This is a genomic window from Desulfuromonas sp. (genome assembly GCF_002868845.1).
In the GTDB taxonomy this organism is placed as follows: Bacteria; Desulfobacterota; Desulfuromonadia; order Desulfuromonadales; family BM501; genus BM501.
Map to the genome: position 1 here is coordinate 1 of NZ_PKUB01000029.1, position 54984 is coordinate 54984.

General features: G+C 63.3%; 56 protein-coding genes, 1 tRNA gene, 6 pseudogenes and 1 riboswitch (1 of these 64 only partly in view). Of the genes and pseudogenes, 29 read left to right on the forward strand and 34 right to left on the reverse strand.

All coding sequences use genetic code 11. From position 1 onward, the window contains the following. The 6 genes from galE to C0617_RS08900 all read right to left on the reverse strand — a co-directional run. Positions 1-748, reverse strand: a 748-nt coding sequence (gene galE, locus C0617_RS08875) for a UDP-glucose 4-epimerase GalE (protein WP_291316667.1), incomplete at its 3' end; no start/stop codon positions are given. A gap of 489 nt (positions 749-1237) precedes the next feature. Beyond that, a tRNA-Arg gene (locus C0617_RS08880) sits at positions 1238-1314 on the reverse strand. Between the two features lie 66 nt (positions 1315-1380). After that, positions 1381-2202: a cytochrome C gene (locus tag C0617_RS08885; protein ID WP_291316668.1), complete on the reverse strand. Its 822-nt coding sequence runs from the start codon at positions 2200-2202 to the stop codon at positions 1381-1383. Beyond that, the gene (locus tag C0617_RS08890) at positions 2199-3299 is read right to left on the reverse strand and encodes a cytochrome bc complex cytochrome b subunit (protein ID WP_291316669.1); all 1101 of its coding nucleotides are present in this window, start codon (positions 3297-3299) and stop codon (positions 2199-2201) included. Before C0617_RS08890 ends, C0617_RS08885 begins: the two co-directional genes overlap by 4 nt. Positions 3300-3310: 11 nt before the next feature. After that, positions 3311-3745 (reverse strand): ubiquinol-cytochrome c reductase iron-sulfur subunit, encoded by a 435-nt coding sequence (locus C0617_RS08895; RefSeq protein ID WP_291316670.1) that lies wholly within the window; start codon positions 3743-3745, stop codon positions 3311-3313. A 401-nt stretch (positions 3746-4146) separates the two neighbouring features. Continuing rightward, positions 4147-4851 (reverse strand): DUF1573 domain-containing protein, encoded by a 705-nt coding sequence (locus C0617_RS08900; protein ID WP_291316671.1) that lies wholly within the window; start codon positions 4849-4851, stop codon positions 4147-4149. A 175-nt stretch (positions 4852-5026) separates the two neighbouring features. On the opposite strand from C0617_RS08900, the gene hpt reads away from it, so the two are divergent. Together hpt and C0617_RS08910 are read left to right on the forward strand one after the other, a co-directional pair. Continuing rightward, a complete protein-coding gene (gene hpt / locus C0617_RS08905) occupies positions 5027-5554 on the forward strand; it encodes a hypoxanthine phosphoribosyltransferase (RefSeq protein WP_291316672.1) in 528 nt (175 codons plus the stop codon). A 22-nt stretch (positions 5555-5576) separates the two neighbouring features. After that, the gene (locus C0617_RS08910; protein WP_291316673.1) at positions 5577-6947 is read left to right on the forward strand and encodes a DUF3426 domain-containing protein; all 1371 of its coding nucleotides are present in this window, start codon (positions 5577-5579) and stop codon (positions 6945-6947) included. Between the two features lie 93 nt (positions 6948-7040). Here C0617_RS08910 and C0617_RS08915 read toward each other — a convergent pair whose 3' ends face one another. Both C0617_RS08915 and C0617_RS08920 read right to left on the reverse strand, forming a co-directional pair. Then, on the reverse strand, positions 7041-7232 hold the full coding sequence (locus C0617_RS08915; protein ID WP_291316674.1) for a twin-arginine translocase TatA/TatE family subunit: 192 nt from the start codon (positions 7230-7232) through the stop codon (positions 7041-7043). 102 nt (positions 7233-7334) lie between these two features. Continuing rightward, a complete protein-coding gene (locus C0617_RS08920; RefSeq protein ID WP_291316675.1) occupies positions 7335-7505 on the reverse strand; it encodes a 4Fe-4S binding protein in 171 nt (56 codons plus the stop codon). Positions 7506-7816: 311 nt separating this feature from the next. Here C0617_RS08920 and C0617_RS08925 point away from each other — a divergent pair, with 311 nt between their 5' ends. Beyond that, positions 7817-9082, forward strand: a complete 1266-nt coding sequence (locus C0617_RS08925; protein ID WP_291316676.1) for an acetate kinase — start codon at positions 7817-7819, stop codon at positions 9080-9082. A 104-nt stretch (positions 9083-9186) separates the two neighbouring features. On the opposite strand, the gene pta is transcribed toward C0617_RS08925, so the two are convergent. Next, positions 9187-10188, reverse strand: coding sequence for a phosphate acetyltransferase (pta, locus tag C0617_RS08930; RefSeq protein WP_291316677.1), 1002 nt, complete (start codon positions 10186-10188; stop codon positions 9187-9189). Positions 10189-10525: 337 nt separating this feature from the next. Here pta and C0617_RS08935 point away from each other — a divergent pair, with 337 nt between their 5' ends. Next, entirely contained in the window at positions 10526-11284 is a 759-nt protein-coding gene (locus C0617_RS08935; protein WP_291316678.1) for a TonB family protein, read from the forward strand. Here the strand turns inward: C0617_RS08935 and C0617_RS08945 are convergent. The 15 genes and pseudogenes from C0617_RS08945 to C0617_RS17100 form a co-directional block, all read right to left on the reverse strand. Further along, positions 11278-12078: pseudogene (locus C0617_RS08945) on the reverse strand (aminomethyl-transferring glycine dehydrogenase subunit GcvPB); the annotation flags it as partial. The gene C0617_RS08935 and the pseudogene C0617_RS08945 overlap by 7 nt on opposite strands. Position 12079: 1 nt before the next feature. After that, positions 12080-12757: pseudogene (locus tag C0617_RS17085) on the reverse strand (aminomethyl-transferring glycine dehydrogenase subunit GcvPB); the annotation flags it as partial. Then, the gene (gene gcvPA / locus C0617_RS08950; protein ID WP_291316680.1) at positions 12754-14103 is read right to left on the reverse strand and encodes an aminomethyl-transferring glycine dehydrogenase subunit GcvPA; all 1350 of its coding nucleotides are present in this window, start codon (positions 14101-14103) and stop codon (positions 12754-12756) included. The gene gcvPA and the pseudogene C0617_RS17085, both read right to left, overlap by 4 nt. Positions 14104-14238: 135 nt before the next feature. Beyond that, positions 14239-14622 carry a glycine cleavage system protein GcvH gene (gene gcvH / locus C0617_RS08955; RefSeq protein ID WP_291316681.1) on the reverse strand — a complete coding sequence of 128 codons (384 nt, stop codon included), beginning with the start codon at positions 14620-14622 and terminating at the stop codon, positions 14239-14241. A 79-nt stretch (positions 14623-14701) separates the two neighbouring features. Continuing rightward, a complete protein-coding gene (gene gcvT, locus C0617_RS08960) occupies positions 14702-15808 on the reverse strand; it encodes a glycine cleavage system aminomethyltransferase GcvT (protein ID WP_291316682.1) in 1107 nt (368 codons plus the stop codon). 71 nt (positions 15809-15879) lie between these two features. Beyond that, positions 15880-16734, reverse strand: coding sequence for a methylenetetrahydrofolate reductase (locus C0617_RS08965; protein WP_291316683.1), 855 nt, complete (start codon positions 16732-16734; stop codon positions 15880-15882). A gap of 121 nt (positions 16735-16855) precedes the next feature. Beyond that, on the reverse strand, positions 16856-17506 hold the full coding sequence (locus C0617_RS08970) for a methylenetetrahydrofolate reductase C-terminal domain-containing protein (RefSeq protein ID WP_291316684.1): 651 nt from the start codon (positions 17504-17506) through the stop codon (positions 16856-16858). Between the two features lie 111 nt (positions 17507-17617). Continuing rightward, a complete protein-coding gene (folD, locus tag C0617_RS08975) occupies positions 17618-18472 on the reverse strand; it encodes a bifunctional methylenetetrahydrofolate dehydrogenase/methenyltetrahydrofolate cyclohydrolase FolD (RefSeq protein WP_291316685.1) in 855 nt (284 codons plus the stop codon). 110 nt (positions 18473-18582) lie between these two features. Beyond that, positions 18583-18840, reverse strand: coding sequence for a zinc ribbon domain-containing protein (locus C0617_RS08980; protein ID WP_291316686.1), 258 nt, complete (start codon positions 18838-18840; stop codon positions 18583-18585). 85 nt (positions 18841-18925) lie between these two features. Then, a complete protein-coding gene (locus tag C0617_RS08985) occupies positions 18926-20614 on the reverse strand; it encodes a PAS domain S-box protein (protein WP_365889129.1) in 1689 nt (562 codons plus the stop codon). A gap of 192 nt (positions 20615-20806) precedes the next feature. Then, positions 20807-20896 (reverse strand): annotated as a pseudogene (locus tag C0617_RS17090) (PAS domain-containing protein); the annotation flags it as partial. A gap of 212 nt (positions 20897-21108) precedes the next feature. Beyond that, positions 21109-22410, reverse strand: a pseudogene (locus C0617_RS08990) (PocR ligand-binding domain-containing protein); the annotation flags it as partial. 84 nt (positions 22411-22494) lie between these two features. Then, on the reverse strand, positions 22495-22737 hold the full coding sequence (locus tag C0617_RS08995) for an ATP-binding protein (RefSeq protein ID WP_291316688.1): 243 nt from the start codon (positions 22735-22737) through the stop codon (positions 22495-22497). 9 nt (positions 22738-22746) lie between these two features. Next, a complete protein-coding gene (locus tag C0617_RS17095; RefSeq protein WP_365889143.1) occupies positions 22747-23565 on the reverse strand; it encodes a histidine kinase dimerization/phospho-acceptor domain-containing protein in 819 nt (272 codons plus the stop codon). A gap of 27 nt (positions 23566-23592) precedes the next feature. Then, positions 23593-26097, reverse strand: a pseudogene (locus tag C0617_RS17100) (PAS domain S-box protein); the annotation flags it as partial. Here C0617_RS17100 and C0617_RS09000 point away from each other — a divergent pair. The 4 genes from C0617_RS09000 (at position 26096) to C0617_RS17105 (ending at position 29204) form a co-directional block, all read left to right on the forward strand. Then, on the forward strand, positions 26096-26719 hold the full coding sequence (locus C0617_RS09000) for a YigZ family protein (protein WP_291316689.1): 624 nt from the start codon (positions 26096-26098) through the stop codon (positions 26717-26719). The pseudogene C0617_RS17100 and the gene C0617_RS09000 sit on opposite strands and share 2 nt — an antisense overlap. A 144-nt stretch (positions 26720-26863) precedes the next feature. Then, positions 26864-27169, forward strand: a complete 306-nt coding sequence (locus C0617_RS09005; RefSeq protein ID WP_291316690.1) for a hypothetical protein — start codon at positions 26864-26866, stop codon at positions 27167-27169. 63 nt (positions 27170-27232) lie between these two features. Then, positions 27233-27523: a Dabb family protein gene (locus tag C0617_RS09010; protein ID WP_291316691.1), complete on the forward strand. Its 291-nt coding sequence runs from the start codon at positions 27233-27235 to the stop codon at positions 27521-27523. A gap of 199 nt (positions 27524-27722) precedes the next feature. Beyond that, a complete protein-coding gene (locus tag C0617_RS17105; RefSeq protein ID WP_365889145.1) occupies positions 27723-29204 on the forward strand; it encodes a L,D-transpeptidase family protein in 1482 nt (493 codons plus the stop codon). Between the two features lie 51 nt (positions 29205-29255). Here C0617_RS17105 and C0617_RS09015 read toward each other — a convergent pair whose 3' ends face one another. The 3 genes from C0617_RS09015 to C0617_RS09025 are packed head-to-tail and all read right to left on the reverse strand — an operon-like array spanning position 29256 to position 30431. After that, complete coding sequence (locus C0617_RS09015; protein WP_291316692.1) at positions 29256-29561, reverse strand: DUF167 domain-containing protein; 306 nt, start codon at positions 29559-29561, stop codon at positions 29256-29258. After that, on the reverse strand, positions 29561-30118 hold the full coding sequence (locus tag C0617_RS09020) for a DivIVA domain-containing protein (protein ID WP_291316693.1): 558 nt from the start codon (positions 30116-30118) through the stop codon (positions 29561-29563). Before C0617_RS09020 ends, C0617_RS09015 begins: the two co-directional genes overlap by 1 nt. Before the next feature lie 13 nt (positions 30119-30131). Beyond that, a complete protein-coding gene (locus C0617_RS09025) occupies positions 30132-30431 on the reverse strand; it encodes a YggT family protein (protein ID WP_291316694.1) in 300 nt (99 codons plus the stop codon). A gap of 267 nt (positions 30432-30698) precedes the next feature. On the opposite strand from C0617_RS09025, the gene C0617_RS09030 reads away from it, so the two are divergent. From C0617_RS09030 to hgcB, 3 genes and pseudogenes are all read left to right on the forward strand, one after another. Then, the gene (locus C0617_RS09030) at positions 30699-31775 is read left to right on the forward strand and encodes a 3-deoxy-7-phosphoheptulonate synthase (protein ID WP_291316695.1); all 1077 of its coding nucleotides are present in this window, start codon (positions 30699-30701) and stop codon (positions 31773-31775) included. Positions 31776-32143: 368 nt separating this feature from the next. Further along, positions 32144-33190: pseudogene (gene hgcA, locus C0617_RS09035) on the forward strand (mercury methylation corrinoid protein HgcA); the annotation flags it as partial. Between the two features lie 24 nt (positions 33191-33214). Continuing rightward, positions 33215-33496 carry a mercury methylation ferredoxin HgcB gene (gene hgcB, locus C0617_RS09040; protein WP_291316763.1) on the forward strand — a complete coding sequence of 94 codons (282 nt, stop codon included), beginning with the start codon at positions 33215-33217 and terminating at the stop codon, positions 33494-33496. Between the two features lie 177 nt (positions 33497-33673). Here hgcB and C0617_RS09045 read toward each other — a convergent pair whose 3' ends face one another. Further along, positions 33674-33859: a MerR family transcriptional regulator gene (locus C0617_RS09045; protein ID WP_291316696.1), complete on the reverse strand. Its 186-nt coding sequence runs from the start codon at positions 33857-33859 to the stop codon at positions 33674-33676. A gap of 136 nt (positions 33860-33995) precedes the next feature. Between C0617_RS09045 and C0617_RS09050 the strand changes: the two genes are divergently transcribed. Both C0617_RS09050 and C0617_RS17110 read left to right on the forward strand, forming a co-directional pair. After that, positions 33996-34919, forward strand: coding sequence for a diguanylate cyclase (locus C0617_RS09050; RefSeq protein WP_291316697.1), 924 nt, complete (start codon positions 33996-33998; stop codon positions 34917-34919). A 119-nt stretch (positions 34920-35038) separates the two neighbouring features. Further along, on the forward strand, positions 35039-35959 hold the full coding sequence (locus tag C0617_RS17110) for a diguanylate cyclase (protein WP_363324393.1): 921 nt from the start codon (positions 35039-35041) through the stop codon (positions 35957-35959). A gap of 8 nt (positions 35960-35967) precedes the next feature. Here C0617_RS17110 and C0617_RS09065 read toward each other — a convergent pair whose 3' ends face one another. After that, the gene (locus tag C0617_RS09065) at positions 35968-36276 is read right to left on the reverse strand and encodes a DUF3467 domain-containing protein (protein WP_291316698.1); all 309 of its coding nucleotides are present in this window, start codon (positions 36274-36276) and stop codon (positions 35968-35970) included. Positions 36277-36559: 283 nt separating this feature from the next. Then, positions 36560-36880, reverse strand: a complete 321-nt coding sequence (locus C0617_RS09070) for a hypothetical protein (protein WP_291316699.1) — start codon at positions 36878-36880, stop codon at positions 36560-36562. Positions 36881-37049: 169 nt separating this feature from the next. Further along, a riboswitch (TPP riboswitch) is annotated at positions 37050-37153 on the forward strand. Between the two features lie 23 nt (positions 37154-37176). On the opposite strand from C0617_RS09070, the gene thiF reads away from it, so the two are divergent. The 5 genes from thiF to thiE all read left to right on the forward strand — a co-directional run bounded on the left by thiF (position 37177) and on the right by thiE (position 41459). Continuing rightward, positions 37177-38004, forward strand: coding sequence for a sulfur carrier protein ThiS adenylyltransferase ThiF (gene thiF, locus C0617_RS09075; protein ID WP_291316700.1), 828 nt, complete (start codon positions 37177-37179; stop codon positions 38002-38004). Between the two features lie 14 nt (positions 38005-38018). Beyond that, complete coding sequence (gene thiS / locus C0617_RS09080; RefSeq protein ID WP_291316701.1) at positions 38019-38219, forward strand: sulfur carrier protein ThiS; 201 nt, start codon at positions 38019-38021, stop codon at positions 38217-38219. A gap of 108 nt (positions 38220-38327) precedes the next feature. Beyond that, positions 38328-39049: thiazole synthase (locus tag C0617_RS09085; protein WP_291316702.1), on the forward strand; the 722-nt coding region annotated here is incomplete at its 3' end. 226 nt (positions 39050-39275) lie between these two features. Further along, positions 39276-40400 (forward strand): 2-iminoacetate synthase ThiH, encoded by a 1125-nt coding sequence (gene thiH / locus C0617_RS09090; protein WP_291316703.1) that lies wholly within the window; start codon positions 39276-39278, stop codon positions 40398-40400. 426 nt (positions 40401-40826) lie between these two features. Beyond that, entirely contained in the window at positions 40827-41459 is a 633-nt protein-coding gene (thiE, locus tag C0617_RS09095) for a thiamine phosphate synthase (RefSeq protein WP_291316704.1), read from the forward strand. A gap of 83 nt (positions 41460-41542) precedes the next feature. On the opposite strand, the gene C0617_RS09100 is transcribed toward thiE, so the two are convergent. Continuing rightward, on the reverse strand, positions 41543-42916 hold the full coding sequence (locus tag C0617_RS09100; RefSeq protein WP_291316705.1) for a DEAD/DEAH box helicase: 1374 nt from the start codon (positions 42914-42916) through the stop codon (positions 41543-41545). Positions 42917-43100: 184 nt separating this feature from the next. Between C0617_RS09100 and C0617_RS09105 the strand changes: the two genes are divergently transcribed. The 4 genes from C0617_RS09105 to C0617_RS09120 all read left to right on the forward strand — a co-directional run bounded on the left by C0617_RS09105 (position 43101) and on the right by C0617_RS09120 (position 45576). Then, positions 43101-43307 carry a hypothetical protein gene (locus tag C0617_RS09105; protein ID WP_291316706.1) on the forward strand — a complete coding sequence of 69 codons (207 nt, stop codon included), beginning with the start codon at positions 43101-43103 and terminating at the stop codon, positions 43305-43307. Between the two features lie 411 nt (positions 43308-43718). After that, positions 43719-43940 (forward strand): hypothetical protein, encoded by a 222-nt coding sequence (locus C0617_RS09110; RefSeq protein ID WP_291316707.1) that lies wholly within the window; start codon positions 43719-43721, stop codon positions 43938-43940. A gap of 32 nt (positions 43941-43972) precedes the next feature. Beyond that, the gene (locus tag C0617_RS09115; RefSeq protein WP_291316708.1) at positions 43973-44233 is read left to right on the forward strand and encodes a hypothetical protein; all 261 of its coding nucleotides are present in this window, start codon (positions 43973-43975) and stop codon (positions 44231-44233) included. A gap of 242 nt (positions 44234-44475) precedes the next feature. Continuing rightward, complete coding sequence (locus tag C0617_RS09120) at positions 44476-45576, forward strand: glycoside hydrolase family 3 N-terminal domain-containing protein (protein WP_291316709.1); 1101 nt, start codon at positions 44476-44478, stop codon at positions 45574-45576. 51 nt (positions 45577-45627) lie between these two features. Here the strand turns inward: C0617_RS09120 and C0617_RS09125 are convergent, their stop codons facing one another. Further along, positions 45628-45813, reverse strand: coding sequence for a hypothetical protein (locus C0617_RS09125; RefSeq protein WP_291316710.1), 186 nt, complete (start codon positions 45811-45813; stop codon positions 45628-45630). A 279-nt stretch (positions 45814-46092) separates the two neighbouring features. Between C0617_RS09125 and C0617_RS09130 the strand changes: the two genes are divergently transcribed. The 3 genes from C0617_RS09130 to C0617_RS09140 all read left to right on the forward strand — a co-directional run bounded on the left by C0617_RS09130 (position 46093) and on the right by C0617_RS09140 (position 49454). Beyond that, a complete protein-coding gene (locus tag C0617_RS09130; protein ID WP_291316711.1) occupies positions 46093-46785 on the forward strand; it encodes a ferritin family protein in 693 nt (230 codons plus the stop codon). A gap of 268 nt (positions 46786-47053) precedes the next feature. After that, on the forward strand, positions 47054-48691 hold the full coding sequence (locus tag C0617_RS09135; RefSeq protein WP_291316712.1) for an ATP-binding cassette domain-containing protein: 1638 nt from the start codon (positions 47054-47056) through the stop codon (positions 48689-48691). A 211-nt stretch (positions 48692-48902) separates the two neighbouring features. Continuing rightward, the gene (locus C0617_RS09140; RefSeq protein ID WP_291316765.1) at positions 48903-49454 is read left to right on the forward strand and encodes an RluA family pseudouridine synthase; all 552 of its coding nucleotides are present in this window, start codon (positions 48903-48905) and stop codon (positions 49452-49454) included. Positions 49455-49590: 136 nt separating this feature from the next. Here C0617_RS09140 and C0617_RS09145 read toward each other — a convergent pair whose 3' ends face one another. Next, positions 49591-51120 (reverse strand): SulP family inorganic anion transporter, encoded by a 1530-nt coding sequence (locus tag C0617_RS09145; RefSeq protein WP_291316713.1) that lies wholly within the window; start codon positions 51118-51120, stop codon positions 49591-49593. A 228-nt stretch (positions 51121-51348) separates the two neighbouring features. Between C0617_RS09145 and C0617_RS09150 the strand changes: the two genes are divergently transcribed. Beyond that, positions 51349-51801, forward strand: a complete 453-nt coding sequence (locus C0617_RS09150; protein WP_291316714.1) for a YaiI/YqxD family protein — start codon at positions 51349-51351, stop codon at positions 51799-51801. A gap of 111 nt (positions 51802-51912) precedes the next feature. On the opposite strand, the gene C0617_RS09155 is transcribed toward C0617_RS09150, so the two are convergent. Continuing rightward, positions 51913-52134: an Rdx family protein gene (locus C0617_RS09155; protein WP_363324392.1), complete on the reverse strand. Its 222-nt coding sequence runs from the start codon at positions 52132-52134 to the stop codon at positions 51913-51915. Positions 52135-52406: 272 nt separating this feature from the next. On the opposite strand from C0617_RS09155, the gene C0617_RS09160 reads away from it, so the two are divergent. The 3 genes from C0617_RS09160 to C0617_RS09170 all read left to right on the forward strand — a co-directional run. Next, complete coding sequence (locus C0617_RS09160; RefSeq protein ID WP_291316715.1) at positions 52407-53951, forward strand: PAS domain-containing protein; 1545 nt, start codon at positions 52407-52409, stop codon at positions 53949-53951. Between the two features lie 186 nt (positions 53952-54137). Then, a complete protein-coding gene (locus C0617_RS09165; protein ID WP_291316716.1) occupies positions 54138-54617 on the forward strand; it encodes a hypothetical protein in 480 nt (159 codons plus the stop codon). A gap of 200 nt (positions 54618-54817) precedes the next feature. Then, a protein-coding gene (locus tag C0617_RS09170) for a hypothetical protein (protein ID WP_291316717.1) crosses the window boundary here: on the forward strand, positions 54818-54984 show its 5' portion. Its footprint extends 19 nt past the window's final position; only the first 167 of its 186 coding nucleotides appear in the window; its start codon is at positions 54818-54820; its stop codon lies beyond the right edge, outside the window.

The following is a 54984-nucleotide window of genomic DNA, read 5'->3' on the forward strand; positions in this document are numbered from 1 at the left end:
CGAGGCGCTCCAGGGCCTTGAGGTGACCGAGGGCCAGGTCGACGACGTGGATGTAGTCCCGCACCCCGGTGCCGTCCGCGGTCGGGTAGTCGTCGCCGAAAACCTGCAGACGCTCGCGACGGCCGATGGCCACCTGGGTGATGAAGGGGAAGAGGTTGCTGGGGATCCCCTGCGGATCTTCCCCGATGCGGCCGCTGGAATGGGCGCCGATGGGATTGAAGTAACGCAGAATCGCGATGCGCCAGGAGGGGTCGGCGACGTGCAGGTCGCGCAGCATCTCCTCGATGAAGAGCTTGGTGCGGCCGTAGGGATTGGTCGCCCCGAGGGGGGCATCCTCCCGAATCGGCAGCGTCTCGGGGTCGCCGTAGACCGTCGCCGAGGAGCTGAATACCAGCTGCCTGACCCCGTGCTCTGCCATCACCTCGCAGAGGGTGGCGGTGCCGGCGATGTTGTTCTGATAGTAGGACAGCGGTTTTTCGACCGACTCGCCGACCGCCTTGAGGCCGGCGAAATGGACGACGGCCTCGGGTCTGTGCTCTGCGAAGACCTGCCTGAGGCCAGCCTTGTCGCAGATATCGACCTTGGCGAAAGCCGGCGCCCGGCCGCAGATTCCGGCCACCCGTTCAAGGGCCACGAGAGAGGAGTTGCTCAGGTTGTCGACCACAACCACCTGATGATCGGCCTCAAGCAACTCAACTACGGTGTGCGATCCGATAAAGCCGGCCCCACCGGTAACCAGTACCCTCATATCGTCCTCCCGTTCCATTGCCCACGTATTTCCCCTTTTCGCGGGCTACATCAATCCCCTTGTGGACCGCGACATGTTTTACGAGGAACCGTCCCAAGAATGCATGCATTCACCGGCATCAGATCGTCACGTCCCTACGGCCCCAGGCAATGCGCATCGAATTTTTTTCCTCCGAACCGGTTCAGCCCAATCGAGCAACGGCGATTACGACACGCCCATGCCCCGGGAAGACCACAACCGACGGAGCCTGACATGGTTAGCAAAAGGGCTCCGAAGCGTCCACCTTAACACTTTTCACCATAGATGACGAAGAATCACTCCCAAAGGTTTCCCGCTTGCTCCTGCACCGGCACCCCTCGCCTCACGGGCGCGGCCAACCATGGCAGCTCTTCCGGAACCACGTCAGCAATCGCCTTTCCCCCCCGAATCCGGCATCGCACCATGACAAAAAAGGGGTCACAGCCATAGCCGCAACCCCTTGATTTTACTTGGCGCGCGATGCAGGATTCGAACCTGCGACCTCTGCCTCCGGAGGGCAGCGCTCTATCCAGCTGAGCTAATCGCGCACGAGTGGAGTTTTATATACCATCGCGAGGGCGAATGCAACCGCAAATTCCCCCTTGCCGAGGCGTCTACTCCAGCCCCTCCTCCTCGGCGTAGGTCTTTCGCAACAGCAGGAAGAGAAAGCCTGCCAATACCAGCAACACAACCCCAATCGCCCCCCACAGCTTGCGCTTGGACAGCTGCGACTCGACAGCATCGACCTCTTCCCCGATCTGCCCCAATTCCGCCTGGAATGCCGACGTCTCGCTGCGGACCTTGTCCACGTCCACGGTGTGGAACAGGCGATGGAACCGGTTGCGCAGGGAGAAGAGCCGGCCCGCCATCTCCTTGGTTCCGATTCCGAGCCGGTGCAGGGACGCCAGGGAGCTGTCCAGCCCCCTGATCATGCCGTCGGTCTCCGCGACGGCCTCCTTAATTTCCTCCGCCCGGCCGTAGGAGTGGCAGCGTGAGCAATCCTCTGAGTTGATCAGGTCGTGGGTCGCCTCGCGTACGTCGTGGTTGCCGTGACAGGATACGCAGTGCGGGCCGCCCCCTCCCAGGGCCTGACCGTGAGCGCTCTGCAGGTAATCCTCCTGGACCCCGACGTGGCACTTGCCGCAAAAGGAGGGAATCTCCTCCTCGGTCGGGACGCCGACAAAGCCCCGCTCGGGGCTCATGGCCATGGCGTAGTCGGTGGGATCGCCCCCGTGACAGCCGTGGCAGGAGATCCCGTTTGCCGCGTGCACGCTGCCTTCCCAGAGGGCCACCGGCTCGCCCAGACGCCCCTGCAACCCGCCGTGACATTGGATGCAGACCGTCTCGGGGCGCGCCTCCGGCGTCTGCCCCCAGGCGCCGGAGGCCAGAGACAAAATCGCGAGCAAGGCTGTCGTTCCCAGGAATAATCCTCTCATGAATAATGCCCCCAGATGGAGATGGCCACGATCAGGAAAATGCCGAGGAAAAAGGCGGTTGTAAACAAAGGCCGGTGTGCGGGCCGCCTTTCGACCCCGCGGTCGAGAAAAGGCAACAGGGCCAGGAAGGTCATCAGCGCCCCCTGGGCCGCCAGCCCCAGGAGCTTGCTGGGAAAGATCTTCAGGGTCTGGTAGGCCCACAGGAAATACCACTCGGGCTTGATGTGCTCGGGGGTACTGAAGGGGTCCGCCGGGTCCAGAGCATCGGCGGGGATAAAGATCTGCGGGGCGAAGAAGGTCACCCCCGCCAGGAGGGCGAGAAAAAACATCACCACCGCCATCTCCTTGGCCGTGTAGTTGGGAAAGAAGGGGATGCCGTCCGGGTGATCTTCGTGGGTGAAGACCGGTCCGCACTGCGCCGGCCGGGCATCCTCGCCGAAGGGAGGCGTCGAGACCCCCGCCCGCCGAACGCAGAAGAGATGAAAACAGATCAGGCCCATCAGCACCAGGGGCAGTCCCATGACGTGGAGGGCGAAAAAACGGCCCAGGGTCGGGGCCCCGACCGAGGGCGCCCCGCGCAGCAGGGTCACCAGCTTTTCCCCGACCAGGGGCACCGCGCCGGCAGCGTCGGTGGCGACGGTGGTGGCCCAGAAGGAGAGCTGGCTCCAGGGCAGCAGATACCCGGTGAGGCAAAGGAAAAGAGCCAGGTTGAACAGGATGAACCCCGAGAGCCAGGTCAACTCCCGGGGCCTCTTGTAGCTGCCCATAAAGAGCACCGAGAGCATGTGCAGCAGAAGCACCACGACGATCAGGTTGGAGCCCACCACGTGGAGGTAGCGAATCAACCAGCCGAAGGGGACCTCGTTCATGATCCTCTCCACGCTGGCGAAGGCCCTCTCGGTGTCGGGTACATAGTAGACCAGCAGCAGAATCCCGGTCAGGAACTGCAGGGCGAAGAGGGAGAGAAGAACGGCCCCGAGGGCATACCAGGCATTCACGTTGCGCGGCAGCCGGTATCCGGTGAAGTTGGACTCCCAGGCAGCTCTCACCCCGAGCCTCACGTCCACCCAGTCGACGATCCATCTCAAAAGCGCCATGCCACCCCCTCCTATCCGATGACCAGGTCCTCTCCCTGCAGGGAGACGGAGAAAGAAGGAAGGGCTGCCGGGGGCGGTCCGCCCAGGACGGTTCCTTCCGCTGAAAACCGCCCGCCATGGCAGGGGCAGAGGAACTCCCCCTTGTCACCCTCCCACTTGACGATACAGCCCAGGTGGGTGCAGACCGCGCTCAATGCGACATACTCTCCCGGACGAGGCTGAAGCAGGACTGCGGGGCGGCCGCGATAATTAAAAAAGTGACTCCCGCCGAAGGGGACCTGGCCCCGGGGAACGCGTACTATGCTGTCCCCGCCGGAATCACTTCGGGGCGAGAGAAAGCGCAGAACCGGCCAACCGGCGAGGGCGGCCAGAGTTGCTCCGACGCCTCCCAGAATCAGGGTCAAAAAAAACCGTCGCTGGGCCGGTGGCACGGTGTTGGACTCCATGAACCCTCCTGCACAAAAGGGAAAAACGTCCCGCCCCGGCACCCAAAAACCGCCTCGACCCGAACGGGACACCACGAAAAACGATCAAACCGCTTAAAATTATAGATGCTTATCACGTTCTTTCAACCCCCCAAAATCGCTTCCCGTGACCCACCGGAGGGGGCATTCATCCACGACTCCTCGAGACGCCTGGCGACACCTAGAAGCCCCGGCTCACTCAGGGGGCAGGATATGCGTAACCGAACAGAGGCTGCAGGCCGGATATCGGCAGGGCGCCAGGAGGGGATTGCCCTGGCGAGGATCGATATCCTCGCCGTATCCCTGAAGGAGGGAACCAACAACGAACCACCTGCGAGGTGGGAACCTGCAGGTGGGGGACGATTGGGAGCGCCGAGGCAGAGCTACTTGCCGGCGGGGGTCCGGGCGAGGGTTGCAAGGATGGGAATCCGCAGTTGCGGGGTGCGGGGGCTGCTGGTCTCCACGATAACGTAGGCGTTCAGACGCGGCTGGCCATCCCGCGGAACAACACGGACAACGATCTGGGCACTCTCCCCGGGGGCCAGTTTGCCGGTGGAGAGTTCAGCACGCACGTTGGGCGCCGTTGCCCTCACCGAAGACAGGGTCACCACGTCTTCCCCCTTATTGGCGAGGGTGATCCGGGCCTCCTTCTCCGTTCCTGCGGGAAGGGCCCCGAACTGGAGCCTTCTCGGTTTCTGAACGATTTCGGCCTGGACCTGCCCGCGCAGGTGAAACTGAGCCACGTTCTGGAGGGGATCGTCCGAATAAAGATAAACGGTCTTGGCCACCTGGCCGTGAAACCGAGTGGTGTCAAACGTGGTCTTGATCTCCCCCGCCTCGCCGGGCGCGATGAGGGTCGCCGACAGCAGGGCCGCCGTACAGCCGCAGGAACTGCGGACCCGGTCGATGTTCAGGGGGGCATCGCCCTCGTTTCGGAAAGAGAAGGTGTGCTCTACCTTCTCTCCGGCATAGACGCGGCCGAAGTCGAAATCGGAAAGTTCCGCGACGAGCCTAGGAGCGCCGGCCCGGGCCGGCCCGGCCCCCAGGGCCAGGGAGAGAAGCAGCAGTGAACCAAGTATGTACCTCATGGCAAGGTCTTCCTTTCTCGCTCGTTTCCGCGGTGCCTTTCAGGCGCAGGTTGAAAAAAATAGTAGCACACTCTAACCATGTCCAGCCAGCGGTTTGTGGCCGATCCATTGGAATGAATTGACACATGTTCCTCAAATTGCTATAGAATACCTACTCTTTTCAGCGGAGAAGTCCATGCCCAAACCAGCCATGAAAGTCCTTTATTCTCGGGAATTTATCGCCGAGCAGGTCGAGCGCCTGGGAAAAGAGATCAGTCGGGACTACCACGGCCGCGAGATCCTGCTGGCCGGAGTCCTGAAAGGGTCGTTTCTTTTCTTCGCCGACCTGGTCCGGGCCATCTCATCGCCGGTTGTGGTCGATTTCGTCCGCCTGGCCAGCTACGGGTCCGAAACCCGCTCTTCGGGGATCGTGGAGATGCGCAAGGACCTGGAGATCCCCCTCCAGGGGCGGGATGTAATCATCGTTGAGGACATCATCGACAGCGGCAACACCCTCGAGTATCTCTACCACCATCTTCTGCAGCGCAAACCCCGGTCGCTCAAAATATGCACCCTCATCGACAAGCGAGCCCTCCGTGAGGTGCCCATAGAGGCGGACTACGTCGGAATCACCATGGACGAAGGCTTCATCATCGGCTATGGACTCGATCATGATGAGCGCTACCGCAACCTCCCGGACATCCACCTTCTGCAGGAGGGCTGAGCGGCCCCAAGGGAAATTACACATGGTTATTCAGTGCCCCGATTGCCAGACGCGCTTCAACGTGGCCGACAGCAAAATCAAACCGGGCGGCGCCAAGCTCCGTTGCTCGCGCTGCCAGCATGTGTTCCGGGTCATGCCGCCGGCAGCCCCCGAGACGCCGGCAGCCCCCGCCCCGACCCAACCCTCCCCGGGCGGCGAGGCCTTTTTCCCGCCGTCCGGCGAAGAGGAATCCGCCGCCCGAGTGGACCCCTTCGCAGAAGAACCACTCCCGCCCGAACTTGGCATGGCCGAGGACAGCCCCCCCCCTGTGCCGACCGCGGAGCCAGAGCTTCCCGAGGAGCCCGAGCAGGAGCCGGCCGACCAGCCAGACGGATGGTCCTGGCCTGGTTCATCGGACGAGGTGGAGGACGCCTTCGGGGGCGGCTTTGACACGCCGGCGCTATCCTCCGGCGGCGAACCGTTCTCTGGGGACGAGGACAGCGGGGAACGGTCGGATGGATTCGACGACCTCGGAGCCCTCGCCGGGCCCGGTGAAAAGGAACCCGAACCATTCTCCGGGGAAACCGATGAATTCACCTGGGACGAGTCGGATGAATCCGGCTTCCCCGTGGAATTCGATTTCAACGAGGGGAAGGAGGCGGAAACCGCCGCTGACGATTTCGGCCAGTCCCCGGACCCAATCCAGGAGCAGGTGACTCCGGCCGAACCGGCCGGCGGCGGGGATGCCCTGGCCCTCGAACTGGACCAGCTTCCCCCCTCCGCCAATCTCGACCCCCCCCTTGACGATCTCTCCGATGAGGAGGGCGGCCTCAAGGCGAAGCCCCTGCCGATACCGCCCCCCCCAAAAAGGCGCAGTCCCTTCTGGGTCCTGACTTTTTTCCTTCTGGCCCTCCTGGCGGCTCTCGTCGGGGTGGTCGGCTACTTCCTCTGGAAAGGGGAAACCCCCTCCATCGAATCGCTGCTGTCTCAATTCAGCAGCCGGCAACAGGCTCCCGAGGCGGGCAAAGTCAAGCTCACCGACCTGACCGGGTTCTTCGTCGAGAACCGGGAAATCGGCCGAATGTTCGTGATCAAGGGGATGGCGGTCAATGAGTACCCGGAAACGCGCTCTGCCATCGCGGTCAAGGGAATCCTTTTTGACCGCGACGACAACCCCCTCCTTCAGCAAACCGCCTTCTGCGGCAACCCCCTCGACAACGAAAGCCTGCGCAACCTCCCCTTCGCCACCATCGAGGAGCACATGAACAACCAGTTCGGAGACACTCTCTCCAACCTGAATGTCGCCTCTGGCAAGGCCCTCCCCTTCGCCATCGTATTCAGGAACCTGCCCCCCGACCTGAGCGAATTCACCGCCGAGGTGGTCGACTCGCGCCCCGGCACCGAACAGGAATAGCCCTCTCTCCGCAAGAAGACCGCCGAAAACAGAAATGCCGCACTCGATCGGGTGCGGCATTGGCGTATGGTCCGGCAAAAAGGTGCGTAAGAGCTACTTCGGGTCCTCTTTCTTCTCCTCCGGTTCGGGGGTGATGTCGATTTCATCAGACTCCTGAGCGGCTTTCTTGAAACTGCGGAGCCCCTTGCCCAGCGCCCCGCCGATCTCGGGGAGCTTTCCCGCCCCGAAAATAATCATAACCAGGGCAAGTATGATGATCAGTTCCGTGGAACCCAGTCCAAACATCTCCGCCTCCTTCTCCTCCCTGGAGAAAAGCCCCCGAAGGGGGTCGAAAACCCTCCCGCTAAAAGCCGGGGACGGCCCCTGAAGGGCCGCCCCCGAGAGTCACTAGGGAGCGTCAATGGCATCGACGGGGCAGGTATCGACGCAGGCGCCGCAGTCGGTGCAGGTCGCCGCATCGATCACCCGGACATCCCCCTGCTCGCTGATCGCGTCGACGGGGCAGGCAGGCTCACAGGCGCCGCAGTTAATGCACTCTTCGTTGATGGTGTAGGCCATGGCAATCTCCTCCTTCGGTTTAGAACGTTTATTATTCCTTTGAACGGGACCAAACAATCGCATGAAATTATGTCACATCGAGCCCCCGAGTGTCCACCGCAAAGCCTCCCCGTGAGCACAAAAAACCTTGCTTTTTCCCAAGGCTTCCTATAGTCTTTTATAACGTTTTTCCCATTCCTTTTCTCCCAAGGTCAAGGGGTTGGCTCTTGCAGGGCCTCTTGACGGGGAAACTTGGGAGGATTCCAAAACAGCATTCTGCACGTGGGCTCGTGCCCATCTGGCATCAACGAAACGGAGGAGGCATTTCTTCAATGGACATCCTTGCATTGAACTGTGGAAGTTCGTCTGTCAAATATCAGCTTTTCGACTGGGACAAAAAAGAGGTCATCGCCAAAGGGATGGTGGAACGCGTCACCGTCGGCGACTCCTTCATCATTCACGAGGTTCCCGGACAGGAAACCTACCGCGAAGAATATGAGTGCCCTGACCACAAGGTGGCCATCCACCTGATTATCAAGACCCTCACCGACAAGGTCCACGGGGTGGTTGACAACATGGGACAGATCTCAGCGGTCGGCCACCGGGTGGTCCACGGCGGAGAGAAGTTCACATGCTCGGTCCTCATCGACGAAACGGTCCTTGATGCCATCAAGGAGGTCCAGCACCTCGCCCCCCTGCACAACCCGCCCAACATCGCCGGCATCGAGGCGGCCCAGGCCAATCTTCCCGACGTGCCCCATGTGGCCATCTTCGACACGGCCTTCCACCAGTCGATGCCCGAGCATGCCTACACCTATCCCCTGCCCTACGAGTGGTATGAGAAGTACGGGGTGCGCCGCTACGGGTTCCACGGCACCAGCCACCTCTACGTCTCCAAGCGGGCCTCGGTACTGCTGGGCAAGGCCCCCAAGGACTGCAACATCATCACCATGCACATCGGCAACGGCGTCTCCCACTCGGCCATCAAGGGCGGAGTCTCCGTGGACACCTCCATGGGCTTGACCCCCCTCGAGGGGGCGGTCATGGGAACCCGCTGCGGCGACATCGACCCGGCCATCCCCATGTTCATCCAGCAGCAGGAGAACCTCTCCGCCAAGGAGATCGACTCCATTCTGAACAAAAAGGCCGGGGTGCTCGGCATCACCGGAAAGTACACCGACCGCCGCGACGTGAGCGAGGGAGCCGAGGCCGGCGACGAGCGCTGCGCCCTGGCTCTGGAGATCGAGGCCTATCGCCTGAAGAAATACATCGGCTCCTACGCCGCGGCGATCGGCGGCGTCGATGCCGTCGTCTTTACCGCCGGAGTCGGGGAGATGGGCTGGATGATCCGGGAGAAGACCCTGGAGGGCCTGGAGTTCATGGGGATAAAGCTTGACAGGGAGAAGAACCGCAACACCATGACCCGCAAGAAGGAGAGCGAGATCACCGTCCCCGACTCCCCCGTAAAGGTCTATGTCATCCCTACCGACGAGGAACTGGTCTTCACCGAGGACGTAGTCGCCATTCTCGAAGACACCTACAAGGACCACATGCAGTTCAGCTACTCCTTTGCCGGAAAAGACTTCCAGCGCTCCTGACCATCCCGAGCCTGAACCGGACCGACAAAAAGGCCGGCGGAAATTCCGCCGGCCTTTTCTTTATCCATTATGCCTGTTTGATGTGACCGAATCCGGCCGAAAATCTAGCCTTGGGCCTGCACCGCGGTGATCGCCGAAACGCTGATGATATCCTCCACGGAGCACCCGCGGGAGAGGTCGTTGACGGGCTTGGCCAGTCCCTGGACAATGGGACCGACGGCCTCGGCTCCGGCGAGGCGCTCCACCAGCTTGTAGCCGATGTTGCCGGCGTCCAGGTCAGGGAAGACAATGGTGTTGGCCTTGCCGGCCACTGCAGAGTCGGGAGCCTTCTTGGCGCCGACCTTGGGAACCAGGGCGGCGTCGGCCTGCAGTTCGCCGTCGATCTGCAGGGCGGGGTCCAGCTCCTTGGCGATAGCCAGAGCCTTGAGAACCTTGTCGGCGTCTTCGTGCTTGGCGCTGCCCTTGGTAGAGAAAGAGAGCATGGCCACCCGCGCGTCCACCCCGAGAAAGCTCTTGCAGCTCCGGGCGGTGCTGACCGCGATCTCGGCCAGGGCCTGGGCATCGGGATTGGGGTTGACGGCGCAGTCGGCGAAACAGAGCACGCCGTTCTCGCCGAATTCGGGAGTCTTGGTGACCATGAGGAAGACCGACGAGACGGTCCTCATGCCCGGGGCGGTGCCGATGACCTGGAAGGCGGCCCGCAGAACGTCGCCGGTGGTGTTGAAGGCCACGGCAACAGCGCCGCCGGCGTCCCCCTTGCGCACCATCATGGCCCCGTAAAACAGGTTGTCCTCTCCGGTCAGAAGCTTTCGGGCCTCGTCCCGACTCAGGCCCTTCTTCTTGCGGATCTCGACCAATTCGTCGACATATTGCTCGAGCTTGGGGGACGCCGCCGGATCGAGCAGAGTCACCCCTTCGAGCGAGGCCCCCAGTTCCTTAGCCTTGCCGGTCAGTGCGTCGGGACTGCCGAGCAGCACCACATCGGCCAGCCCGTCCTGAACAATCTGCCCGGCCGCCTGAACCATGCGGTCGTCGTACCCTTCCGGCAACACAACAGTCTGTTTAGACTGACGGGCCTTCGCCTTGATCTGTCCCACTAAATCCATTGCAATCTCCTCCTCCAAAACAGGGTTTGAATTAAGGTCTCCCTTTATAGCCGAAGCCCCGGGATGGGTCAACCCCTTTTGCCGCACATGCCAAGCTTAACGGGTGTTTAGCAAGGTGCAAGCGGAAAGATGGCTGGCCCTTTCACCTCCGTCTCGGGTATAATGTCTGCTTAACGACCGGAGAACCCGAATCGAACGGGAGCACGCCCTGAAACAGCGACACAGCTATCATCTTGCGGGTTTCGTCACCCTCTCCCTCCTGTTCCACCTGCTGGTCATCTACCTGGCGCCGGACCTGAGCCTCTTCCCCGCTGCGCCCCCCCAGAAGCCGGTTTACGTGGAGATACGTCCCCCTGCCCCCCCCCGGGCCGTCGAACGGGAACTCGACCTGCCCCCGGCGCCCGAACAGGAGACTCCGAGGCAGTCCCCCGCCAAACGCCTTGGGGCCGCCGACCAGGTGGTGAAACGAGAAACCGCTCCCAAGGGGGACGCCCCTGAAGACCGCCGCCCCGCGGCCAACATTCCGCCGACCCCCAAACCGGCACAGCCCGCACGGGCCGAACCCGAGAAAACCACCGAGCAAAGGGAGCCCCTGCGCCGCCCCGGCGACGCTCCCGTCCCTGTCGAACCCGCCCCCCTGCGGCCACAGCCCCCCGCAACCGCCTTGCCCGACCTGCAGGCCCTTCTCACCCTGCCCCAAACCACGGTGGCCCGCCTCGAGAATCAGTGGCGCAGCAAATACCGGCAGGACGTCGAGGAGGGGGACGCCGTCTGGCTGGACACGGAAAAGGACATCCTGCTCTCTTTTTTCCGGCGCCTTCGCACCAACATCTACAACGTCTGGAACTATCCGCGCCGGGCTTCAGAGAGACAGGAGGAGGGGACCTGCCTGCTCAAGATCACCGTCCGGCGGGACGGCAGCCTCAGTGAGGTGATTGTGATGGAGAGCTCCGGATACCGAGATCTCGACGAGGAGGCGGTGGAGGCGGTGCGCAAAGGCGCCCCCTTCGGACGCCTGCCGCGCGCCTACTCGAAAGAAACCCTGAGCATATTCGCCTTTTTCCAGTACAACCTGATGCGCCGGGCCATCTACTGATCCCCTGCCCCACCCCTTTCCTGCCAGCGCAGTCGCGGCCGGCGCGCCGCGGCCGTCTCGTCCATCCGCCCTACCCGGGTGCGCACCGGCGCCTGCCGCAGCAGTTCCGGCTTCTCCTTCGCCTCCTCGGCGATGGCCAGCATCGCCTCGCAGAACTAGTCGATCACCTCCTGACTTTCGGTCTCGGTCGGCTCGACCATGATCGCCCCCTTGACCACCAGGGGAAAATAGACCGTCGGCGGATGATACCCGTAGTCGATGAGCCGCTTGGCCACGTCAAGGGTGTGGCAGTCGTTGGGCAGGTCGCGCTCGGAGAAGACCACCTCGTGCAGCGAACGCTCCTTGTAGGGCAGGTGATAGACCCCCTCCAGCCGGGCGCGGATGTAATTGGCGTTGAGCACCGCCATCTCGCTGGCGTGCTTGAGCCCCTCGCCCCCCATGGTCCTGATATAGGCGTAGGCCCGCAGGATAATGCCGAAGTTGCCGTGGAATGCGCGCAGCCTGCCGATGCTCCGCGGGCGGTCGAAATCGAGGCGAAAGCCCTCGCCGTCCCGAACCACCACGGGGACCGGCAGATAGGGCGCCAACTCCGTCGTCACCCCGACGGGCCCAGACCCGGGACCGCCGCCGCCGTGGGGGGTGGAGAAGGTCTTGTGCAGATTGAAGTGCATGACGTCGATCCCCATATCCCCGGGACGGGCGATCCCCATCAGGGCGTTGAGGTTGGCGCCGTCGCAGTAGACCAGCCCCCCCTTGCCGTGGACGATGTCGCAGACCTCCTTGATCTCGGATTCNTTCGAACAGGCCGAGGGTGTTGGGGTTTGTGACCATGAGGCCGGCCACGTTCTCGTCCATCAACTCGGCGACGACCGCCGCCTTCACCACGCCGTCGGAAGGGACGGGAACCACCTCATAGCCGCACAGGGCAGCTGTCGCAGGGTTGGTGCCGTGGGCGGTATCGGGAATCAGCACCTTTGTGCGGGGATTGCCCCGGGCTTCGTGCCATGCACGGATCACCAACATGCCGCAGAGTTCTCCGTGGGCACCGGCGGCGGGCTGCAGAGTGACCTCAGGCAGCCCGGAAATCTCCGCAAGCTCCTCCTGCAGGGCGTGCATCAAGGCCAGCGCCCCCTGGCTATGGTGGCCGGGGGCCAGGGGATGGACCCCGGCCATGCCGGGAATGCGGGCGGCGGCCTCGTTGACCTTGGGATTGTACTTCATGGTGCAGCTGCCCAGAGGGTAGAAGCCCGAATCGACGCCGTAATTCCAGGTCGACAGCCGGGTGAAGTGACGCACCACGTCGACCTCGGAGAGTTCGGGGAACCCCGGAACCTCCTCCCGGGTCAGCCCGAAAGGGAGTCTCGCCTCGGGAACGTCAAGCGCAGGGAGGCTGTAGCCCCTGCGGCCGGGGTCAGAATGTTCGAACATCAGCTTCTCGTTGAGGACCAGTCCGCTCGTTCCGACGCTGCTCATTGTTCACCTCCGGCCAGGGCCGCCACCAGGGCGTCGATCTCCTCCCGGCCGTTCTGCTCGGTGACGCAGACCAGGAAACGGTTGGACATGTCGGGGAAGTAACGGCCCAGGGGGATGCCGCCGAGGATCTTCTGCCCCTCCAGGCGCCCCAGCAGTGCGCCGGCGTCCTGCCGGGCCTCGACCACGAACTCGTTGAAGGTCGGGGCCGAGAAGGGGACCGAAAAGCCCTCCAGGGCGGCGATGGCGCTCTTGGCGTACTCGGCCTTGGAGAGGTTCTGAACCGCCACCTCGCGGATGCCGGACTTGCCCATCAGCGCCAGGTAGACCGTGGCCATCAGGGCGCAGAGCCCCTCGTTGGAGCAGATGTTGGAGGTGGCCTTCTCGCGCCGGATATGCTGCTCGCGGGTGGCCAGGGTCAGCACGAACCCGCGCCGGCCCTCCTTGTCGAGTGTCTCGCCGACGAGCCGTCCCGGCATGGTGCGCACGTCCTTCTGGCGAGCGGCGAAGAAGCCGAGGTACGGGCCGCCGAAGGCGACCGGCATGCCGAAGCTCTGCCCCTCGCCGGCGACGATGTCGGCGCCGAGTTCGCCGGGGGACTTGAGCAACCCCAGGGCGATCGGCTCCTGCACCGCAGCCACCAGCCGCGCACCGACCCCGTGGGCCGCCTCCGCCAGCACGGCGAGGTCCTCTACCGCGCCGAAGAAGTTGGGATAGCCGACCACCACCGCGGCGCTCTCCCCGTCCAGCAGCGGCGCGAGGGCCGCCGGATCGGTGCGGCCGTCGGGCGCAAAGGGAACCGTCACGAGCTCCACGTCCAGGTAGCGGCAGTAAGTGGCGACGGTCTCCCGGTACTCGGGGTGCAGCGCGGCGGAGAGGATCACCCGCTTGCGGCGGGTCGCCCGGGCGGCCATCAGCACCGCCTCGGCGCAGGCCGAGGCGCCGTCATACATGGAGGCGTTCGCCACATCCATGCCGGTCAACTGGCAGACCAGGGTCTGGTACTCGAAGATCGCCTGGAGGGTCCCCTGGCTGATTTCCGGCTGGTAGGGGGTGTAGGCGGTGTAGAATTCGCTGCGGGAGATGATCTGGTCGACCACCGCGGGGATGAAATGGTTGTAGGCGCCTCCGCCAAGGAAGCTGCGGTGGGTCTCGGCGGTGGCGTTCAGGGCAGCCAGGCCCCGCAGATCCCTCAGAAGTTCGCTCTCGGAGAGGGGGCGGGACAGGTTCAGGGGCCGCTGCAGGCGCACCGACCGGGGGATTTCCTCGAAAAGATCCTCGAGGGAACCGACCACGATCACCTCCAGCATCTGGCGAACGTCCTCCTCGGTGTGGGGAATGTAGCGCATAAACTGCCTCCTGGATTTCCCCGGCGGAACAAAGACAAAAGCCCGCCGGTCCGTTCCGGGCCGCCGGGCTTTCATCATCCCGCAAGAGGAATCGTTTCTCTGGGACAGGCCCCCGCCGGTTCGGGCAGCCGGCGGCTACTCTTCCTCGAGGAAGGCCTGATAGGCCTCGGCGTCCATCAGGTCCTCGACCTCGCCCGGATCGGTCACCTTGATCTTGATCATCCACCCGTCCTCGTACGGGGAGGTATTGATCAGCTCAGGGGTGTCCGTAAGTTCCTCGTTGATCTCCACCACCTCCCCGGAAAGGGGAGCATAGATGTCGGAAACGGCTTTGACAGACTCCACCACCCCGAAGGCCTTGCCGGCCTCGAGCACAACCCCGACCTCGGGCAGTTCCACGAAGACCACATCCCCAAGGGCGTCCTGGGCGTAATCGGTGATCCCCACCGCCACCAGGTCGTCCTCGGGGAGAACCCACTCATGCTCCTCGGTGTACTTCAAATCCTCGGGAAATTCCATGGCCATCCTCCTTCGAAAAAATCTCCATTGCCCGGCCCCAGTCTCCCCTGGTGCCGCTCCAGCCTGATCAACAGTTCCGTCATTGAACCTTTCGCGTCTCCACGAAAGGGGTCTTCGTCACCCGGGCCGCCACCCGGCGACTGCGGATGCCGATCTGCAGAGACGTCCCCTCGGCGCCATAGCCCGCCTGCACCAGGGCCAGGCCGACGCCCACCCGCAGGATCGGACTCATGGTGCCGCTGGTCACCACCCCGACCTCCTTCCCCCCGGCCATGACCGGGTATCCGGCGCGGGGCACCCCCGGCTCGGTCAAGACAAACCCCACCAGCTGCCGCGGCAGCCCCTCCTGCTTCATGCGCAGCAGGGCCTCGCGACCGATGAACGAGGGCTTGTCGAGGCGGGTGATCCAGCCGAGCCTCGCCTCGAGGGGGGAGATCTGGGAGGAGAGCTCGTGGCCGTAGAGAGGGTAAGCCATTTCCAGGCGCAGGGTGTCCCGGGCTCCCAGCCCGGCAGGCACCAGGCCTTCAGCGGTGCCGGCCTCGAGCAGAGCGCTCCACAGCGTCTCTGCAGCTTCGGGGGCGAGGTAGAGTTCAAACCCGTCCTCGCCGGTATACCCGGTTCGCGAGATGATGCAGGGCTCACCGGCCAGCAGCCCTTCGCAGAAATGGTAATAGGTGACTCGGGCCAGGTCGGTATCGGTCAGGCGGGAAAGGATTGTCTCGCTGGCCGGCCCCTGCAGGGCGATTTGGGCGAAGTTTTCGCTGACATTGCGAAGCGACAGGGGAGGGAAATCCCCCTCCTCAAGCACCTCTTCCATCCAGGCGAAATCGATTTCCGCATTAGAGGCGTTGACGCAGAGCAGGTAATGCTCGGCACCGAATCGGTAGACGGTGAGATCGTCGATGGTCCCGCCGTGGGGATGGCACATGGCGCTGTACTGGACCTGGCCGTTGGCCAGCTTCGAGACGTCGTTGACGGTGAGTTCCTGGAGAAAAGCCAGGGCGCCGGCCCCTGCGACCTCGATCTCGCCCATGTGGGAGACGTCGAACAGACCGGCGGCATTGCGCACCGCCAGATGCTCCTCGATGACCCCCCGGTACTGCACCGGCATCTCCCAGCCCCCGAATTCGACCAGGCGCGCACCGAGCTTTTTGTGAACCTCGTGCAAGGGGGTCTTCTTGAGCATGGTTTCGCCCTCCCTAACAAGCCGCTACTGGGTTATTTACCGTCCGGCCAAAAGAAAAGGGTGCAGGCCGGTCAGCCGAGTATCTCGGGGATCCGCTCCTCGTGCCCGAGGGTCATGAGATGGACCCCCTGACAGTGCTCCCGGGCATGCCCGACCATCTCCCGGGCGATGGCCACCCCCTCGTCGAGGGGACGGGCCGCTCCCTCCAGGCGTGCGATCAGGCTCTCGGGCACCCTCACGCCGGGGATATGCTCGTTGAGAAAGCGGGCCATTCTGGCGCTCTTGAGCAGCAGCACCCCGAGGAGGATGGGCGTCCCGAGGGGCCGAGCCTCGTCCATGAACTGCTCCAACCGGGCCGGTTCGTAGACCGCCTGGGTCTGGAAAAAGCGCGCCCCCGACTCCACCTTTTTGCTGAACTTCTGAAACATCAGCTCGAAGGGCTCCGCCTCGGGGGTCACGGCCGCTCCGGCGAAGAAGGCGGGAGATCCGGCCAGGGACTTGCCGGCCATGTCCTGCCCCCCGGAGAGGCCGTTCACGACCTGCAGCAGCTGGACCGAATCGAGATCGAAGACCGCCTTCGCCCCGGGATGGTCCCCGAAGCGCACATGGTCTCCAGAAAGAAGCAACAGGTTCTCCACCCCGAGGGCCGCAGCCCCGAGCAGGTCCGACTGCAGGGCCAGACGGTTGCGGTCCCGGCAGGTCAGCTGCAGGATCGGCTCGATCCCCTCGCGTACCAGCAGGGCCGCCACGGCCAGGGGGGTCATGCGCATATTGGCCCCCTGGTTGTCGGTGACGTTGACCGCCGTCACCCCGTTCAGGGCGCGGGCGCCAGCCAGGGCGCCGGAGACATCGGTCCCCTTGGGCGGAGCGATCTCGGCCGTGACCACGAACTCTCCGGAGTCGAGCTGTTGCTGGAGTTTGGACATAAAAACCGAAACCGTTTGTCAGTCGTCAGTCGTCAGTTGGTCAACGGCCGGTCAAAGGACAAGCCGAGGTCGTTGGCGGAAAGCCGGAAGCCGGAGCCCTTCAGCTACAATTTGCCCCTCGTCACTTGTTCCCGATCTTGTGCCGGCCCGGCTTGCCCACCTTGCCCCAGTTCTTGGCGGAAACGGCGCGGGCGAAAACCCCCTTGCGCCCCTGCTTCTTGAGCCGCTCGAAGATCGTGTGCCAGGCGCAGTCGAGATTGCGGTCGGCCTCGCACTTGCCGTCTTCCATCCCTCCGCAGGGACCGTTGAGAAGCCCCTTGGCGCAGTTGGTCACCGGGCAGATGCCGGCGGTTTCATTGAGGATGCACTCCCCGCACAGGGAGCATTTCTCCTCGTAATGGCCGAACCGGCGGATGTTGCCGAGAAATAGCGTATTGAGGGCGCCGATGACCCGCTTGTCGGTGTTGCTCGAGACGGCCTGGACTCCGGCGCCGCAGGCCAGCACCAGTAGCGCCTCGGCCTCCTCCACCGGCAATTTGTGATGGCGCAGGTCGCGGGCGGCGCGCATGATGTGGCAGGCCTCCTCGATGACCACGCTGCCGGTCACCTCTTTGCCGAGCGAGGCGAGCCACTCCTGCATCTGGAAGACTTCCTCCTCGCCGCCGGACTTGCAGGCCGTGGCGCAGGCCGCGCAGCCCACCAGGAAGAGGCGGGTCTTTCCTTCGAGGGCCTTGAGAAGCTCTTCCCTGCTTTTCTGTTCGCTGATGATCATCGGCTCTGGCAGTCGCGGCGAACCGCGGCGCTTGGCATCCTGGGGCCGCCCGCCAGGACGGCTCGTAAAAAAGCAAACGCCCGGGCATGTCCCGGGCGCTGCTGGCGTATCCTACTTGCTGGCGTCGCGGCGCTTGGCGCCCTCCACCGTGTTGTAGAGGAGCATGGTGATGGTCATCGGACCGACCCCGCCGGGAACCGGGGTAATGGCGCTGGCCCGCTGCCGGGCGGCCTCGAATTCGACGTCCCCGACCAGCTTCTTCTCGCCGACCCGGTTGACGCCCACGTCGATGACAACGGCCCCCTCCTTGATCCAGTCGCCCTTGACCATCTCGGGCCGCCCCACCGCGGCGATGACCACGTCGGCCCGCCGCACCGTATCGGCCAGCCCCTTGGTGCGGGAGTGGCAGAGGGTCACCGTGGCGTGCTTGGCCAGACACATCAGGGCCACGGGCTTGCCCACGATGTTGGAGCGGCCCACCACCACGACTTCCTTTCCGGTCAGGTCAACCCCCGAATATTCCAGCATCTTCATGATCCCGTAGGGCGTGCAGGGCTGGAAAAGGGGGTTTCCTGTGACGAGTCGGCCGACGTTGTAGGGGTGAAAGCCGTCCACGTCCTTGGCCGGAGAGATCGCCTCGAGCACCTTGGCCTCGTCGATGTGCTCCGGCAGGGGCAGCTGCACCAGGATGCCGTCGATGCGTTCGTTGCTGTTGAGCTCGTCGATAAGGGACAGGAGCTGGGCCTCGCTGGTCTCGGCCGGCAGCTTGTGCTCGTCCGAATAGATGCCGGCCTGGGCGCAGGCCTTCTCCTTCATGGAGACGTAAACCCGGCTGGCCGGGTCCTCCCCCACCAGCACCACCGCCAGGCCGGGGGTGGTGCCCCGGGCCGTTAGCTGGGCTACATCATCCGCAATGGTCTGCCTCATCCGGGCCGCTATGGCCTTGCCGTCGATAATCTTTTCCACTGCTTACATCCTCCTTGCAGGTGAATTTAAACTATACGAAACCACCCCGACCTTGTAAAGAAGAGAAAGGGCAAAACAAAAAGCCCCGGTCTTTGCGACCGGGGCCCTTGCTATTCGTTGGCCGCCTTGGGGCAGCCGGCGCAGCCTCCCTGGGCGCCTCCCGGGGAGCTGCAGGCAGCGGGCTTTGCGCCCTCTGCATACCCCTGCTGGTACCACCCGCCCCCCTTGAGGGAGAAGGCCGTCTGGGAAATCAGCTTTTTTACCGCTCCGCCGCAGGAGCCGCATTCGGACAGCGGCGCATCGGAAAATTTCTGCCGGGCCTCGAAAACCAGGCCGCAGGCCTGACACTCGTATTCGTACATGGGCATGGGACAAACCTCCTGATCGAAAATTCGGCCTTAATCTAATGACTTCCTCTCTTTTTGTCAAGAGGAAGACGGAAAAAGGCCGATCTCACGCCAGAGGAAGGCTGAATGTCACCTTTGTCCCCTTGCCCGGCTCGCTTTCGACACGGATGGTTCCCCCGTGAGCGTCGATGATGCTCTTGGCGATGGCCATGCCCAGGCCGAGTCCCGCCACCGCCGTCGTGGAGGCGTCGACGCGGTAGAACTTGTCGAAGACCCTGGCGACCCCCTCGGACGTCATGCCGATCCCTTCGTCCCTGACGGTGACCTGATAGCGCCCCTTCAGCACCTGCCCCTTCACCCGGATCTCCCCCCCGTCAGGGGAGAACTTGACCGCATTGCTGATCAGGTTGTCCAGCACCTGCTCCAGCTTTTTCTGATCGGCCACCAGGGTCACCGGCTCCTCGGGCAGGACGAGTTCGAAGCGGTGACGACTGGAGAGTTTGCGATAGGGATCGACCACCTTTCCAAGGAGCGCCCCGATCTCGCAGGGCCCCGGGGAGAGGGAGAGTACCTTGCCCGCCTGCACCCGGCTGAGGTCGAGCAGGTCCTCGATGATGCCGCCCAGCGCCTGCGCCTTGTCATAGACATAGTTCAGGTACTCCCGCCGCTGCTCCTCTCCGGAGATTCCGTATTCCTCGGGGTTGAGCAGCAGTTCGGTGTAGCCGAGCACCGAGGTCAGGGGGGTACGCAGTTCATGGGCCGCGGTGGAGATGAACTCGTTCTTCATCTGGTCGATCTCCCGCTCCCGGGTCACGTCGCGCAGGGTCGTTATGGCTCCGGAAATATTCCCCCCGGCTCCTTTCACCCCCGAACTCCTGGCCTGGATCATCCAGGCCCGGTCGCTCGCAGCATCGGACTGCTCCCACTCCTGTCCCTCTCCGGGGACTTGCCCCCGGAGAATCCCGAGGACCTCCTCGGCCACCCCTTTTGCAGGGATCAGGTCCTGGACCGGCCGGGAGAAGGCCTCGCCGAGGGTGGTACCGAGGAACTTCTCAGCGGCACGGTTCATGAGGACAACCCGCCGATTCAGGTCGGTCACAATGAGACCGTCGGTGACCGACTTCAATATGGCGGCGATCTTTTCGCGGGACACCTCGGCCTCCTGCAGGGCGAACCGCATGGTCATTTCCGCCTGCTTGCGCTCGGTGATGTCGATGAAGGTCACCACCGAGCCGATCCCCTCCCCGTCCTTGAGAATGGGGTACGACCAGTACTCGACGGGGAAGTTCGTCCCATCGGAACGCCAGAGGACCTCCGCGTCCGTGTGCACCCCCCTCCCCTCCTTGAAGGCGAGATAGACCTGGCACTCCTCCTTCGGGTAGAGACTCCCGTCGATGCGGTGGTGATGGATGAGATCATGCATGTTATTGCCGAGCAGTTCGCTCTCGTCCGCATAGCCCAGCATCCGCAGGCAGGACGGGTTCACGAAGGTGCAGTTTCCCGCAGGGTCGAGGCCGTAGATGGCCTCGGCGGTGGAGTCGAGGAGCAAACGCACCTGTTCCTCGCTGTGGCGCAACGCCTCCTCAGCCCGGTGCCGCTTGGTCACGTCCCGGCCGTAGAGGTTGATGTAGCCCCCCTCGCTCACCGGCACCAGGGAGAGGCTGTACCAGCGCTCCCCGAACTGTTCCTCGCATTCCCTCGCCCGGTCCAGGGCCAACGCCTCGCCGAGCCGTTCGCGCCAGTTTTCGTTGACCGGCTCGCCCAACCCCTTCCCCAGGAAGGGCAACAATGCCATCCCCCCCTTGTTGGCGAACAGGAGGGTGCCTTCGGCGCTGACCCGCAAGACCGGGTTGGTGTTTTCCTTGGGGAACCGGGCCAGGCTTTCGATCTGCTCCTTGGCCTCCTTGCGGTCGGAGACGTCGGATATGAACCCCTCCAGCGCGAGGAGCTCGCCGGCCTCCGTGAACACCCCCTGTCCCTGTTCCCAGACCCAGCGGGTCTCCCCCCCTGCGGTTCGGAGCCGGTACTCGATCTGGAACGGCTGTTTCTTCTCCAGGGCGGCCTGGATCTTTCCCAGACATCCACCCGGTCGTCGGGGTGGATGAGGTCGTTATAGGCGAGGGTCCTGTTGCCGACCAGATCCTCGGAAGCATACCCCACCAGGGCGCGGCACCCCTCGCTGACGAACTCCATGGCCCAGTCGCGGTCGTTGCGGCACCGGTAGGCCATGCCCGGCAGGTTGCCCATCAGGGTCGACAGCCGTCTTTCGCTCTCCCGCAGAGCATCTTTCGCCGCCTTGCGCTCGGTGATGTCGGTGATGATGGAGGTGAACCCGAGCAGGGTCCCCGCCTCGTCCCTCTTGTAGTTCCAGTCCACTTGGAGGTCGATGAGACGACCGTCCCTGGTGCTATTACGGGTGAAATAGGGGACGGGCTCAGGCTCCTCCCGAACCAGGTCGGCGAGATATTTCCGCAGGGCGTCCTTGCCTTCGCCTACCTCCTTTTCCCAGATCGCCTCGCCGACGGCCTCTCCGGGCTCATAACCGAACATCCGGTCGTAACCCCGGTTGGTCAAGGTGATGATCCCTTCCGTATCGCATTCCTGGATTCCGTGGGGGATGGCCTCCACCAGCGTGCGAAATCGTCTTTCGCTGTCTCGCAGGGTCTCCTCGGCCCGTTTGCTCTCGGTGATATCGGTTGTTACGGCGAGTCCGCGGACGATCTCCCCTTTTTCGTTCCGCTCCGCGACCGCGGAGAGGAGAACGTCCATGACCTCGTCGTTTTTCTTCACGAACTGGTAGGCCACGTTCTTGACCGATCCGGTCTTCAGGAACTGCGGCAGGGCAACCTCTTCGGCATAGCGACGGGATTCTTCTGTCAAAAACTCCATCGCCTTCCTGCCAAGAACCTCGGAACGCTCGTATCCGAGGGTCTCCAGCCAATAATCGCTGACACTGAGCAGCCGGCCACGGGAATCGATGGTATGAAGCATGACAGGAGTTTTGTTGTAGAGAGTCCGGTACTTCTCCTCGGATTTTTCAAGTTCCTGCTGAACTCGCACTTGCCGAAGCTTCTGCACCCCCATCCCGGTCAGCATGTTCACGAAGCGGGTGTGATAATTGAGAATCGCCTTGACCTTCTCGCGGGAAAAGATCGGGACCTCTCTCAGGTGCTCCAGGTATTGGTCCTCATCGAAACCGTGGCGGCCGGCCTGCTCCCGGAAGTGTTCCTCGTCGGGCGGCTCGTAGAAGAACTGCCCGAGAAAGAGGGTGGCCAGGTGCCGGTCTTCGATGACGATCGGCACCCCGATGTCGATCATGCCGTTCTTGCAGCGGTATTCGACATAACCGCACTCGGGCAGATCCCCGGCGTGCAGATGCTCCTCGATGTAACGATCGCTCTCCCGGCACAGGGCCTCGGTTTCGGGGTGGCGCCGGTGGTAGTCGGTGCAGATCCTCTGCCAGCCGGTGGCGATAAGGATGTTGCCGTCGGGATCGATGATCCCCACGGGGATGCCGCTCGCCTCCCAGAGGCTGGTCATCAACTCCTGGACGGCTTCGACATCGATGATTTCGGAAAAGGTGTAGCCCATATGCCTTTCCTGTTTCGCTTCGGGGAAAAGACTGCGAGTAAAAAAGGCGGCCCGAAAAACCTGGCCGCCTTTTTTACTGCTTCATTATAACGACTCGCCCGGTGGCTGCAACGGCAGTTCGAAGACAAACCGCGACCCCTCGCCCGGCCTGCTTTCGACCTCGATGGCTCCCCCGTGAGACTCGATGATCCCCCGGGTAATGGTCATGCCGAGACCGAGCCCGTTGACGGCCGTGTTGGAGGAGTCGGCTCGGTAGAACTTGTCGAACACCCGCTCGACCTGCTCCGGGGTCATGCCGGCGCCCTCATCCTCGACCCATACCCGCACCCCGGAAGGCTACCGCCGGCAGCCGATCTCGATGGCGCTCCCCTGCTTCGAGAACTTCACCGCATTGCTGAGAAGGTTTTCCATGACCTGGCCGATCTTCCCCCGGTCGAGGGAAAGGGTCAGTGGGGCGTCCGGAAGGAGGGTGCTAAAGCGGTAATGAGTGAATTCCGCCTGGTACTGGCTGACCGCCTGACCGACCACCGTTCCGAGATCGCAGGGCTCCTTTTCCAGGTAGATGACCCGTCCGGATTCCACGCGGCTGAGGTCGAGCAGATCGTCGATGATCTTCTCCAGAACGCCCGATTTTTCGTAAATGATGGAAAGGAAATCGGTCCTCTCCTTTGGGTCGAATCCGGGATTCTGGATCAGCAGTTCGGAAAAACCCTTGACCGAAGTCAGGGGGGTGCGCAGTTCGTGGGCGGCGGTGGAGATGAACTCGCTCTTCATCCGGTCGATCTCCCGCTCCCGGGTCACATCCCGGAAGGTGGTGATCGTTCCGGAGCGCTTTCCATCCATCCCCTGCACCGGCGCCGTCCGGGCCTGGACCACCCGGGAGGGTTTCCCCTGGTCGTCGAACAGATCCCACTCGACCGGCGCCATGCCCTCTTCGCCGTTGAGGGCGGAGGCAACCTGGACTCCGAGGCCCTTGTCGGTGAGAAGGGCCGCAAGGGGCCGATAAATCGCCATGCTCAGGGACACCCCGAACAGCTTTTCGGCGGCCCGGTTCATCAGGACGACCCGCCCGCTCAGGTCGGCAACGACCAGGCCGTCGGCCACCGACTTGAGGATGGCGTCGATCTTGTCCCGGGCGTCCTCGGCCTCGGCCAGGGCCTTGCGGAGACTCTGTTCAGCGCNACTCTGTTCAGCGCGGGTGTGGTCGCTGATATCGCGAATCGACTCGATGGCCCCGACCTGGTTCCCCTCCCGATCGTAAAGGGGCGCCGCGGTTGCCCAAAGGTAAGCCCCCTTGCCTCCAAAGACCGAGGAGACAAAGGTCTCCACAAAATGGGCTTCGCCTCGCTGCTCGACAAAATCGTACTGCCCCTCGATCTCAGGGTCGCTGTTGGTGATCAGGTCGATCAGAATCGGCCGCCGCGTCCCGTAAAATGGTACGGCATAGGCGAAGTCGCCCTGGCCGAGGAGTTCTTCCTTGGAGACTCCGGTCATCTCCTCGATGGCCCGGTTCCAGGCCACGACCCGCCTTTCCCGGTCGATGACGAAGGTCGCGTCTGGCAAAAACTCGACAATGTCGTTCAGCTGCTGGTGGGCCCTCTGAAGTTCTTCCTCGGCCCTCTTGGCGGCGGTGATGTCCATGTGGGTTCCGATGGCCCGGAGGGGGGCGCCCTCCCGGTCGAACTCGACGATCTCCCCCCGGCAAAGGATATGGGCGTAAGAGCCGTCCCTGGCCCGCATGCGGAACTCGCTTCGCAACGCCCCCCCCGTCTCCATGCAGCAGCGGATAGCCGACAGGGCCCGTTCCCGGTCCTCCGGGTGAACCAGGTCGGCCCAGGTCTCGTTGGAGGTGTCCAGTTCCCCGGGCTCGTAGCCGAGCATGGTGAACATGCGGGGGCTGTAAACAGCTTCGTCCGTAGCCAGGTTGCGGTCCCACACCCCGTCGCTGGAGACCTTCAGGGCCAGGGCCAGGCGCTCTTCGCTTTCGTAAAGGATCTGGTCGGCCTGCTGCCGCTCGAGGGCGTTGCCGACGATCTCGCCGACCGTCTTCAGCAGGGCCAGATCCTGCTGCCCCCAGAAGCTTTCGGAGCGGACCGTGTCGATTCCCAGGCTCGCGACGACCCGCCCACCGGCCAGAACGGGAACGGTCACCAGCGATTTGAGGCCGAATCCCCCCCACAGCTCCTTTTCCAGGGCCGCCTCGACCGGCAGGTCGTCTACCCGGGGGACAAAGAGGATCTCCCGGTTCAGGATATGTTCCGCCGCCCAGGGCAGATCCCGCAGCCGAAGCCCCTGTTTCTGGTCTTTTTGCGAGACCATGCCCGGGGCATACCACTCGTGGGTGCAGTCGAAGAACTCGCCGCAGGGCGAATGGCGGAACAGGGAGGCCCGGTCGGCATCGACGAATTCGGCCAACATTTTCAGGGCGTTATCGATTCCCCGGTCGATTTCGACCGGGGCCAGTTCGACGAACCTCGTGGAAATGCTGGCGGTCAGGCGCTCGAAGGCCTCACGGTAGGCCAGTTCCTGCTCGGCCTCCTTGCGGGAGGTGATGTCCTGGACCAGGGCGACGATGTAATCCAGCTTCCCCTCGGCATCGTAGACCGGGGTGGCGGAGGCGTGGCCCCACACGACAGAGCCGTCCTTGCGCAGATAACGCTTTTCGTACTGGATGGAGTCCCGCTTTCCCGATCGGAGTTCGCCGTAGAGGCGGCCGGTCTTCTCGCGGTCCCCGGGGTGGGTCAATGCCTCGATGGATGCCCCGTGGACCTCCTCCTCCGACAGCCCCAGGTAGTCACAAATGAACGGGTTGGCCTCGATGATGACGCCATCGGGGCTGATGATGGTCATGCCGGCGGCTGACGATTGAAAGAAGGTGCGAAACCTCTTGTCCTTCTCCTCCAGGGAGGCCTGGGACTTCAACTCCCGAAGCTTCTGCACCCCCATCTCGGTCAGGAGATTCACGAAACGGGAGTGATAATCAAGAAAGTCCCGCACTTTGCCCTGGGAAAAGATGGGAACCCGGTTCAGGGCCTCCAGGTAGCTCCCCTCGTCGAAGCCGTGCCTCCGGGCCTGCAGGCGGAAGAACTCTTCATCGGGACTCTCGTAAAAGAACTGCCCCAGGAAGAGGGAGGCCAGGTGCTCGCCCTCGATCACGATCGGGACCCCGATGTCGATCATGCCGTTCTTGCACTGGTATTCGACGTAGCCGCATTCGGGCAGCTGGCGGTGGGCGGAGAGGTGCTCGCGGAGATAGGCGTCACTCTCCCTGCAGAGCCTCTCCGTGTCCGGGTGGCGGCGGTGGAAAGCGGTGCAGATGTCCTGCCAGCCGGCGGCGACCAGGACCTCCCCCCCGACATCGACGATCCCGACGGGGATCCCCGAGGCCTGCCACAGGCTGTCCATGAGGGTCTGCAGAGCAGAAATGTCGATGATGTCTGAAAGGCGATAATGCATCTTTGTCACCCTGCGCCCTGGCTTTCGCCGCGCAAAAAACATGAAAAGCCCGAATTGCAGCCCCGCCCCGCCGCTGTCAGAGGGCCAAGGGCCCCTGCAATACACTTCTGGGTTGATTTGTCGCCGAAATTGTCTCATAAATCGAGTTGCCATTCCAATACAAATAAGCCGATGCGGCCCCTGAAATTCGGCATAAACCCGGGTTTTAACAGATGCAGGAAAACATCTCATGACAGCCCCCGACCGCTACCCGATCCCGGCCCGCCAGATCCGCACCGAGATCGAAGTTCGCCGCAGCCGCTTTGTGGCCACCATCTCCCACGCCCCCTCGGAGGCGGAGGCCCGGGCCTTCGTGGCCCGGGTCAAGGCCGAATTCCCGGACGCCAGCCACAACTGCTGGGCCTTTGCTGTGGGGCCTCCCGGCGACACCGGCCACACCGGCATGAGCGACGACGGCGAGCCCCACGGCACGGCGGGGCGCCCCATGCTCACCGCCCTGCTGCACGGCGGCGTGGGGGACATCGGGGCGGTGGTGACCCGGTATTTCGGGGGCGTCAAACTCGGCAAAGGCGGCATGGCCCGGGCCTACACCGAAGCGGTCCTGAAGGCCCTCGCGGAACTTCCCCTGGCGGAGCGGCGCGAGTGGGCCAGGCTCGGCGTCAGCCTCGATTACGGCCACGTCGCCGGGTTCGAAAGGATGCTCCCCTCCTTCGAGGCCAAAATCCTTTCATCGGACTTTGCCTGCAAGGTGGCGTACCGGGTGGAACTCACCAGGGAGAGGGTCCCTGCCTTCACCCGGGAAGTGGCGGACCTGACCGGGGGCAAAGCGGCGTTGAGCGATCAGGACGAATGAAGCCGCTGTCGCCGCAAAAACCATGGCCTTTCCCTCGCCGGCAGCGGCAGTCGGCCGACGGCCCCCTGAAGTTAAAAAATTTGAAAGAATCTTTGAATCGGGATAGGATAAGAGCCCATCACCCTGACAGGATGAATGCAGTCCTTGGACAAACGGAAAGAACTGGTCGCCGCCATTGCAGCGCGGGCGGTCGAGAAATATTCACCCCGGGGAGGAATCGCCCGGGCGCCCAGCGGAGAGCTGAACATGTTCATCGAGAGGGAGATCCGGACGGCGACCCGAACCGTTCCCGATCCCTTCGCCGCAATCATCCGCGGATGGCCGGGACAGGCCCACCAGCTCGACATGTGCTGGTGGGAGGACGAGGATCACCCCGAAGGAATCGTCCTCGGCCTGGCAGGGGCCATCCTCGAGTTCGAGGTCCGGCGCACACTTGAACTGCCCACCTGAGGCAGCCAACCGAGGGGAGCTCCGCTTCAGGGCGGCCCCATTTGAACAAAAGGAGAGCAGGATATGCTTCGACACGTGGTCTTCATGAAATTCAAGCCCGAGACGGCGGCGGCAGACATCGAAGCCGTCGAAAAAGGGCTGGCCGGCCTGCCGGCCACCATCGCGGAGATCGCCGCTTTCGAGTTCGGTCGCGACGTGGTGCGCTCGGAGCGCTCCTACGACTTCGCCCTGGTTTCGAGCTTCGCCGACCTGGACGCCATGCAGCGCTACCAGGGCCATCCCGACCACCTCGCGGTGGTGGAAAAGATCAAGCCCATCTGCTCCAGCGTTCTGGCCGTCGATTTCGAAGTCTGATCCCGCCCCCTGGCGATCTTGAACCCGGGAAAGCCCATGAGCCAGCAGCGCACAGCCGGGGCCTTTCCCGGCCCTGACACCCCCTGCCCCGGGCCGGTCCGGCGCATCCTCCTGTACGCGCTCTGCCTTGCCGGTCTGTGGCTGGCATCTTCGGNNNNCCCTGCCCGGAAGCCCTGCCAACGCCGAGGACCAGGAACGGCTGAAAACCTTCTACCGCCGCCGCGACTTCCAGCCGGCATGGATCAGGGGGGAGGGGCTGGCCCCGGAAGCCGTGCTTCTGGCCGATGCCCTTCACAGAGCGGGCGAGCAGGGGCTCGACCCCGAGACCTACCGGCTCGCCGACATCCTGCAGCGGCTCCCTTCGGCCGAGGCGGAGCCCCTGGCAGAGCTCGACCTTCTTCTCAGCAGCGCCTTTCTCACCTTTAGCCGCGATCTTCTCTCGGGCCGGAAAGAAACCAAAAACGCCGACCCCAAATGGTTCCTGGAATCCGACCGCATCGACCACCTCGCCGCCATGGAGCGGGCCCTGCCCCCTCATTCCCTCGGGAAATTGCTCGATGGACTCACCCCGGAGGACCCTGGATATTTCCGTCTCCAGGAGAGCCTGGCCCGCTACCGCGCCATCGCCGGCCGCGGCGGCTGGCCCTCTCTGCCGAACGGTCCACTCCTGAAACGGGGAGCGGCCGGACCTGCGGTCGCCCTTCTTCGGCAACGGCTGGCCATGACCGGCGACCTTGCCCATGGCGGCGATACGGACGGGGAATTCGATGCCGAACTGGAAAAAGCGGTGCGGCATTTCCAGGGCCGCCACGGCTTTAAGGTGGACGGCATCGTCGGCCCGGTGACCCGGGCGGCCCTCAACATACCGGTGGAAGGACGCATCGACCAGATCCTGCTCAACCTGGAGCGCCGCCGCTGGATGCCGAGAGACCTGGGCCGCCGATACCTGCTGGTGAACATGGCCGGCTTCGAGCTGAAGGCGGTGGAGGACGGCCGGGCGGTCCTGCGCATGAGGGTCATCGTGGGCCGGGCAGCCCGCAGCACCCCAGCTTTCAGCGAGTCCATGACCTACATGGTCTTCAACCCCTTCTGGAACATCCCCACGAGCATCGCCGTGCGGGACGTTTTACCCAAAATCCTTCAGGACCCCGAATTCCTGGCCCGTCAGAAAATTCGGGTTTTCAGCGACTGGAGCAGGCACGCCGAAGAACTCGACCCGAACGCCATCGACTGGACCGGGCTCGACGCGAACAACTTCCCCTTCAAGCTGCGCCAGGACCCGGGCCCGGAAAACCCCCTGGGACAGATCAAGTTCATGCTTCCCAACCGCTTTGCCGTCTACCTTCACGACACCCCCCACCGCCAGCTCTTCGACGCCACCGAGCGCACCTTCAGCTCCGGCTGCATCCGCCTTGAAAAACCTCTCGACCTGGCGGAGTATGTGCTGGACGGGGATCCGGCCTGGCCCCGCGAGGCCATCGCGACCACCCTGGAGAGCGGTGAGCATCGGGCCGTCTCCCTCCCCGAGCCGATAACCGTCTACCTGGTCTACTGGACCGCCTGGGTCGACGAGGACGGCACCCTTCAGTTCCGCAAGGACGTGTACGAACGGGACGACCTGCTTCAAGCGGCCCTGCAGAACGCAAACGGCCCCGCCGGATCGAATCCGGCGGGGCCGTGAAAAAAGTCTGCGATTTCTCCGTGTCCCCTGAAGCCTCTGCAGCGACGCCTTTCAGTCTTTCCGCAGCAGGGGCGCGAGCGTCCGGCTCACCTGCTCGGCCGACACTCCCCTGATGAGAATCCTCTTGCGGCGGGACTTGTCTCCCCCCACCAGTTCGACATCCCTCTTAGCCACCCCGAACAGCTTTGCGAACATGGCGCAGCACAGCTTGTTGGCCGCACCCTCCACCGGAGGGGAGGTCAGGCGAACCTTCAGGGCATCCGCCTGGACGCCGACGATTTCATTCTTGCTTGCTCGGGGCTGAACGTGGAGATCGACGACGACCCCTTCATCGACCCCATGGAGGTAGGCAGGCATCACTGGTGCTCGCCGGGTTCTCCTTCTTCCTTCTCCCCGGGCGAATCGTTTCCGGCCTCAAAGGGAAGGGTCTGCTCCAGGAGGTAATCCTCTTTGGCGCTCCCCCCGATGGAGACGACCCCCTGGTCGAGCAGGCGCACATGGCTCTCCACCAGGGCCCTCAAGCTGGTTTCGAAGGAAATCTTCTGGCGCTTGATCTCCTGAATCTCGTCGATGAGCTGGATGCGTCGCGCATCGGCGTCACGGACGATCTTCTCGCCCTGCAGCCGTGCCTCCTCGATCAGGAGCTCGACCTCCTTGCGGGCATTGACCTTCAGCTCATCGGTTACCTTCTGGGTCGTCAGCAGGGTTTCCTTGAGGGTCGCTTCGCGCGCCCGCATCTCTTCCAGGTCGGCCCGGGTGCGGGCGAACTCTTCCTTGACCTCCTGGTTTTCCCGGAAAAGTCGTTCCAGTTCATCGGCCACCAGTTCGAGGAAATGGTCCACGCTCGCCTTTTCGTATCCCAGGGGGCGCGTCTTGAACTGGTACTGCTGGATGTCGATGGGGGTAATGCGCATAAGACGGTCCGGATCAGTAGGCGCCGCGGGCGAGCGTGGCGATGAACTGCAGAATAACCTGCTTGAGAACCGAAAGGCCGATCAGCAGGACAATGGGGGAGAAATCCATCCCGCCGAACTGCAGGGGAAGGACCCTGCGCATGCGATCCAGAACAGGGTCGGTCGCATTGTGGAGAAAACGAACAATAGGATTGTACGGATCGGGGTTCACCCAGGAGATGACCGCTCGGGCAACCACAATAAAAACGTAGAGAGTGAAGACCAGGTCGACGACTTGGTAGATGGCATTGATAAATATATTTCCGAAACCCATGACGCTCCTTTTTAACCAACTGTTTTTACGCTGGAATAGTAAACCAAAGTCCATTTATACAGAATCGCCAGGAGCGTGTCAAACGGTTTCCATCGCCGTTTCCCCCGTCAATCGGGGAACAATAGGCAAAGGCGAAAACAACCCTCTCCATTCATTCTTTGACATGACATAGACAGAGAGGCTAATATTGCAGGATTCAGTGTAAATACAAATCCATGAGCCACCCAACCCGACCGTTGTCTTCAGGAGACAAGAAAAGGACCGACGATGAAACGCACCAGCAACCTGCGCATCCGCAGCCTGACACCGATCATTGCCCCGACCTACCTGAAGCAGGTCTTCCCCCTTTCGGCCGAAGCCGCTGAAACCGTCAGCCAAAGCCGCGCACAGATCCAGGACATCCTCGCCAACCGCGACCCGCGCCTCCTCGTGGTGGTGGGCCCATGCTCGATCCACGAGACGAGGGGGGCCCTGGAGTACGCCGAACGGCTCGCCGCGCTCAACAAGGAACTGAACGACCAGCTGCTCCTCGTCATGCGGGTCTATTTCGAGAAACCCCGCACCACCATCGGCTGGAAGGGGCTCATCAACGACCCCGACCTCACCGGCACCCATCAGATTTCCAAGGGGCTGGGGGTCGCCCGCAGCCTGCTGTGCGCCGTCACCGATCTCGGCCTGCCGATAGCCTGCGAGATGCTCGACCCCGTCACCCCCCACTACCTGTCCGACATGATCAGCTGGGGGGCGATCGGCGCCCGCACCACCGAATCCCAGCCCCACCGCGAGATGGCCAGCGGCCTCTCCTTCCCCGTCGGCTTCAAAAACGGCACCGACGGCAGTCTGCAGGTCGCCATCGACGCCATGGGCGCGGCCCTCCACTCCCACAACTTTCTGGGGATCAACAACGACGGGCGCAGCGCCATCGTCCAGACCGAGGGGAACCCCGACGTCCACATTGTGCTGCGGGGCGGCAACGACAAGCCGAACTACTTCCCGGAGGACATCGCCCGCACCGAGGGACTGCTGTCCAAGGCCGGCCTGCCCACCGCCCTCATGATCGACTGCAGCCACGCCAACAGCTTCAAGAACCACGAGCGCCAGGAAGAGGTCCTGACCAACGCCCTCGACCAGATCGCAGAAGGCAACCGCAGCATCTGCTCGCTGATGATCGAAAGCAACCTTGAGGCGGGCAACCAGCCGAGCCCCAAGACCGCCGAAGACCTCAAACAGCTTAAGTACGGGGTTTCGATCACCGACAAGTGCGTCGACTGGGCCACCACCGAGCGCATGCTGCGCTCGGCCCACGGCAGGCTCAAGGCCATGGGGGGACGAAACCTCGGATAGCGACAACGGATGCCCGGCCCCCGCGCCGGGCATCCGCTTTCAAAGACTCACGTTTCCCTTCTTTCCGGGGAGGGGCGCCTTTCCTGGGGAAATATGCCGGTCCCCGAGCCGGGACCTGAAGATTGCCCCCTTCGCCTGAACCAGAATCGCTTCATCGCCGCCACCCGGGAGGCGTTCCCGTGGTAGAATGGGAACCATCAGCCGCGCCCCCCTTTCGAGGAAAGATAACGATGAGCGATCGTCCCCGGCGAAAAACGCAAGCCCCGCCCGGCCGACAGGACGACCGGCCCTCCCCGGCCCCCCCCTCCTTCGATCCTTCCCCGGCAACGGGGGAGAAACCGCCCCCTCCCTGCTGAGCCCCCGAGCCCCGGGAGTTGCCCGGCTACCGCTCCTGGCCCTTCGTGACGGGCTGGCTGGAGACCCGCTCCGGCCCGATCCCCGTCGTGAGCACCTCCCTGGCCTGGGGGGATGTCCTCGGCCGCTGGATGATGCGCTGGGGACTGGGGCGCAGCCGCTACCGGGTCGCCCCCGGCCTTTACGCAGCGGGGAATCCGGCGGACACCTCCCCCGTCCTGGTCTCGGCCAACTACAAGCTGAGCTTCGACGCCCTGCGCCGGGAACTCTCCGGCCTGGACGCCTGGATATTGGTACTCGACACTCGGGGAATCAACGTCTGGTGCGCTGCGGGGAAGGGGACCTTCGGCACCGATGAGATCGTACGCCAGGTTCGGAACGTGGAGATGGACAGCCTGGTCGCCCACAGGGTCCTCGTCGTGCCCCAGCTCGGGGCGCCGGGGGTGGCGGCCGGCGAAGTGGCAAAGAAGTGCGGGTTTACGGTGGCATACGGCCCGGTCCGGGCACAGGACATCCGCCCCTTCCTCGCGGCCGGCATGCGGGCGAGCGGGCAGATGCGCCGCGTATCCTTCACCACCGCCGAGCGCCTGGTTCTCTGCCCGGTGGAACTGGCGGGAATGCTCAAGCCCTCGCTCTGGGTGGCCCTGACCCTCCTCGTTCTCGGAGGCGTCTCCGGAGAAGGCTATTCCCTGGAGGCGGCCGCCGACCGCGGCGGTAGCGCCCTGCTCGTCTACCTGGCGGGACTCCTTGCCGGAACGGTTGTCACGCCCCTGCTGCTGCCCTGGGTCCCCGGGCGGGCCTTCGCCGTCAAGGGCGCCTTGACGGGGAGCCTCCTCGCGACCCTCTTCCTCGCCCTGCGGTGGAGCGAGCTGGGAGGCGCGACGGCCCTTGCCGTCGGTCTCGCCCTTCCCGCCGTTTCCTCCTGCGTCGCCATGAATTTCACCGGGTGCACCCCCTTCACCTCGCCCTCTGGAGTGGAAAAAGAGATGCGCCGCGCCTTGCCGCTGCAGTTCCTCGCGACCCTCGCCGCGGGAATTGCCTGGATCGCCGGGGGGCTCTAGAATGGAGACGGAACGGTGAAGACCATGCGCTACCTGGAAGGGGTGAGCACCCTGCAGCTGGACGGGGAAACCTGCATCGGATGCGGCCTGTGCGAGCAGGTCTGCCCCCACGCCGTGTTCGCCGTCGAAGGGGGCAAGGCCCGCATCCTCGAACGCGACCGTTGCATGGAATGCGGCGCCTGCGACCGGAACTGCCCCGTCGATGCGATCCGGGTGGATGCCGGGGTGGGATGCGCCAGCGCCATCATCCAGGGCTGGCTGACCGGCCGGAAACCCTCCTGTGACAGCGGCGGCTCCTGCTGCTGAGCCTCAAAGCCCGCAACTCCGGCATGCCCTGCCGCCGCACCCGCCAGCCAGGCGCACATCCCCCATCAGCTCCAGGGCCGGCCCCTGCGCGATCCCCCATGCATCAGCGGCGTAGGCGTTGGGGAGACCGGAGCCCTCGCGCTTCGGGACCGGGACAATGTCAGGTCCGAGGCGGAATCACCCCTTGCGGACCAGCGTCTCGACCTCGAGCTTCACGTCGTCGATGTTAACCCGCGCCACCTTGCCTTTCTCGCGCTCGCAACGGACCAGGCCCTCCTCGACCCACTCCAGAACAACAGCTTTCTTCACCCCATACTTGTCCCCTGCATCCTCCGGGGTATACCAAGTCTTCACCAGGGACATCGATGACCTCCTTTCCATTCGCGTACGTTTTTTTAAGTATATCAGGTGGAAAGAGGCCTTCGTGACCACAGAGCGCTTTACAACCGAAAGGGGTTTGCTTTAATTGGAATGAACAGACGGGCATACGGCAGGAGCAATGAAATCAACCATTTTGATCATCGATGATTCCCGGGTGGCCCGCAGAGCCATCATGGAGGCATTCAGGGAGTCGGCCCTGTTCTCGGTCTACCTGGAGGCGTCGAGCGGCCGGGAAGGCCTGCTGCTGCTGGGCGACCGGGCGGTCGACGTGGTCCTGTGCGACCTGGAGATGCAGGACATGGACGGCTGGAAGGTGCTGCAGAGGATGCAGGCCCGAGCCGAGTGGCAGGATATTCCGGTGATTCTCCTGACCGGCCACCAGGAGCAGGAAGAGAAGGTCCTGGGCCTGGAGCGGGGCGCCAGCGATTTCATCTTCAAGCCCTTCGACCCGGAGGAACTGGTGGCCCGGGTCAAGGTGCAGCTGAAGGTCAAAACCCTCCAGGACAATCTCAAGAAGAACAACCGGCTCCTGCTCGAGCTCTCCAACACCGACCCCCTGACCGGGCTCTGCAACCGCCGATGTCTCATGCAGATCCTGGACAAGGAACTCGAGCGCAGCGAGCGCAGCAAGATCCCCCTTTCGCTGGCCATGGTGGATATCGACTTCTTCAAGCGGGTCAACGACACCTACGGCCACCAGCTCGGCGATACGGTCCTGATCGCCGTGGCCGAACTTCTGAAGGGTCACCTGCGCCAGTACGACGTCGCCGCCCGCTTCGGCGGCGAGGAATTCGCCCTGGTCTTTCCCGACACCCTGCCCGACCAGGCCCTTCAGGTGGCCGAGAGGATACGGGCGGCGGCCATGGACCTCTCTTTCCCCGGCCCCCTTCAGGAGGTCAGGCTCTCCCTCAGCCTGGGGATCTCCGCCTTCCCCCACCAACGCGTTCGGAGCGTGGAGGGCCTCATCCGGGAGGCCGACCGGGCCCTCTACGGCGCAAAACGGGGCGGCCGCAACCGGGTCAAGCTTATGCCCGGGCTCTGAGAACGCCCCCAAAAAAAATCCAAAAAAACCTAAAGAAAAGAGAAGGGACTGCCGACAAGAAAGGTGGAGCCTTGTGCCGGGAGACGCCCAACGGTTCCCAAACCCTTTCGGACACGGACATGGACGCATCCCTTCTCATCATCGACGACTCCAAATCGGCGCGCACGCAGATCCTTGAGATCCTTCGAAAAACGTCCCTGTTCAAATTCTACTTCGAGGCGGGCGACGGCATCGAGGGTTTCAAGACCGTGCTCAACCGCCCCGTGGACGTGATCCTCTGCGACCTGGAGATGCCGAGCATGGACGGCTTCAAGTTCCTGAGCATGATGAACGGGAGGGAGGAGTTGCGCGACATCCCGGTCATCCTGCTGACCGGGCGGGAAGAGAAGGAGAGCAAGATCCGCGGATTGGAGCAGGGCGCCAGCGACTATGTCACCAAGCCCTTCGATCCGTCCGAACTGGTGGCCCGGGTCAAGGTCCAGCTCAAGATCAAGTCCCTGCAGGACAAGCTGAAAAAAAGCAATCAGCTCCTGCTGGAGCTTTCAAACACCGACCCCTTGACCCGGCTGCACAACCGCCGCTCCCTGATGCAGACATTGAGAAGAGAATTCCAGCGCAGCCGGCGCATCGACACCCCCCTCTCCCTGGTCATGGCCGACATCGACCACTTCAAAAAGGTCAACGACACCTACGGCCATCAGCAGGGCGATTCGGTCCTGGTCGCCCTCGGCGACCTGTTCAACGAAAAACTGCGGCCCTACGACCTGGCAGCCCGCTTCGGCGGCGAGGAGTTCGCCCTGGTCCTCCCCGAAACGGACCTGGCAAACGCCCAGCAGGTCGCCGAAAGGATCCGGGAGGCGGCCGCCCGGCTGACCTTCCCCGGCCCCCTCAAGGAACTCCGGCTGACCATCAGCCTGGGGGTGGCCACCTTCCCGTCAGGCAATATCCAGAGCGAAGACGACCTCATCCGAGAGGCCGACTACGCCCTCTACAACGCAAAACGGGGCGGCCGCAACCGGGTGGAGCCACTCCCCGGCTGAGCCGCCGGCTAATGAACCTTGTCCTCCAGGGAGACCGGCGCGCTCGGAACCGGGGCGGCCTTGATGGTGCCGAATTTCTTCTCGTACTTGCGCACGTTCTCCTCCAGTGCCAGCAACAGGCGCTTGGCGTGGAGGGGCGTGGTGACCACCCGGCTGCGCACCTTGGCCCGGGTCACCTGGGGCTGGACGAAGATGAAGTCGATGACGAACTCCCCTTCGTTGTGATTCATCACCGCCAGGTTCGCAAAGACCCCCTGTGCGATCTCCTCGTCCAGCTGAATCTCCATATTCACTTCTTTTTTCTTCTGCTCGCTCATCACGCCTCCTCTTTCTATTGAAATCGATATGGCAGGTACTTCCTGAATAGCGGACGGCCGCCAGCACCCTGCGGTTGCAGAACCGGGCCGAACTCCTCGAACCGCCCGCAGCCCGACCCCAGACAAAGCCCCCCCGGAACGCTCTGGAGGAACTGAGTGGTGGCTGGGGCGAGGAGCGCCGCTTCGTGCCGCAGACGGAGGGCCCGAAGCGGGAGGCCCTCCTGAAGAAGCGGCGCAGGGCCCAGGCCAGGGCCTGACCCGGGCAGAGAAGAGGGGCCGCCCCTTACAGGTCGTTGAGCAGGCGGTAGAGCTTCTGCTCCATGTCCCAGACCGACGAAGCCCGGTCCTCGGCGCCCTGCTCCTCCATGAGAAGCCGGGCCCGGTCCAGTGAGGAATGGGCCTTAAGCAGCACCGGGGTGAGCTTGGACTCGAGGCGGATGCGGGGGATCTCCCCCACCTGGTCCTCCAGTTCCCTCAGCTGCGTCACGGCCTGGGCCACGATCCTGATCTCCCTGCTCTCCTCATCGCCCGCGGCCTGGCGCAGGTCCTCAAGCAGGACGCGGGCATCCTCGGCGATCCCCCGATAACGATCTGAAATACTCATGGGCCGCACCTCCCTCGGTCCTCGTCCTGCACGCGTTGCCGCAGCGACGGGCCAGCAGTTCTGAAAAACTGTCATGATAGTCAAAAGCCCCGCCCGGCACAATGGCAAATCCCACAAAGCGTTTGACTTCGCCCCCCCCGGACTGATAGCCTTGCTCTACTGCAGACATGGAAATCGCTAGGGGAGTGTTGCACTGAGAGTCCCGCCGAGGCGGGGCGACCCTTTGAACCTGATCCGGGTCGTACCGGCGTAGGGAAGCGGCGAAAACGGGGCGGATGCCCCCTTTCGAGGCCGCTTTGAGCGGCCTTTTGACGTTTATGAACATCTTCCTCAACGAACAGCCGGTCGAGGTCGCCGAGCAGACCACCCTCGACGAGGTGCGGGCGCGCTTCAAGCCCGACGCCGACGTGGTCATCGTCAACGGCTTCCCGGCAGAGAGCGGCCAGCCCCTGCGGGCCGCCGACAGGGTGGTCCTGATCCGCCGCGGCGAGCAGCCCACGGCCGAAGAGCTCGAAGCCCTCATGGCCGCCCGGCACACCCCCGGGGTTCACGCCAAGGTCAAAAAAGCAAGCGTCGGCATCGCAGGCGTCGGGGGGCTCGGCTCCGCCGTGGCCGTGGCCCTGGCCCGGGTCGGAGTGGGACAGCTGGTGGTCGCCGACTGCGACATCGTGGAGCCCTCCAACCTCAACCGCCAGCAATACTTCGTCGACCAGATCGGCCTGCCGAAGGTCGACGCCCTGCGGGCAAACCTGCGGCGCATCAACCCCTGCGTGCGCGTCGCGGCCTTCCACGGCCGCCTCGAGCCGGGCAACATCCCCCAGGTCTTCGACCGGGTCGACGTCCTAGTCGAGGCCTTCGACGCCCCGGACCAGAAGGCGATGCTGACCGAAACCTATCTCCTCGGCTGCCCGGGCAAGCCCCTGGTCGCAGCCTCCGGGATGGCCGGCTACGGCCCGTCCAACACCGTCGTCACCCGTCGCGCCGCCGGCAACCTCTACCTGATCGGAGACGGCGAGACCGCGGCCCGGCCGGGGGAGGGGCTGATGGCCCCGCGGGTCGGCATCGCCGCCGGCCACCAGGCCAACGCCGTGCTGAGACTGCTCCTCGGCGAAGATCCCGCCTGAAGAAGAGAGAGACCATGAACCTTACCGTCAACGGCAAGCAGCAGCAACTGTCCTCCCCCCTCACGGTGGCGGAACTGCTCGGAACCCTGAACCTCGACGCCCTGCGGGTCGCCGTGGAACTCAACCGCGACATCCTGCCCCGGGAGCGATTCGGCGCCACAGCCCTCGCCGACGGCGACACCCTGGAGATCGTCCAGTTCGTCGGCGGCGGATAGAAAAGGCAGCCATCAGCTATAACCAATCAGCCGCAACCACCCACAACGCTCTTGGCTTTCCGCCAACCGAAAGCCGAAAGTTTTTACTATTTACCGAAGGGTCAAACCATGGATCAACTGGTCATCGCCGGACGCAGTTTCGACTCCCGGCTCCTCGTCGGCACAGGCAAGTTTTCCTCCAACGCGGCCATGGTCGCGGCGATGGAGGGCTCGGGCTGCGAGATCGTCACCGTGGCGCTGCGCCGGGTCGACATCGACAACCCCGACGACAGCATGCTCTCCCACATCGACCGGGAGAAGTACCTCCTGCTGCCCAACACCAGCGGCGCCCGCGACGCCGACGAGGCTGTGCGCCTGGCGCGCCTGGCCCGGGCCGCCGGCTGCGAGCCCTGGGTCAAGCTCGAGGTCACCCCCGACCCCTACTACCTGCTGCCCGACCCGATCGAGACCCTCAAGGCCGCCGAGATCCTGGTCAAGGAGGGGTTCACCGTCCTGCCCTACATGAACGCCGACCCGGTCCTCGCCAAGCACCTGCAGGAAGCGGGGACCGCCACGGTCATGCCCCTGGGCGCGCCGATCGGCACCAACAAGGGGGTGCGCACCGCCGAACAGGTCGCCATCATCATCGAGCAGGCGACCGTCCCGGTCATCGTCGACGCAGGCCTCGGCGCACCCTCCCACGCCGCCCTGGCGATGGAGATGGGGGCCGACGCGGTTCTGGTCAATACCGCCTTCGCCGTCTCCCCCGACCCCGGCGCCATGGGGGTCGCCTTCAAGAAGGGCGTCGAGGCCGGGCGCGAAGCGTTTCTGGCCGGGCTCGGCGAAAAGCGNAAGGCCGAGGCGTCGAGTCCGTTGACCGGGTTTTTGGGAAGCTGACTACCCCAACAGCTTCAGATCAAAAAAGGATTGGGACACGGATGAACACGGATCAAATCGGATTTCATACCAATCTTGGTTTTCAGTTTTCAGCCTTTGACAAAATCCGTGTTCATCAGATTTGATCCGTGTCCCCTTTGAATTTTGTTTTCCCTTGAGAACTGACTGGAATACAGGAAAATGAACTTTCTCGACATCATCTACCAATACGACCCCCGGCAGGTCCAGGCGCAGATCGAGGCGAAGACCGCCGCCGACGTGGAGCGGGCCCTCGCCGCCGAACGCCCCCGCCCCGACGACCTGATGGCGCTCCTCTCCCCGGCCGCCGAGGGCTACCTCGAAACGATGGCGGCCAAGGCCCACAAGGTGACCCGGCAGCGCTTCGGCAACAACATCCTGCTCTACGCCCCCCTCTACATCTCCAACGAGTGCAACAACGGCTGCCGCTACTGCGGCTTCTCCGCCACCAACAAGGTGCCGCGCCGCACCCTCTCCCTCGACGAGATCGAGCGCGAGGCGGCCGTACTGCACGACCAGGGATTCCGCCACATCCTCCTCGTCACCGGCGAGCTGCCCAAGGCCGTCGACAACGACTACCTCGCCGCCGCCGCCCGGCGCATCCGCCACCTCTTCAGCTCCATCTCCATCGAGGTCTATCCCATGGAGGAGGCCGGATACCGGCAGATGGTCGAGGCCGGGGTGGACGGGCTGACGATCTACCAGGAGACCTTCGACCGGGTCCTCTACGAGCAGATGCACCCCTTCGGCAAAAAGCGCGACTACGACTTCCGCCTCGGCACCCCCGAGCGCGGCGGGGCGGCCGGCCTGCGCCGCATCGGCCTCGGCTTCCTCCTCGGCCTCGGCCCTCACCGCAGCGAAGCCTTCTTCCTCGGCCTGCACGCCCTGCACCTCTCCCGCCACCACTGGCGCACCCAGGTCTCGGTCTCCTTCCCCCGCATCCGCCCGGCCGACGGCGGCTTCCAGCCGCTGAACCCCGTCTCCGACCGCCACTTCGTCCAGATGATCTGCGCCCTGCGCCTGCTCCTGCCCGACGCCGGCCTGGTCCTCTCCACCCGCGAGAGCGCCGAGCTGCGCGACAACCTCATCCCCCTCGGCATCACCCAGATGAGCGCCGGCTCCTGCACCGCCCCCGGCGGCTACGCCGAGGACGACCACAGCACCCAGCAGTTCGCCATCGACGACGACCGCTCCCCCGACGAAGTCTGCCGCCTGATCCGGGCCAAGGGGTACGAGGCGGTTTGGAAGGACTGGGACAGCGCGTTTCTCGACCGGGAAGCGGGGTAGCACGCTCCCGAAATCTGCCTCACTCAAAGCTCTTGAAGCGGGGGGTTACTGCAGAGGCACACCCAAAAAGCGGCCTCACGCAAAGGCCGCGAAGGTCGCAAAGAAAACCTGGAATCAAGATCTTAACCAGGCCCGATTATCGAATTGACGCTTTTGACTCTCCTTGGCGTCTTTGCGGCTTGAGCGAGCAAAGCGAGCGGGCGTGAGACAATGCCTTTCGGTCTGGTTTTCACCCTCTACCTGATCACCGTCCACGGAAAGCTTGCTGCAGAGACACACCCCAAAACCCGCCTCACGCAAAGGCCGCGAAGGACGCAAAGAAAACCTGGAATCAAGATCTTAACCAGTCCCGATTATCGATTCGACGCCTTTGCTCTCCTTGGCGTCTTTGCGGCTTGAGCGAGCAGAGCGAGCGGGCGTGAGACAATGCCCTTGGACGTGAATTTCAACCTCACCCTGATCACCGACCGCCGGGGCCTCCCCGAGGGCAGGAACCTGCTCGCCCAGCTCGAGGCGGCCCTGCTCGGCGGGGTGCGCTGCGTGCAGCTGCGGGAGAAGGACCTCTCCCCAAACGAACTGCTCCCCCTCGCCTTCGAACTGCGCCAGATGACCCGCGCCTTCGGCGCCCGCCTCCTGGTCAACGGCAACATCGAGATCGCCCGCGCCGTCGATGCCGACGGCGTCCACCTCGGCGGCGACGCCCTGCCGACCTCAGAGGCCCGCAAGCGCCTCGGGCCGGCCAAACTGATCGGCGTCTCCACCCACAGCGTCGTCGAGATCGGGCAGGCCGCAGCAGACGGCGCCGACTTCGTCACCTTCGGCCCGGTCTTCTTCACCCCCTCCAAAGCCCCCTACGGCGACCCCGTCGGCCTCGAAAAACTCCGCGCGGCCTGCACCGGAGCCCCCCTCCCCGCCTTCGCCCTCGGCGGCGTCACCGCCGACCGCATCCCCGAACTGCGCGCGGCCGGCTGCGCCAGCGCCGCATGCATCGGCGCCATTCTCCATGCCGCCGACCCCGCCGCCGCGACACGAACCATGCTGGCGGCCCTTTCCGGCTGAACCGACAAAAAAAAGGCGGCCTGGATAGGCCGCCTTTTTTGCTTTCGAAGCGCTTGCTCTGAGAATTTACCGGTAACGCCCGATCAGTACGAGGTCGGCTTCGCCTGGCTCCGGGCCTGGCTTCGGGCCGGGCCCGGCTTGCTGTTGCGATACTCGATAATCGGCTCTTTGCGCTCACTTTTGCCCCAGGTTTTCTTTCCCTGGTACTTGCCGCCATTGCCACCAGTGCCGCCATTGCCGCCGGCGTACTTTTTCGCGCCGAACGACCTGCCCTTTGACGAATTGCCGGGGCGGCCTTTGGACGGGGCGAGCAGCGGCCGGGTCGGCTCCAGCCCGGGGATCACCTCACGGGGGACCGCCTGGGAGATGTAGCGCTCGATGCGCTGCAGACGCAGGGCGTCGTCGCCGCTTCTGGCGAAAGAGATGGCCGTGCCCGTGGCCCCGGCGCGGCCGGTGCGGCCGATGCGGTGCACGTAGTCCTCGGCCGACATCGGCAGGTCGAAGTTGATGACGTGGCTGATGCCGTTGACGTCGAGCCCGCGGGCCGCGACGTCGGTCGCCACCAGCAGGCGGATTTTGCCGTGGCGCAGATCGCGCACCGTGCGGTTGCGGGCGCCCTGGTTCATGTCGCCGTGCAGAGCGGCGGCCCGGTGCCCCTGGGTGTTGAGGTCGCGGGCGAGGGTGTCGGCATCGCGCTTGGTGGCGGAAAAGATGATGGCCCGCGTCACCGCGTCGTCGGCGGCAAGGTGGTTCAGCAGCCGCTTCTTGTGCTCGAGGCTGTCGGCCACGTGGAGACGCTGCTCGATCTGATCGAGGGTCACCTTTTTGCCGGCGATGTCGATGCGGGCCGGGTCCTTGAGCAGGCGGCGGGCCAGATCGGCCATGGTCCGGTCGAGGGTCGCGGTGAAGAGCAGGGTCTGGCGGTCGGCCGGGGCCTTGCCGGTGATCTTTTCGACATCCTCTTTGAAGCCCATGTCGAGCATGCGGTCGGCCTCGTCGAGGATCAGCACCTCGAGGCGGGACAGGTCGAGGCTGCCGCGCTCGAGATGGTCGATGAGCCGTCCCGGCGTCCCCACGACCAGGTCGATGGGCCGGCCCAGGTCGCGGAACTGGGGACCGTAAGGCGTGCCGCCGAGGATCACGGCGCTGCGGACCCTCATGTATTTGCCGTAATTGCGGGTGGCGTCGGTCACCTGGGCGGCGAGCTCACGGGTCGGGGTCAGCACCAGGACCCGGGGCGCTCCCTTGGGGCCTTTGTTCAGGACGGAAAGGCGCTGCAGGACGGGGAGCATAAAGGCCGCCGTCTTGCCGGTGCCGGTCTGGGCCGAGGCGAGCACGTCGCGCCCCGCCAGGACCTCGGGGATCGATTTGGCCTGAATGGGGGTCGGTTCGTTGTAGCCGCAGGCCGCAATGGCCTGAAGAATGGGCGGAGCAAGCTCCAGTTCGCTAAAAGACATGAAGGTTCCTTCCCTTTTCGCGCAGACGGCGAAAGGTAACAAATGGGCGCTGCCGGGCCGCCGGGACAAACGCATGCCCCGCGGACGGAGACGGCCGCAGCAAATCAGGACTGGCTATGGAACATCGTCGCCAACCTGTTGAACTGCCGCGGATTCGGAAGGGAACCTAATGCAGGAGGGGTCAGTGATCGATGAAACCCCGGCGGGGGAAATTTGGATGGTGCGCATGCCGGGGCGTTTAACAGTCTGCGGTATCATACAGATTATTTTCGAAAAAACAACCACTTTCTTTGACGGGCGCATTCCGGAGGGGACAACTGCGCCCGGGATGTTTGAGTCGTTCCTCAAAAGGCGGCCGTTCTCTCCTGGGCAGCCATGTCGTGGCATATAGGCGGTAAGTCCTTGTCAGATTGGGTTGTCGGCATTCTTCCTGTGAGACTCCGTGGAAACTCGCCATCGCTCGGCAACAACGACTTTAGCGCAAGCAGGGATTATGTTCCCGGTTTGCTTGGGCTTTTCCGACAAGAGAATGCCAGCGAACTGGGAGGGCAATACGACGGGTCTCTCGACTCAATGTGTTGACTTTAATTCTTCACGGAGGTAGAAAGGGAGGTATTCATTAACCCTCCCATCGGTCCCCTGAAGGATGTCCGGCGGTGCCAGAGGCGGAGCAGGAAGGTTTCTAGCTTATACATATGGAAACCTGGCTTCTAGATATAGAAGCTAGAAACCTATATGTAGAAACCGTTTCTATATATAGAAACCCTGTATAATACCTGTTAGGTCAATAAATGGAGACATCATGAAACTCAATAAGGAATTCATCTCTCAACAGTCAGAAATGCTAAAACAGCAAGAACTTTTGTATGAAGGGGATGACATCGAGGCGCTTAAAAGCAAAGCACGCTGGCTTGCTATTCAGGACGGCTGTGATGAGATAGTGTGGACTTTTGGAGAAGAAGGTCAAAGCATAATGACAGAACTTAAAGTCAATGATAAATACAAACTGGTCATAAGAAAATAATTTAATTTATAACCAAATAAAAAAGAGAAAAAATGGACCAGAAGAAAAAAATTTTAACAGTTGGGATAATTGCCATAATATTAATGGGTTTATATCCTCCGTGGACCCATACGTTAAACCTCACAAACATCAAGAGAGAGTCCCCAGCTGATTATGCTCTTTTATTCGATCCTCCTACTCCACCGGAACGAAGACTTGGGACAAAAATAGATACTACAAGATTGTTAATACAGTGGTCGATGGTTGCATTTATTGTTGGTGGAGCGCTATTTTTTACAAAAGAAGAAAATTGAATATAAATAATATGGCCTAACAGGCAAATCAAGCGGACGAAGGATCTTCCCCCGGTAAAGTAGACATCTCAACCTAACTAGGAGGTGTCGCGGAAAACCCTGAGGGGGACAGGCACCTTTTAATTAGCGATGGAGTGGCCGAGGGAGAGGGACAGGCAACTTTTCAACTGCCAAAAGTAGCCAGTCCCTGTTTACAGGGAGAGATCACCGAGCGGGCGGAAGGACGAGGGATGTTCAAGGGGTTGAGAATACCGCTTATCATAGGGATGCTGACGGCGGTCCTGGGATCGGGGTGCGCGGCGCCCCGAAAAGTCGAAGTTTCCCTGGAAGAAAAAATCGGCCAGATGCTCATGGTCAGCTTCCGCGGCCTGAGCGTGGACAAAAACCATCCCGTCATCCAGGACATCCAGAAGCGCCATGTCGGCGCGGTCATTCTTTTCGACTACGACGTTCCCGGCAAAAGCCCCGTCCGCAACATCGCCTCGCCCTCTCAAGTCAGGAAACTGGTGTCGGACCTGCAGGCAGCCAGCAGCAGGCCCCTGCTCGTGGCCATCGACCAGGAAGGGGGGAAGGTCTGCCGCCTGAAGGAAAAATACGGCTTCCCCCCCACCCTTTCGGCCAAGCAGATGGGACGAAAGAAACCCGAAGCCACCTATGCCGCCGCCCTGGCCATGGCACAGACGCTCAAAGAGGCGGGCATCAACCTGAACCTGGCGCCCGTCGTCGATCTCAACCGCAACCGCAAGAATCCCGTCATCGGCAAACTCGGACGCAGTTTCTCGCCCGACCCGGACCGGGTCACCGACCACGCCCGGCAGTTCATCCTCGCCCATCACGACCAGGGCGTGCTCTGCGCCCTGAAGCACTTTCCCGGCCACGGCAGCTCCACCTCCGACTCCCACAAAGGATTCACCGACGTCACCCCGACCTGGTCCCCGATGGAGCTGCAGCCCTACCGTCAGCTGATCGCCGAAGGACTGGCCGATACCGTTCTGACGGCTCATGTCTTCAACGCCAACCTCGACCCGGACCACCCGGCCACCCTCTCCCGCAGCGTCATTGCCGGAAGGCTGCGCGGCGAACTCGGCTTCGACGGCGTGGTCATCTCCGACGACCTGCAGATGGGGGCCATCGCCCAGCATTACGACCTGGAGACGACCCTGAAGAATGCCATCGACGCGGGGGTCGATATCCTGCTCTTCGCCAACAACAGCAGCTACGACGAGCAGATCGCCTCGAAGGTGGTCGCCCTCGTCAGCGAGATGGTGCGGAAAAGGCAAATCAGCGAGGCGCGGATCGAGGACTCGTTCCGACGGATCCAAAGGCTCAAGGCCGGACTCTAAGTGGGAGAGGCACCTTTTAGGGCAGGTTTTTCGACAGGCATTCAGCGGGCGTCAGGTGGTTCGGGCGATTTCCTCGATCAGGACGCTGGTTCCGTAACTCATCAGGGCAGCGGCGCCGAGGAAGAAGACCCCGATCAGGGCGCAGACGAGGGCGTGGTTCCTCTTCCTGGCCCGCAGGCACAAGACGGCGAGAACCAGGCAGAAAATTCCGAGGGGGATGCTGAGGAGGACGATCATGGCAGGGTCACTTCTGTTGTCGGGGTCGGCGGGTCAGGAACGCTCACTCTACCACAGTCCCCCGGCCGTATGGAAGATTCCGGGGCGGGTTTTCAAAGCAGCACAGCCTCTCAGGCCCCTTCCATCCGGGAAGACCTTTCCGGGCGATGGGGCGCGGCCGCATCCTTCACATTCAAACCACGCCCCGGTGATATACTGGTAACAAAGACATGTCACCCAGGTCCGCCGAGCGCCATAGGGGCGCTTTCCGAAAGGACAGGAGAAAGGAGGCCGCTGACGATGTCGAGAGTATCGAGACGAGAGTTCATCTGCCTGACCGCCGCCCTCTCCTTCCTCTGCCGGTTTCCGGCGCTGGCGGCACAGGGCATTGCCGGCGGCAAGGCCGCATCCTTTCCGGAGACCGTCAAGATCCTGAAGCAGGCCTACAGGGCCGAGATGGTCGCCCACAACCACTATCTCGGCTACACCGGAAGGGCCGTGACAGAGGGGTTCCCCAATATCGCCTACCTCTTCCGGGCCTTTGCCGTCTCCGAAGCCATCCATGCGAACAATTACGCGAGGCTCCTCTCGACCATGGAGGAGGCGGTCGGCAATGTCCCGGCCGGTGTCGAAGTGAAGGACACCCGCGCCAACCTGAAGACGGCCGCCAAAAAGGAGTTGGAAAAGATCGAGACCACCTACCCGGACTTCCTCCAGGCTCTGGAGGCCGAAGCCTGCGACGAGGCGATCGTCAACTGCATGTACTCGTGGAAATCCCACCGGCAGCATGAACGGAAGGTCAGGGAGATCGATCGCTACGCGGGGCTGTTCTTCGGCTCGGTGGCGAGCGAGATCGAAGGGCTGCATTTCGACTTCCACGTCTGCGGGGTGTGCGGATCGACCATCGACGAACCGCCCGCCGTGCCCTGCGAGATCTGCAACAAGTCCCGGTCCCACTTCCGCCGGGTGCCGCGCCCGGCCGCCTCGGGTTGACCCCCGACCGGGGACAGCGCTCTCCCGGCCTCCAGGTCATCGCAGGGGGCCGGATCGAGGCAGGCGAAGAGGACGCCTGCGCACCTGCGGGCGGGCCATGAAATCGGGGCGAGGGCCGGCGTTAATGCCCGGACTATAACCAAAAAACTGATTGCCGCTGGCAGGCTTTCGGTGGTATAAGAATGCATCACGTGCACCACAGGGGTCACCCCTGTGGTTTTTTATTTGTCCAAAGATCGACGGAATCAAAAAAGGAAGTATTGCATCCATGATCAGCGCTCACAACGTGGCTCTCGCCTACGGCAAGAGGGTCATTTTCAAAGACGTCAACATCAAGTTCATTCCCGGCAACTGCTACGGCCTCATCGGGGCCAACGGGGCCGGCAAGTCGACCTTTCTGAAGATTCTCGCCGGCGAACTCGAGGTAGACAAGGGCGAGATCTCCGTCGGCTCCGGAGAGCGGATCGCCATGCTGCGCCAGGACCACTTCGCTTTCGACGAAGAGACGGTCTTCAACACCGTGATGATGGGGCACGAGCGTCTCTTCAAAGTGATGGCCGAGCGCGAGGCGATCTACTCCAAGGAGGAGTTCACAGAAGAGGACGGCATCCGCTCGGGGGAGCTGGAAGCCGAATTCGCCGAAATGAACGGCTACGAGACCGAGTCGGAGGCGGCGGTTCTGCTCAACGGCCTCGGCATCCCCGAAGAGCTGCGCCACAAGAAGATGAAAGAGCTCGAGGGGGGCGAAAAGGTCCGCGTGCTGCTGGCCCAGGCCCTGTTCGGCAACCCCGACATCCTGCTGCTCGACGAGCCGACCAACCACCTCGACCTCAAATCGATCGCCTGGCTCGAAGAGTTCCTCTCGCGTTTCCAGAACACGGTCATCGTCGTCTCCCATGACCGCCACTTTCTCAACCAGGTCTGCACCCACGTGGCCGACATCGATTTCGGCAAGATCACGGTCTATGTCGGCAATTACGACTTCTGGTACGACGCCAGCCAGCTCGTGCTGAAGCAGAAGCAGGAAGAGAACCGCAAGGTCACCGACAAGGCCAACGAGCTCAAGGAGTTCATCCAGCGCTTCTCCTCCAACGCCTCCAAGGCCAAGCAGGCGACCTCGCGCAAGAAGCTGCTCGAAAAGCTCACCCTCGAAGACATGCCCGTCTCCTCCCGGAAATACCCCTTCGTCGTCTTCAAGCCCGAGCGCCCCTGCGGCGACATCATCCTCGAGATCAAGGACCTCTGCAAAACCGTCGACGGGGTCAAGGTGCTGGACACGTTCAGCCTGACCGTCAACAAGGGGGACAAGATCGCCTTTATCGGCGGCGACGGCCTGACCAAGACGACCCTCTTCCAGATCCTGGCCGGGGAACTCGAACCGGACAGCGGCAGCTATCGCTGGGGGGTGACCATCACCCCGGCCGACTTCCCCAAGGAGAACGGCCGCTACTTCGAAAACGACCTGAACCTGATCGAATGGCTCGGCCAGTTCGCCCCCTCCACCGAAGGGGAGAGCTTCGCCCGCGGCTTTCTCGGCCGCATGCTCTTCTCCGGCGAGGAGGCGACCAAGAAGTGCAGCGTCCTCTCCGGGGGGGAGAAGGTCCGCTGCATGCTCGCCCGGATGATGCTCACCGGGGCCAACGCGCTGGTCTTCGACGAACCGACCAACCACCTCGACCTCGAGTCGATCACCGCGCTGAACAACGGGCTGACCGCCTACTCGGAAGTGATCCTCTTCGCCAGCCACGACCACAAGTTCCTCTCGACGGTCGCCAACCGGATCGTCGAATTCGCCCCCGGCGGGTTCATCGACCGGTCGATGACCTTTGACGAATACCTCGAAAGCCCCGAAGTCGCGAAGATCAGGGACGAGTTCTTTCAGGGGCACGCCGAACTGACCCTGTAAAGGGGGCGGCTGCCACTCGATTCAATTTGCAGGTGCGCCACTGCAGGCATGCCGTCGGATGGAAGCTCGTCCGGCGAGAGATCCGGACAGGAAAAACGGTTCGGAGAAAGGCGGAACGCTATTGGATCGACCGATCAAGGGCAACCGGCCGCCCAGGAAGCATCAGCCGAAGGGGCTGACCATCCTGCACGNNTCGAGAACGGCCCACTATCTGCTCAATGATTATGTCCGCAAGGGCAATCCGAAATCCCGGAACAGGGCATACGTGGTCCATCGCCTCGATCGGGACACCTCGGGGATTCTCCTTTTCGCCAAAAGCGAGCAGGCCAAGACATTCCTCCAGGAGCATTGGGAGCAGACGGACAAGCGCTACCTGGCCATCGTCCACGGACGGCTGACGCCCAAAGAGGGAAAGATCTCCACGTATCTGGCGGAGAATTCCGCCCAGCGGGTCTACTCGACCCTCGACCCCGCCAGGGGGAAGCTCTCCCATACGACCTACACCGTGTTGAAGGAGGCCAGAGGGTTCAGCCTGGTGGAGATCCATCTCCTCACCGGCCGCAAGCACCAGATCCGGGTCCATTTCGCGGGAAAAGGCCATCCCGTCGCGGGGGACAGGAAATACGGAAACGGGGACCCCGCTTCGAAACGCCTCGCCCTCCATGCCCGCTCGATTTCCTTTACCCATCCCTTCAGCAAAAAGAAGATGACCTTTGACACCGGGATGCCGGAGGAGTTTGCCAGGCTGCTCGGCAAGATGTAAAGACACCCGTTTTTGACCTGAAAAAACGACGAAGGGCGGCCGAATCGGCCGCCCTTCGTCGTCTGGAAAAACAGAACTCTCTGCGGAAAGGACCTCTGCCGGAGACAAGGGCAGCGCACCCTCCCGGCAGAACGACCTACGCCAGCTCGTCCACCGCCACCCGGTAGCGAGGGTCCTCGATGACGTTGACCTCGATCATGCTCCCGGCGTTGGCGAGCAGGGCGCGGCACTCGGCGCTGAGGTGCTGCAGGCGCAGCTTCTTGCCCTGCCCCAGGTAGCGCTCGGTGAGGGAGTTCACCGCCTCGAGCCCCGAGTGGTCGCAGACCCGCGAGCCGCGGAAGTCGATCACCACCTCGTCGGGATCCTCGGCCGGGGTGAACTGGTCGTGGAAGGAGCGCACCGAACCGAAAAAGAGGGGACCGTTCAGCCGGTAGGTCTTGGTGCCCTTCTCGTCGACGGAGATCTCGGAGTAGATGCGCCGGGCGTTCTGCCAGGCGAAGACCAGCGCCGAGACGATCACGCCTACGCCGACGGCGATCGCCAGGTCGGTGAAGACGGTGACCGCCGAGACCAGCACCAAAACGAGGGCGTCGGTGAGGGGGATCTTGTGCAGGATGCGCAGGCTCGACCAGGCGAAGGTGCCGACCACCACCATGAACATCACCCCGACCAGCGCCGCCAGGGGGATCATCTCGATCAGGCTTGATGCGAAGACGATGAAGACGAGCAGGCAGAGGGCGGCGGTGATGCCGGAGAGGCGGCCGCGGCCGCCGGAGTTGATGTTGATGATGCTCTGGCCGATCATGGCGCAGCCGCCCATGCCGCCGAAGAAGCCGGTGACGACGTTGGCGACCCCCTGGCCGATGCACTCGCGGTTGCCCCGGCCGCGGGTCTCGGTGACCTCGTCGATCAGGGTCAGGGTCATCAGCGATTCGATCAGGCCGACCGAGGCGAGGATCACCGAGTAGGGGAGGATGATCAGGAAGGTCTCCCAGCTCAGGGCCACCACCGGGAGGTGGAAGGACGGCAGGCCGCCGGCCACCGAGGCGAGGTCGCCGACGGTGCGGGTGTCGAGGTTCAGGCCGTGAACCAGGGCGGTGACCACCAGGATCGCCGCCAGGGCCGAGGGGAAGGCCAGGGTCAGCTTGGGCAGCAGGTAGATGATCGCCATGGTCAGCGCCACCAGCCCGAGCATCAGGTAGAGGGCCGGACCCTGCAGCCACTGCAGCGCCCCGCCTTCGCCTGCGATCTTGAACTGGCCGAGCTGGGCGAGAAAGATGATGATCGCCAGGCCGTTGACGAAGCCGAGCATGACCGGGTGGGGGATCAGGCGGATGAACTTGCCCAGGCGCAGCACCCCGGCGCCGACCTGGATGATCCCCATCAGCACCACCGCGGCGAAGAGGTACTCGACGCCGTGCTCGGCGACCAGGCTGACCATGACCACCGCGAGCGCTCCGGTGGCGCCGGAAATCATCCCCGGGCGGCCGCCGATGGCGGAGGTGATCAGGCCGACCATAAAGGCGGCGTAGAGGCCGACCAGCGGATCGACCCCGGCGACGAAGGCGAAGGCCACCGCCTCGGGAACCAGGGCCAGGGCCACGGTCAAGCCGGAGAGAAGGTCGTTTTTGAAACTGGCGGTCTTTCTGACGAGAAACTCGAACATCAATGATCCTTAAATGGTTGGATTGGCGCAGGAATCGACAGGCAAAAGACGCCGACTATAGTCCCCCCCAGCTTCCATAGCAAGTTAAAAACCTACCATGTCGCGGCAACCTGTACCCCATGGGGTATGCGGCAGACGGCGCTGGCCATCGCGCCTTTGCTCGTGCTACCGTAAGTGGTGAACGGAGGTCGGCCGCTTGGCGCCGGCCGTTGAAAAGGAGTCGAGAAAATGCAGATGTGGGTCGATGCCGACGCCTGTCCCCGGGTCATCAAAGAGATCCTGTTCCGCGCCGCGGAGCGCCTGAGCGTCTCCCTGACCCTGGTCGCCAACCAGGTCCTGCGCACACCGCCCTCCCCCTACGTCCGGTCGATCCGCGTCTCCGCCGGCCTCGACGTCGCCGACCTGGAGATCGTGCGGCTTCTGGAACCCGGAGACCTCGTGGTCACCGCAGACATCCCCCTGGCGGCCGCGGTCATCGAGAAGGGCGGCCACGCCCTCGATCCGCGCGGGGAGTTCTTCAGCGAGGAAAACATCGGCGAGCGCCTGACGCTGCGCAACTTCATGGACGAACTGCGCAGCGGCGGGGTGGAGACCGGCGGCCCCGCCTCTTTCGGCCGCGCCGACCGCACCGCCTTCGCCAACCAGCTCGACCGCTTCCTGGCCCGGCACGCGCCGCGCTAGAGGATGCCGCCCCGCTTCGAGCTGGATCCCGGGGAAATCTCACCCATTAAAAAAGGCGGCCGATTGGCCGCCTTTTCTGCTCCTGGGGAATCTGATGCGGGATTTCACCGCCTACCCGCCGCGGATCTTCTCCACGAACCGCGCCTCGTCCGGGAACTCGCCGGTCTGCTTTTTGGAATAGGCCAGCACTCCGTCCACCACGACCTCGAACACCCCGCCGCTCGACTCGACCAGCTTGACCTCCGCAGGCATCGCTTCCTTGATCTTCTCCGCCAGACTGGCGGCTCGATTTCGATAACCTCACTGGTTGCAGTATTCGATGGTGATCAGCATGGAAACCTCCCTTGCAATGGCGTGTTTGATTATGAAGTCATTATAGCACTGCCGCACTTTGCCCGACCTCGACGACAGGCTCACGTCAAGGGCATCCAATGAAGTCGCCACTTTTTTATAGCGATTGCAAGAAGTGCGGCGTCATTGTACAATCCGAGGCGTCAAGTCCGGTCCTCCTCGCCCATCCCGGTGAAACAAACACCAAGTCAAGGAGAGCGAAACGAACCTGTTCGCTTGTCCTTCGCTCGCCTTCGCAACACGGCATACCTACCATGAAAACGACAACCGCCATCAAAACAGCCGCACGTCCCGAAACGGGCCCGCAGGCGACCGACGACCTCCAGGGCCGCCGCCCGGACGAGCAGACCACGGCGCTGCGCGAATACAGCAGGGCCGTCGAAAGTTCCCAGGACCTGATCGCCGTCATCAACCGCCAGTTGCGCTACTCCCTGGTCAACGAGGCATGGCTCAAGGTCCATGGCCGGGACCGCAACCAGGTCATCGACTGCCCCGTCGAGGAGGTCCTGGGAGAGACGCTGTTCCGTGAGCAGGTCCGCCCCCGCCTCGAGAAGTGCTTCCGGGGGGAGAGCCTTCAATTCGAGGTGTCGATCCCCCACCCCCGCCACGGGCTCCTCCACCTGCACACCCGCTACACCCCGGTCTTCGGCGGCGACGGCAGCGTCGAGGCGGTGACGGTCATCATCAGGGACTTCACGGCGCTCAAGAACGCCGAGGAAGGCCGCCGCCTGGCCCTCGCTGAAGCCGAAGAGAAGGGGGCGAGGATCTCCGCCATCCTCGCCTCGATCGGCGACGGCCTGATCGTCACCGACCTGCAGGGGCGGATCGTGCTGCTCAACCAGGTGGCCAGAGACCTCTTTGGACTCTCCGGGCCGGCCCTGGAGAGCCACCCGCCGGCAAGCGACTTGGGCTCTCCGGCCCTGGCGGAGCAGATCGGCAGGATTCTGGCCGATGAGACCTGCAGTGCCGCCGCCGACCTGAAAGTGACGGACACGATCACCGGGGCGCCGCGCATCCTGCAGGCCCGGAGCACTCCCTCCAGGAACAAGAAGGACGAGATGACGGGAGCCGTCACCATCGTTCAGGATGTGACCCGGGAGCGGGAACTCGATCGCATGAAGAAACGCTTCATCTCGATCGCGGCCCATGAACTCAGCACTCCCCTGACCGCGGTCATCGGCTTTTCGGAGCTTCTCCTCAACGAGGCCAGCCCGGAAAGCACCGAGGCGGAATACCTCCAGATCATCCTGGACAAGGCCCACAACCTCGCACGGACCGCCGACGATCTGCTGGACATCAACCGCATCACGGCGGGCCAGCTCATCACCATCGACAGACGCCCCTGCGATATCGGGAAAATGATCAGCGAAACGATAGACCAGTGCCGGATGAACCATCCCGAAAAGCACCGCTTCGAATTCTGCCTGAGCGCGCCGCCCCCCGTCCTTTCCGCCGACGAACGGCGCATCGCGCAGGCTCTGGAAAACATCCTCGGCAACGCCGTGAAATACTCCCCCGCCGGAGGAACGATCCGGTTGACAGGGGCCGTGGTGAGCGGCCATTACCAGGTCTCGATACGGGATGAAGGGATCGGGATGACCCCCGAGCAGGCCTCAAGAGCCTTCGATCATTTCTACCGGGGCAACCCCTCCGACAGTACCGCCACGGGACTCGGCATCGGCCTGGCCCTGGTGAAAAGCATCGTGGAACTCCATGATGGAACGACCTGGATCGAGAGCGAACCGGGTGTCGGCACCCAGGTCGCCTTTACCCTGCCGATGGACCAGGCCGGCGATTAACGGCAACGGCCGCCCCGCGCCGCCGCCCGCAAACGGGTCGAAATCCTCAACATGCGGCTCAAGGCCGACCCGCCCCCCCCTGCCCGGCCCCTGAACCGGACCTTCCGGACCGGATTCTGCTTCGCGCCTTTGCACTCCGCCGGCCGCTCTGCCGGAAAATCCGGCCGTCGGTGCTATACTTTGGCCATGAAAATCCCGCTGAAGCGCCTGATCCCCCTGCTCCTGACGACCCTCTTCGCCGCCTCCCTCCCCTGCCTGGCGATGGGACCACGGCCGACGCCCGGCTGCACCCCGACCCCGACGGATGCCCAGGGCCCGTTCTACCGGGAGGGGGCCCCGGTACGCAGCAAAGTCGGCGAGGGATACCTGCTGTCCGGAAAGGTTCTCTCCGCCGCGAACTGCTCCCCGGTCGCCGGAGCGAGAATCGAGATCTGGACGACCGGACCCGACGGCGATTACGACGACCGATGGCGGGCCACGAACTTCTCGGGGAGAGGGGGAGGCTATTCCTTCGAAAGCCACTTTCCCGGCCCCTACGGCAGCCGCCCGCCCCACATCCACATCATCGTAGCTGCGCCGGGCTTCAGGGAACTGGTCACCCAGCACTACCCGGTGAGGGGGAAGACCGGCGGGAGCTTCGACCTGGTGCTGGTCCCTGAACGCTGACAAAACGGATACGCCGACGGCCTTCGGCTCAACCGATGCACCAGGGGAGGCCCTCAGCAAGCGGGCCGGGGACCGGGGAACCGCCCGGAACGGCGGGACAGTTAAAAATTTCCTGTTCCATTTCCCGCCCTGATGTTATGCTGTTAGTTCAAAAATGAGCGTGATCGCACCCTCCTCTTCTCAGGACAAAGGACGACAACATGGCAAGAAAGCCCAATTACGGATTCGAAAAGAGGCAGAAAGAGCTGGCCAAGAAGAAAAAGAAGGAAGAAAAGAAGGAGGAAAAGAAGAGGAACAAGCTTGCCGAGCAGGCTCTCGAGTCAGGCGAGAGCACTGAACCGTCGTCGGAGGAAAACGACCCGACCGG

What these genes read in the sequence shown, in the direction of transcription:
- C0617_RS09125 (WP_291316710.1), bottom strand. Translation starts at nt 45,813, where the DNA reads ATGATCGTCCTCCTCAGCATCCCCCTCGGAATTTTCTGCCTGGTTCTC.
- C0617_RS17110 (WP_363324393.1), top strand. Translation starts at nt 35,039, where the DNA reads ATGGACGCATCCCTTCTCATCATCGACGACTCCAAATCGGCGCGCACG.
- C0617_RS09115 (WP_291316708.1), top strand. Translation starts at nt 43,973, where the DNA reads ATGGACCAGAAGAAAAAAATTTTAACAGTTGGGATAATTGCCATAATA.
- C0617_RS09030 (WP_291316695.1), top strand. Translation starts at nt 30,699, where the DNA reads ATGAAACGCACCAGCAACCTGCGCATCCGCAGCCTGACACCGATCATT.
- C0617_RS09165 (WP_291316716.1), top strand. Translation starts at nt 54,138, where the DNA reads ATGAAAATCCCGCTGAAGCGCCTGATCCCCCTGCTCCTGACGACCCTC.
- C0617_RS08895 (WP_291316670.1), bottom strand. Translation starts at nt 3,745, where the DNA reads ATGGAGTCCAACACCGTGCCACCGGCCCAGCGACGGTTTTTTTTGACC.
- C0617_RS09160 (WP_291316715.1), top strand. Translation starts at nt 52,407, where the DNA reads ATGAAAACGACAACCGCCATCAAAACAGCCGCACGTCCCGAAACGGGC.
- gcvT (WP_291316682.1), bottom strand. Translation starts at nt 15,808, where the DNA reads ATGCTCAAGAAGACCCCCTTGCACGAGGTTCACAAAAAGCTCGGTGCG.
- C0617_RS09000 (WP_291316689.1), top strand. Translation starts at nt 26,096, where the DNA reads ATGACAGCCCCCGACCGCTACCCGATCCCGGCCCGCCAGATCCGCACC.
- pta (WP_291316677.1), bottom strand. Translation starts at nt 10,188, where the DNA reads ATGGATTTAGTGGGACAGATCAAGGCGAAGGCCCGTCAGTCTAAACAG.
- C0617_RS08920 (WP_291316675.1), bottom strand. Translation starts at nt 7,505, where the DNA reads ATGGCCTACACCATCAACGAAGAGTGCATTAACTGCGGCGCCTGTGAG.
- C0617_RS08970 (WP_291316684.1), bottom strand. Translation starts at nt 17,506, where the DNA reads ATGATCATCAGCGAACAGAAAAGCAGGGAAGAGCTTCTCAAGGCCCTC.
- hgcB (WP_291316763.1), top strand. Translation starts at nt 33,215, where the DNA reads ATGCGCTACCTGGAAGGGGTGAGCACCCTGCAGCTGGACGGGGAAACC.
- C0617_RS08900 (WP_291316671.1), bottom strand. Translation starts at nt 4,851, where the DNA reads ATGAGGTACATACTTGGTTCACTGCTGCTTCTCTCCCTGGCCCTGGGG.
- C0617_RS09150 (WP_291316714.1), top strand. Translation starts at nt 51,349, where the DNA reads ATGCAGATGTGGGTCGATGCCGACGCCTGTCCCCGGGTCATCAAAGAG.
- C0617_RS08890 (WP_291316669.1), bottom strand. Translation starts at nt 3,299, where the DNA reads ATGGCGCTTTTGAGATGGATCGTCGACTGGGTGGACGTGAGGCTCGGG.
- C0617_RS09010 (WP_291316691.1), top strand. Translation starts at nt 27,233, where the DNA reads ATGCTTCGACACGTGGTCTTCATGAAATTCAAGCCCGAGACGGCGGCG.
- C0617_RS08965 (WP_291316683.1), bottom strand. Translation starts at nt 16,734, where the DNA reads ATGTCCAAACTCCAGCAACAGCTCGACTCCGGAGAGTTCGTGGTCACG.
- C0617_RS08985 (WP_365889129.1), bottom strand. Translation starts at nt 20,614, where the DNA reads ATGGCATTGTTGCCCTTCCTGGGGAAGGGGTTGGGCGAGCCGGTCAAC.
- C0617_RS09070 (WP_291316699.1), bottom strand. Translation starts at nt 36,880, where the DNA reads ATGAGTATTTCAGATCGTTATCGGGGGATCGCCGAGGATGCCCGCGTC.
- C0617_RS09110 (WP_291316707.1), top strand. Translation starts at nt 43,719, where the DNA reads ATGAAACTCAATAAGGAATTCATCTCTCAACAGTCAGAAATGCTAAAA.
- gcvH (WP_291316681.1), bottom strand. Translation starts at nt 14,622, where the DNA reads ATGGAATTTCCCGAGGATTTGAAGTACACCGAGGAGCATGAGTGGGTT.
- C0617_RS08980 (WP_291316686.1), bottom strand. Translation starts at nt 18,840, where the DNA reads ATGCCCATGTACGAATACGAGTGTCAGGCCTGCGGCCTGGTTTTCGAG.
- C0617_RS09015 (WP_291316692.1), bottom strand. Translation starts at nt 29,561, where the DNA reads ATGCCTGCCTACCTCCATGGGGTCGATGAAGGGGTCGTCGTCGATCTC.
- thiS (WP_291316701.1), top strand. Translation starts at nt 38,019, where the DNA reads ATGAACCTTACCGTCAACGGCAAGCAGCAGCAACTGTCCTCCCCCCTC.
- C0617_RS09130 (WP_291316711.1), top strand. Translation starts at nt 46,093, where the DNA reads ATGTCGAGAGTATCGAGACGAGAGTTCATCTGCCTGACCGCCGCCCTC.
- thiE (WP_291316704.1), top strand. Translation starts at nt 40,827, where the DNA reads ATGCCCTTGGACGTGAATTTCAACCTCACCCTGATCACCGACCGCCGG.
- hpt (WP_291316672.1), top strand. Translation starts at nt 5,027, where the DNA reads ATGCCCAAACCAGCCATGAAAGTCCTTTATTCTCGGGAATTTATCGCC.
- C0617_RS09045 (WP_291316696.1), bottom strand. Translation starts at nt 33,859, where the DNA reads ATGTCCCTGGTGAAGACTTGGTATACCCCGGAGGATGCAGGGGACAAG.
- C0617_RS09020 (WP_291316693.1), bottom strand. Translation starts at nt 30,118, where the DNA reads ATGCGCATTACCCCCATCGACATCCAGCAGTACCAGTTCAAGACGCGC.
- thiH (WP_291316703.1), top strand. Translation starts at nt 39,276, where the DNA reads ATGAACTTTCTCGACATCATCTACCAATACGACCCCCGGCAGGTCCAG.
- C0617_RS08885 (WP_291316668.1), bottom strand. Translation starts at nt 2,202, where the DNA reads ATGAGAGGATTATTCCTGGGAACGACAGCCTTGCTCGCGATTTTGTCT.
- C0617_RS09145 (WP_291316713.1), bottom strand. Translation starts at nt 51,120, where the DNA reads ATGTTCGAGTTTCTCGTCAGAAAGACCGCCAGTTTCAAAAACGACCTT.
- C0617_RS09065 (WP_291316698.1), bottom strand. Translation starts at nt 36,276, where the DNA reads ATGAGCGAGCAGAAGAAAAAAGAAGTGAATATGGAGATTCAGCTGGAC.
- C0617_RS08925 (WP_291316676.1), top strand. Translation starts at nt 7,817, where the DNA reads ATGGACATCCTTGCATTGAACTGTGGAAGTTCGTCTGTCAAATATCAG.
- C0617_RS09100 (WP_291316705.1), bottom strand. Translation starts at nt 42,916, where the DNA reads ATGTCTTTTAGCGAACTGGAGCTTGCTCCGCCCATTCTTCAGGCCATT.
- C0617_RS09135 (WP_291316712.1), top strand. Translation starts at nt 47,054, where the DNA reads ATGATCAGCGCTCACAACGTGGCTCTCGCCTACGGCAAGAGGGTCATT.
- C0617_RS09050 (WP_291316697.1), top strand. Translation starts at nt 33,996, where the DNA reads ATGAAATCAACCATTTTGATCATCGATGATTCCCGGGTGGCCCGCAGA.
- C0617_RS09025 (WP_291316694.1), bottom strand. Translation starts at nt 30,431, where the DNA reads ATGGGTTTCGGAAATATATTTATCAATGCCATCTACCAAGTCGTCGAC.
- gcvPA (WP_291316680.1), bottom strand. Translation starts at nt 14,103, where the DNA reads ATGCGCTACATTCCCCACACCGAGGAGGACGTTCGCCAGATGCTGGAG.
- C0617_RS08915 (WP_291316674.1), bottom strand. Translation starts at nt 7,232, where the DNA reads ATGTTTGGACTGGGTTCCACGGAACTGATCATCATACTTGCCCTGGTT.
- C0617_RS08910 (WP_291316673.1), top strand. Translation starts at nt 5,577, where the DNA reads ATGGTTATTCAGTGCCCCGATTGCCAGACGCGCTTCAACGTGGCCGAC.